This window comes from Citrobacter sp. Awk 4, from assembly GCF_028069725.1.
Taxonomy (GTDB): domain Bacteria; phylum Pseudomonadota; class Gammaproteobacteria; order Enterobacterales; family Enterobacteriaceae; genus Citrobacter_D.
The window spans coordinates 1-56266 of record NZ_JANEWG010000006.1 but is presented as its reverse complement, the minus strand read 5'-3'; the positions used below and the strand labels follow the sequence as shown (position 1 = coordinate 56266).

Sequence of the window (56266 nt, the reverse complement as noted above, 5' to 3'; positions counted from 1 at the left end):
ACCATGCGTGCATCCATCTGGGCGCTTGGCCCGCTGGTGGCGCGTTTTGGTCAGGGTCAGGTTTCTCTGCCGGGCGGCTGCACCATCGGCGCGCGTCCGGTAGACCTGCACATTACCGGTCTGGAACAGCTGGGTGCCTCCATTAAGCTGGAAGAAGGGTACGTTAAAGCGTCTGTGGAAGGGCGTCTGAAAGGCGCGCATATAGTGATGGACAAAGTCAGCGTTGGCGCGACGGTCACTATCATGTGTGCCGCTACGCTGGCAGAAGGCACTACCATTATCGAAAATGCGGCTCGTGAGCCAGAGATTGTCGATACCGCGAACTTCCTGATTGCGATGGGTGCGAAGATCACCGGGCAGGGCTCTGACCGTATCACCATCGAAGGCGTTGAGCGTTTGGGCGGTGGTGTCTACCGTGTTCTGCCTGACCGTATTGAAACCGGTACGTTCCTGGTCGCTGCAGCCATTTCTCGCGGCAAAATTGTCTGCCGTAACGCGCAGCCAGACACGCTGGACGCGGTTCTGGCAAAACTGCGTGATGCTGGCGCGGACATTGAAGTTGGCGCTGACTGGATCAGTCTCGACATGCACGGCAAACGCCCGAAAGCGGTCAATGTGCGTACTGCGCCGCATCCGGCGTTCCCGACCGATATGCAGGCGCAGTTCACTTTGCTGAACCTGGTGGCGGAAGGGACCGGATTCATCACTGAAACCGTTTTTGAAAACCGTTTTATGCACGTACCTGAACTGAGTCGTATGGGCGCGCATGCAGAAATCGAAAGCAACACAGTGATTTGCCACGGTGTTGAAAAACTCTCTGGTGCTCAGGTGATGGCGACGGATCTGCGGGCATCTGCGAGCCTGGTGCTGGCGGGTTGTATTGCGGAAGGCACTACCGTGGTGGATCGCATTTATCATATCGATCGCGGTTATGAGCGTATTGAAGATAAACTGCGTGCGCTTGGTGCGAACATTGAGCGTGTGAAAGGCGAATAATCGCCTTGTTGTTCGGTAATCCCCATTCATTACTGCAATATGGGGATTACCGTTTCCTTTCACTCTACGACCTTTTTCTCTCTGCGAGCGCGCATCAGTCGTGTTCTGTCGATAAATTCGTGGGTCTGCGAATCATGATATCGTGATGGCCAAATCACCCAGGGATTCGTTCCTAGTGCCTGCGCAATAATCAATTCACCTTTTGGCCATGGGCGGGTTAAGGTATTTGCTAACGTAGAAGAACTGAGTCCATTTCTGCGTGATTCTGCAGCCATAGATGTCCCTTTTTTACGTAATCCAGCGATAATATCGGCTGGATGCCAGTCAATGAGTTTGCTCTCCATCAATCCCTCACTCCTTTTAGTCGGTCACTTGCAGTCGGAAAAATCAGCGGGTGAGGGACACTATACTCCCGAAGAACGAATGTTCTAAAATGTTCGTGTAATGAGCGTAAATATTCAGAATATATCAAGGGTGATATTGGGGTTATGCGAGGGTTTGAAAGGTGTTTTTAGATGTTTTCTGGAATATATATGAATCATCCCGTGCGATGCACGGGATGAGAAAAGAGGATTAACGATCGCGTTGCACTGCTATATGCGCCAGGCCAATCAATGCCTCGCGCCATGGGGTGTCAGGGAGAACCTGAAGGGCTTCGATCGCTTTGTCGGCTTCTTCTTCAGCACGCTGACGTGTCCACTCCAGTGAGCCGCAGGCGGTCATTGCTTCCAGAACAGGTTCCAGAAGGTGTCGGCCATTACCTTGTTCAATGGCTGAACGGATCATTTGCGCTTGCTCTGGGGTGCCATTGCGCATGGCATGCAGCAGAGGTAATGTCGGTTTACCCTCATTAAGGTCGTCACCCACGTTTTTACCTAACTGCTCGCCATCTGCACTGTAATCCAGTAAATCGTCTATCAACTGGAAAGCGGTACCGAGATAGCGGCCATAATCCTGCAATCCTTTTTCCTGTTCGTCGGTGCAACCCGCCAGAATGCCTGAACATTGTGCCGCCGCTTCAAACAGTCGCGCTGTTTTGCTGTAGATAACGCGCATATAGTTTTCTTCGGTGATGTCAGGATCGTTCACATTCATCAACTGCAGGACTTCACCTTCTGCAATGACGTTGACGGCTGCGGACATGACCTCCAGCACTTTCAGCGAACCGAGGCTGGTCATCATCTGGAAGGCGCGGGTATAGATAAAGTCACCCACCAGTACGCTGGCCGCATTACCAAACGCCGCATTCGCCGTAGCCTTCCCGCGGCGCATATCTGATTCATCCACAACATCGTCGTGAAGCAGGGTTGCCGTGTGGATAAACTCGATTAAGGCTGCAATCGTGACGTGTTTTTTCTCCTCGTACCCGACGGCGCGTGCAGCGAGTACGGCGATCATCGGGCGGATACGTTTTCCGCCGCCACTCACGATGTAATACCCTAACTGATTGATCAGTTGGACGTCGGAATTGAGCTGTTCAAGGATTGTCGCATTGACACCCGCCATATCTTGCGCGGTTAACTCATTGATTTTTTCTAAATTCATCGCAAAAGCCGGGCTTATCGCCCCGATTACCTCACAGTGCAACAAGGTAACTTAGGGTTTAGGGTTAGGAATATATGCTGATTGTACTGAAAAAACGCCACAGATAAACGTTACCGTACGTGTTGTGTTTTTTTTCTTCATGTATTGATGGTAGCACTTGTCAAAGGCTCACGTTTTGCGTAATATTCGCGCCCTATTGTGAATATTTATAGCGCACTCTGAATCATTGAAAAGGTGTGCGCGGAAGCGGAGTTTTTTATGTACGCGGTTTTCCAAAGTGGTGGTAAACAACACCGAGTAAGCGAAGGTCAGACCGTTCGCCTGGAAAAGCTGGACATCGCAACTGGCGAAACTATCGAGTTCGCTGAAGTTCTGATGATCGCAAACGGTGAAGAAGTCAAAATCGGCGTTCCTTTCGTTGATGGCGGCGTAATCAAAGCTGAAGTTGTTGCTCATGGTCGTGGCGAGAAAGTTAAAATCGTTAAGTTTCGTCGCCGTAAACACTACCGTAAGCAGCAGGGCCATCGTCAGTGGTTCACTGATGTGAAAATCACTGGCATCAGCGCTTAAGTTAAGGGGAGCAGATTAAATGGCACATAAAAAGGCTGGCGGCTCGACTCGTAACGGTCGCGATTCAGAAGCTAAACGTCTGGGCGTAAAACGCTTCGGCGGTGAAACAGTTCTGGCTGGTAGCATCATCGTTCGTCAACGTGGTACTAAATTCCACGCTGGCTCTAACGTTGGTTGCGGCAAAGACCACACTCTGTTTGCCAAAGCAGACGGTAAAGTGAAATTTGAAGTTAAAGGCCCGAAAAACCGTAAATTCATCAGCATCGTTGCTGAATAAGTTTTTCGCGTCCCGGTAACGGATAAAAGCCCCGCAACGTGTTGCGGGGCTTTTTACATTCGACGACCGGTAAATATGCTCGCTGTACCGTTATCTTTCGGAAAGCGAGCTTTTGCAGGGAATACGGTATGAAGCAGCAGGCAGGCATTGGTATTCTTTTGGCGCTGACCACCGCAATGTGTTGGGGTGCGTTGCCCATCGCGATGAAGCAAGTGCTGGAGGTGATGGAACCTCCTACCGTCGTGTTCTACCGTTTTTTAATGGCAAGTCTCGGTCTTGGGGCTATTCTTGCGGTTAGAAGAAAGCTCCCGCCGTTGCGTATTTTTCGTAAACCGCGTTGGCTGGTATTACTGGCCATTGCTACCGGCGGGCTGTTCGGGAACTTCATCCTGTTCAGCTCTTCTCTGCAGTATTTAAGTCCAACGGCCTCGCAGGTTATCGGTCAACTGTCACCGGTTGGCATGATGGTCGCCAGCGTATTTATCCTCAAGGAGAAAATGCGTGGTACGCAGGTTGTTGGCGCGTTCATGCTTCTGTGCGGGCTGGTGATGTTTTTTAATACCAGTTTGTTCGAGATCTTTACCAAACTGACGGATTACACCTGGGGTGTGATTTTTGGTGTCGGGGCGGCGACAGTCTGGGTGAGCTATGGCGTCGCGCAAAAGGTGTTATTGCGTCGTCTGGCCTCACAGCAGATTCTGTTTTTGCTGTACACTTTGTGTACAATTGCGTTATTGCCTTTGGCAAAGCCTGGGGTGATATCGCAGCTTAGCGACTGGCAGCTCGCGTGTTTAGTTTTCTGCGGGCTGAATACGCTGGTAGGATATGGCGCCCTGGCGGAAGCGATGGCGCGCTGGCAAGCAGCGCAGGTGAGCGCGTTAATCACGCTCACGCCGCTGTTTACGCTGTTATTTTCAGATCTATTATCTATGGCCTGGCCCGATTTCTTCGCCAGACCGATGTTAAACCTTTTAGGTTATCTCGGTGCGTTTGTCGTGGTTGCGGGCGCGATGTATTCCGCCATTGGTCATCGTATTTGGGGCGGATTACGTAAGCATGAAACGGTGGTTTCGCAACCCCGCTCAGGCGAATGATTTACGGAGAGTAAAATGAAGTTTGTTGATGAAGCATCGATTCTGGTCGTTGCAGGTGATGGCGGTAATGGTTGCGTTAGCTTCCGCCGCGAGAAATACATCCCGAAAGGCGGCCCGGATGGCGGTGATGGTGGTGATGGTGGTGACGTCTGGCTGGAAGCCGACGAAAACCTGAATACGCTGATCGATTACCGCTTTGAGAAATCGTTCCGTGCAGAACGTGGCCAGAATGGCGCCAGCCGTGACTGTACCGGTAAACGCGGTAAAGACGTTACGATTAAAGTGCCTGTCGGTACGCGCGTTATCGATCAGGGGACTGGCGAAACGATGGGCGACATGACCAAACATGGCCAGCGCCTGATGGTTGCCAAAGGTGGCTGGCACGGCCTGGGGAATACCCGTTTCAAATCCTCGGTGAACCGTACTCCACGTCAGAAAACGATGGGGACACCGGGTGATAAACGCGATCTGATGCTGGAGCTGATGCTTTTGGCTGATGTCGGTATGTTGGGGATGCCTAACGCCGGTAAATCGACGTTTATCCGCGCAGTCTCCGCAGCGAAGCCCAAAGTAGCGGATTATCCGTTTACCACGCTGGTGCCGAGTCTGGGCGTTGTGCGTATGGATAACGAAAAGAGCTTCGTGGTTGCTGACATTCCTGGTCTGATTGAAGGTGCTGCAGAAGGCGCCGGTCTGGGGATTCGCTTCCTGAAGCATCTGGAGCGTTGCCGCGTACTGCTACACCTCATTGATATCGATCCGATTGACGGTTCTGATCCGGTTGAGAATGCCCGTATCATTATCGGCGAACTGGAAAAATACAGTCAGGATCTGGCATCCAAACCGCGCTGGTTAGTGTTCAACAAAATTGATTTGATGGACAAAGCGGAAGCGGAAGAAAAAGCGAAAGCTATCGCCGAAGCGCTGGGCTGGGAAGATAAATTCTATCTGATCTCCGCAGCCAGCCAGTTAGGCGTGAAAGATCTCTGCTGGGATGTGATGACCTTCATCATTGAGAATCCGATCGTTCAGGCTGAAGAAGCGAAACAGCCAGAGAAAGTCGAGTTCATGTGGGATGATTACCATCGCCAGCAGCTCGCAGAAGTCGAAGACGAAGCGGAAGATGACTGGGATGACGATTGGGATGAAGACGACGAAGAAGGCGTCGAGTTCATCTACAAACGCTAATTCTCATAAAACCCTGGCCATGCGCCGGGGTTTTTTATGCCACTTTTGTCGGCCGGATAAGTGTTATCCGGCCGCATTCATCTAGTTATTCTGATAAATATCTTTATACAAACGGCTTTCAAAACGGACCAGTGGAAGACGGCGGTTGCGCTGGTCAGCCGGCTCAACGGCATACCCGGAAAGATACTGCACAAATGCCATCCTTTGTCCGCTGGCGGTGGTAATAAAGCCTGCCAGGTTATACACCCCCTGCAGTGAACCCGTTTTCGCTGATACCTTGCCATCTACACCTGCCTGATGAAGTCCTGCTCGATATTGCAAGGAACCATCGTGACCCGCCAGCGGCAGCATGGAGATAAAGTTCAGTTCATTGTCGTGCTGGGCAATGTATTGCAGCACCTGCATCATCGTTGCTGGGGCGATCAGGTTATGGCGAGAAAGACCAGAACCGTCGGCAATAATGGTGTTGCCAATATTAACCCCTGCCTGTTGACGCAGGATCTGGCGAACGGCATCGGAGCCTGCGCGCCATGTCCCTGGGACGTTAAAGCGCGCATGACCAATCATACGGAACACCGTATCGGCGATCATGTTGTCTGATTTTTTTAGCATAATCTTCAGCAGATCATGTAAAGGGGCAGACTGCTTGCTGGCAACGATCGTTCCTGGCTCGTTGCTCTGTGTCTGGCGTAAAAGCGTACCGCTGTAGGTGATCCCCGCCTGTTTTAACTCATCTTTCAGGATGGCACCCGCATAGCTTGCGCCATCCTGAATGGCGAAGGCCAGCGGAAGGGGATCGCTACGCTGAGGCAGGCAACCGGTAAGCGTATAGCGATTCAAATCACCGGGGACGACATCCAGTTCGCAATATTGCGCTTCGGCAGAGCCTCGCGGTAGCGTTCGAACCTGGCTAAACATCGTCACCGGGTAATAAGATGCCACGCGGATATACGCTAAATCATTCGCTTTTTCTGCGCTGTAAAGCGATACCGAGAAGCAGTTACGATCGACAATGGCGGCAGCGGGCGGCGCGCTAAAACATTGCGTCATGTCGTTCCAGGGCCAGCCGGGCGCTTTATCGTGGCTGGCGAAAATGGAGGTGTCGATGAGGACATTGCCTGAAATTTGCGTTACGCCAGATTTCTTCAACGTAGCGACCATATTGCGAATATCCTGACGTTTTAGCGTCGGATCGGCCCCAAATCGTGCAATCAGGTCACCGTTCAATACCCCGTTTTCCACCGAACCTTTTGTCTCCAGCGTGGTGGTAAAACGAAAGTCGGGGCCAAGCTGAATCAATGCCGCCAACGCAGTGATCACTTTTTGCGTACTGGCGGGAAGCGCCATCTGTTGGCTATGATAATCAATGGCAGGTGCGGGGGCGCCGATCTTTTGTACCATTAAGGCAAGATTGGCCCCGTCGGGGAGTTGATTGATGTATTCGTCAACATTCGCGGCCTGGACGCTGAACGCTATACTGGTGGTCAATCCGATGATAAATCTGGAAAATCGCATAATCTCGCGCTAACAACCTGGAAACAAGCCGTCATACTACGGCGCATTGCCCTGAAAAGTAAACGATGACCCATAGGGAACTCCAGGGTAAAATGACTATCAAATAGAGAATTGTAGCTGACCTGGGACCTTGTGCCCGGGTCGGTATTTTTTTTGCTTCTGGTCCTGGTGTGGCGTCATACCAGGGCGGGCTTAGCAGCAGGGGTTGGGTTCACGCCCCCCCTACAGGAATGTTCAAGAGGTATAACAAATGCAAGCTATTCCGATGACCTTACGTGGTGCTGAAAAACTGCGCGAAGAGCTGGATTTTTTGAAATCTGTGCGCCGTCCTGAAATTATTGCCGCTATCGCTGATGCTCGTGAACATGGCGACCTGAAAGAGAATGCTGAGTATCATGCCGCGCGTGAGCAGCAGGGTTTTTGCGAAGGGCGCATTAAAGATATCGAAGCAAAGCTGTCCAATGCGCAGGTTATCGACATCACTAAAATGCCAAACAATGGCCGCGTGATTTTTGGTTCCACCGTCACTGTTCTGAACCTCGACTCTGACGAAGAACAGACTTACCGCATCGTTGGCGATGATGAAGCGGATTTTAAAAAGAACCTGATTTCCGTGAACTCACCTATCGCTCGTGGCCTGGTCGGTAAAGAGCAGGATGATGTTGTGGTGATCAAAACGCCTGGCGGCGAAGTGGAATATGAAGTGATTAAGGTAGAATACCTGTAAGAATTACCCAATACTCAGGATGTTGATGTATTGTAAAGAAAGGAAAAAGGCCGCATCGCGGCCTTTTATCAACGAACAGAGCGTGGCATTTTGCTCTCCTGCTTGCGGAAAACCCCTCGTTTTACACAGAATTCGTGTTCAACTTTAGGATATTCTTAGCGCGGCAGCGAGATTTTACGTTCTTTCGTCGGGCGATACAGTACCAGCGTTTTACCGATGACCTGTACGTTACAGGCGCCGGTTTCGCGTACGATAGCTTCCACGATCAAGGTTTTGGTTTCGCGATCTTCCGAGGCGATTTTCACCTTGATAAGTTCATGGTGCTCTAACGCTTGTTCAATCTCGGCCAGTACCCCTTCGGTCAAACCATTATTGCCAAGCATAACTACTGGCTTGAGCGGATGTGCCAGACCTTTCAGGTGCTGTTTTTGTTTAGTACTCAGATTCATCGTATATTTTTGCTTAGGTTGGGATTGAAAACGGGTCATTCTACCGCCATCTCCCTTATATCACCAAATGGCCGTGTAGAAATTTACACCGTTGGTTACGATGAACTGCCCCGATGGGAAAGTGAAATGACAGGTAAGAAGCGTTCTGCCAGCTCCAGTCGCTGGCTTCAGGAACACTTTAGCGATAAATATGTTCAGCAGGCGCAGAAAAAAGGGTTACGTTCTCGTGCCTGGTTTAAACTTGATGAAATACAGCAAAGTGACAAGATTTTTAAGCCGGGGATGACGGTCGTCGATCTCGGTGCTGCACCCGGTGGTTGGTCTCAATATGCGGTTACGCAGATAGGGAACAGTGGCCGTATTATCGCTTGTGATCTTTTACCGATGGATCCAATCGTTGGTGTAGACTTCCTTCAGGGCGATTTTCGTGATGAATTAGTCCTGCAAGCGTTACTTGAACGTGTCGGTGACAGTAAAGTACAAGTTGTCATGTCTGATATGGCGCCAAATATGTGTGGTACACCGGCGGTCGATATTCCCCGGGCGATGTATCTGGTAGAACTGGCGCTTGGAATGGCTCGTGATGTACTAGCGCCAGGTGGTAGTTTTGTAGTGAAAGTGTTCCAGGGCGAAGGATTCGATGAGTATCTAAGAGAAATTCGCTCCCTGTTTACGAAGGTGAAAGTTCGTAAGCCGGACTCTTCTCGTGCGCGTTCACGTGAAGTGTACATTGTAGCGACCGGGCGAAAACCATAACCGGTAGATTTCAAACGAAAGTTTGAAAGACACTGGATATAGAGTATCCTGACGCTGTTTTTAACACAGTTGTAATAAGAGGTTAATCCCTTGAGTGACATGGCGAAAAACCTAATACTCTGGCTGGTCATTGCCGTCGTGCTGATGTCAGTATTCCAGAGCTTTGGGCCCAGCGAGTCTAATGGCCGTAAGGTGGATTATTCTACCTTCCTGCAAGAGGTCAACCAGGACCAGGTTCGTGAAGCGCGTATCAACGGACGTGAGATCAACGTTACCAAGAAAGATAGTAACCGTTACACGACTTACATACCGGTTAACGATCCGAAGCTGCTTGATAACCTGCTGACTAAAAACGTTAAGGTTGTTGGTGAACCACCAGAAGAGCCAAGCCTGCTGGCTTCTATCTTCATTTCCTGGTTCCCAATGCTGTTGCTAATCGGCGTCTGGATCTTCTTCATGCGTCAGATGCAGGGCGGTGGTGGCAAAGGCGCCATGTCGTTCGGTAAGAGCAAAGCGCGCATGCTGACAGAAGATCAGATCAAAACCACGTTTGCTGACGTCGCCGGTTGCGACGAAGCGAAAGAAGAAGTGGCTGAGCTGGTTGAATATCTGCGTGAACCGAGCCGTTTCCAGAAATTGGGCGGTAAAATCCCGAAAGGCGTCCTGATGGTCGGTCCTCCGGGTACCGGTAAAACCCTGCTGGCGAAAGCCATCGCGGGTGAAGCGAAGGTTCCATTCTTTACGATTTCCGGTTCTGATTTCGTTGAAATGTTCGTGGGTGTCGGCGCATCTCGTGTGCGTGACATGTTCGAACAGGCCAAGAAAGCAGCACCGTGCATCATCTTTATCGATGAAATCGACGCCGTAGGCCGCCAGCGTGGCGCGGGCCTGGGCGGCGGTCATGATGAACGTGAGCAGACCCTGAACCAGATGCTGGTTGAGATGGACGGCTTTGAAGGCAACGAAGGTATCATCGTTATCGCGGCGACTAACCGTCCGGACGTACTGGACCCGGCGCTGCTGCGTCCTGGTCGTTTCGACCGTCAGGTAGTGGTTGGCCTGCCAGATGTTCGCGGCCGTGAGCAGATCCTGAAAGTTCACATGCGTCGCGTACCACTGGCACCGGATATCGACGCGGCAATCATTGCCCGCGGTACCCCAGGCTTCTCCGGTGCAGACCTGGCGAACCTGGTGAACGAAGCGGCACTGTTCGCCGCCCGTGGTAACAAGCGCGTTGTTTCGATGGTTGAGTTCGAAAAAGCGAAAGACAAAATCATGATGGGTGCGGAACGTCGCTCCATGGTGATGACGGAAGCGCAGAAAGAGTCCACCGCGTACCACGAAGCTGGCCATGCGATTATTGGTCGCCTGGTGCCGGAACACGATCCGGTACATAAAGTAACGATTATCCCGCGCGGTCGTGCGCTGGGTGTGACCTTCTTCCTGCCTGAAGGCGACGCGATTAGCGCCAGCCGTCAGAAACTGGAAAGTCAGATTTCTACGCTGTACGGCGGTCGTCTGGCGGAAGAGATTATCTACGGTGTTGAGCACGTTTCTACCGGTGCGTCGAACGACATTAAAGTCGCGACGAACCTGGCACGTAACATGGTGACGCAGTGGGGCTTCTCTGAAAAGCTGGGTCCGTTGCTGTACGCGGAAGAAGAAGGTGAAGTGTTCCTGGGACGTTCGGTTGCGAAAGCAAAACATATGTCCGATGAAACCGCGCGCATTATCGATCAGGAAGTTAAGTTGCTGATTGAACGTAACTATGATCGCGCACGTCGCCTTCTGAACGATAACCTGGACATTCTGCACTCGATGAAAGATGCGCTCATGAAATATGAGACCATCGATGCGCCACAGATTGATGATCTGATGGCTCGTCGCGATGTGCGCCCGCCTGCGGGTTGGGAAGAGTCCGGTACTTCTAACAACTCTGGCAACAATGGCACCCCGAGTGCGCCGCGTCCGACTGAAGAGCCGCGTACGCCAAACCCGGGCAACATGTCAGAGCAGTTAGGCGACAAATAAGTTCACGTTGTCGATGGCTGCGTTTTTATCGAAAACCCTGGGGCTTGCTCCGGGGTTTTTCTTATCTGCTTAACCCATTTCATACCAGGGATAACACCATGAAACTCTTTGCCCAAGGGACTTCGCTGGATCTCAGCCATCCTCACGTCATGGGGATTTTGAATGTCACACCAGACTCTTTCTCCGATGGTGGAACGCACAACACGCTGATTGAGGCTGTGAAACATGCGAATCTGATGATTAATGCCGGAGCAACTATCATTGATGTTGGCGGCGAATCAACGCGGCCAGGCGCGGCCGATGTCAGTGTGGAAGAGGAACTGGAACGCGTGATCCCGGTTGTTGAAGCGATTGCTCAACGGTTTGAAGTCTGGATTTCAGTCGACACCTCTAAGCCGGAAGTGATCCGCGAGTCTGCCCGCGTGGGGGCGCACATCATTAACGATATCCGTTCGCTGAGCGAACCTGGCGCGCTGGAAGCTGCGGCGGAAACCGGGCTACCGGTATCGCTGATGCATATGCAGGGCAACCCCAAAACGATGCAGGATGCGCCAAAGTATGATGACGTCTTTGCGGAGGTTAATCGCTACTTTGTCGAGCAGATAACACGCTGCGAGCAGGCCGGAATCGCAAAAGATAAATTGTTGCTCGACCCGGGGTTCGGTTTCGGTAAAAATCTCTCTCATAATTATGCTTTACTGGCTCGCCTGTCAGAGTTTCATCATTTTGGACTACCGCTGTTTGTGGGAATGTCGCGGAAATCGATGATTGGTCAGCTGCTAAATGTGGGGCCATCAGAGCGCCTTAGCGGCAGCCTGGCGTGTGCGGTAATTGCAGCCATGCAGGGCGCGCACATAGTTCGCGTCCATGATGTAAAAGAAACTGTTGAAGCGATGCGTGTGGTTGAGGCCACCCTGTCTGCGAAGGGAAATAAACGTTATGAGTAATCGCAAATATTTTGGTACCGATGGGATCCGTGGTCGCGTAGGCGATGCGCCGATTACCCCTGATTTTGTACTTAAGCTGGGTTGGGCCGCAGGGAAGGTACTGGCGCGCCATGGCTCTCGTAAAATTATTATCGGCAAAGATACGCGTATTTCTGGCTACATGCTGGAGTCTGCGTTAGAGGCGGGCCTTGCGGCGGCGGGTTTATCCGCGTCCTTCACCGGTCCAATGCCTACCCCTGCGGTAGCTTATCTGACGCGTACTTTTCGTGCCGAAGCCGGGATTGTGATTTCTGCTTCACACAACCCATTCTACGACAACGGGATTAAATTCTTCTCCATCGACGGAACCAAACTGCCTGATGCGGTTGAGGAAGCCATCGAAGCGGAGATGGAAAAAGAGATCACCTGTGTGGACTCTGCAGAGTTGGGAAAAGCCAGCCGTATCGTGGATGCTGCCGGGCGTTACATCGAATTCTGTAAAGGGACCTTTCCGAACGAATTGAGCCTCAACGAACTCAAGATCGTGGTGGATTGCGCTAATGGCGCGACCTATCACATTGCCCCCAATGTATTACGTGAGCTGGGTGCGAATGTCATTGCGATTGGTTGCGAGCCAAATGGCGTCAATATCAACGAAGAAGTGGGTGCCACGGATGTCCGGGCACTGCAAGCGCGTGTGATTGCGGAAAAAGCAGATATCGGTATTGCGCTGGACGGTGACGGCGACCGCGTCATTATGGTTGACCACGAAGGCAATAAGGTCGATGGCGATCAGATCATGTATATCATCGCCCGTGAAGCCTTACGTCAGGGACAACTGCGCGGTGGAGCAGTAGGCACACTGATGAGCAACATGGGTCTGGAGCTGGCGCTGAAACAACTGGGGATTCCGTTTGCCCGTGCCAAAGTGGGTGACCGCTATGTGCTGGAAAAAATGCAGGAAAAAGGCTGGCGTATCGGTGCGGAAAACTCCGGTCATGTGATCCTGCTGGACAAAACGACCACCGGTGACGGTATTGTGGCCGGTCTGCAGGTACTGGCGGCGATGGTACGCAACCATATGAGTTTGCACGATCTGTGCAGCGGTATGAAAATGTTCCCACAATTACTGGTTAACGTACGTTACACCGCGGGTAGCGGCGATCCGCTGGAAAACGAAACGGTTAAGGCTGTTATGGCTGAAGTTGAAGCTGCACTGGGCAACCGTGGTCGCGTGTTGCTGCGTAAGTCCGGTACTGAGCCGTTAATTCGAGTCATGGTTGAAGGCGAAGATGAAGCCCAGGTGACTGAATTTGCTCACCGTATTGCCGATGCAGTGAAAGCAGTCTAATCCCGAAGATAATGAGTGCCGGAGTCTGAGACTCCGGCTTTTTTTTACCGTACTGAAAGCGGCTGTTTACGCCGGTGCTGCCAGAAGTAACCGCTGACCATCAGTAGTACGAGGACGACCAGCCATGGCAGAACTGCCAGTAAATGCCCTGACCGGGCGAAGGTCAGCGTAATCATCAATAACCAACCGCCTAGCATCGGAATCGCGGTGCGCTTAACAATATCCACTGGCGATACGCCAGCAATCCCAGCAATGGCAATGATGACGCCGGCAATAGGCGATAACGTACGACCAATACCTGCTGATATCTGAATAGGCAACATCATGACTGCGATGTCGCTACCGATATGACGGCTGATGTCCGGCACCATCGGGGCGAAGGAGAAAAACGCTGCATTTCCGGAGCCCATCAGCGCTGAAATCGCAAAGGTGATAAGCGTCATCAGCAGAATAATTGAGGCGGCACTGAGACCAAATTCACCGGAAAGCGACAGCAGCGCGTCGACGGCACCAATGGCTTTCAGTCCGGTAGAAAAGACTTCACCAGCGATAATTAGCGTCACGACAGTCGCAAAAACGCTGCCCATACTGTCGAAAACTTTTTGTACGCCGGCCATCACCTCGCGCGCCCTGCGATGACGGCAGTACTCACAAATCAGGGTAATGGCAAGACTTATCAGTACGGCGGTATCCAGCGTGATCTTGAGCGAGCTGAACAGTAAATCACTGCATACCAGCATCAACACCAGCGGGAGCATTGGCAGAAACAGCCAGGCGATCGGTGCGTCGGCTTTATCTGTCGATGTTAATGTCTGCATCGACTGCGTCGTATTGTCACCGCTTTCCCGGCGATCGAAAAAGCGTTGTACAACAATATGGAGCAGGGCGATGAAAAGAATGACGGGAATAACAATCGGCAACTGATCCTGAACGAAATAGTTCACCACCTCGATACCTGCGGTTTTGGCGGCGAGAACAGAGTTACCTGAACCTGGGCCGAATTCAACCGCACAGGTGCTGGCGATAACGGCAGCAACGGCGGCGCGGCTGCAACCAAGACGGGTAAGAAGCGGGTAAAGCGTGGCCATCAACAGCAGGCCCAGCCCGGTGGCGCTGCTAATAAACAGCGACAGGAATTGACCCAGCAGCAGTGCCAGCCCCAACAGCAGGTAAGGAGAGTTCAGGCGTTGCAAAGGACGAGAAGTCACCCGAACCAGCACCTGGCTGGCGCCAATGGCCGACATATACGTAGCGAAACCACCAATCAGCATAATTTGCAGCCCGAGGCCGCCAAGGCGCACACTCAGGGTATCGCGGATAAACTCAAAGGCGTCAAAGGGACCAAATCCGGTGCTCTTTTTCACCAGACTACTGAGCGTGGTCATTCCGCTAAAATGCGCGATAAGCAACAGTACAATCCCGGTCAATAGCAGCACCGACTGCGGGTGATATTTTTTGAGGATCAAACGTCCGGCAAAAATAATGGCGATTAGCGCCAGTAATAATGACATTTTCGCCTCCTCACTCAAAGTTGCCAGTAACCAGACACTCGCTATCCCGCAGCAACGGCTTACCCGCAGCAAAGAGATGGGCCAGCGAGAGGTCATCATTGAGTACGCAGATATCGGCACGTTCCCCGGCGCAGAGCACGCCGCCGGAAATACCCAGTGAGCGCGCAACGTTTGCCGTCAACATAGCGATCGCCTGAGATACCGGAATACCCACATCAATCAGGCGAGGAAGTAGGTTAAGGTTACCTGCGACCGGTGCCGCGCTTAAGCCTTCAACGATACCCTGGGCGTTAAAGCGCGGAACGCTGCCATTACCATCAGAGCTGATAGTGATGCGATCGGCTGGAACCTGCGCTTCCAGAGCGTGGAGAATCGCCTGCTCCTGAGGCATAAATCGACTACCACCAGAGGTTACGTCGATATGGCCACCGCGATGTGCGAAAGCAATCGCCTGTTCGAACAATGACTCTGTTCTCGCAACATGAGTCGGTGAAATGTGATGAATCGGAATACCAGCATCACACAACTCAATAAGCTGCGACATCCCTTCCTGCAGATTCCCCAGGTGCACATGCAGCAGACCTTTTTTTCCTGCCAGCAGGGAAGCCACGCGGATATCGCTCACTATCCTCAGCAATTCCTGGAAAGAGGGGTAAGAACCACGGTGATCGGCGAGGGCGATTTTGACGCCAAGAATCGCTGGAATAAAGGCCATATCATCGCGGATGGATTGCGTAACGGTTGGGCTGGGTACCGCGTAGGCTCCCGTATGCATAAATGCACGCAGTCCTTCCAGGTTCAGAGACTGCATTTTGGCGTAGAGATCTTTGGGCGAACGAGAAATGGCATCGGTACCCAATACGCCGACAACCGTGGTAATGCCCGCCTGAATCAGATCGCGCAGTTTGACGGCTGGTGTCCGGCTGGCAAATCCGGCTTCTCCACCGCCACCGGTGAGATGGACATGCTGATCGATGATGCCAGGGATAACCCACTTACCCCGACAATCGATGATTTCTTTGACGCCATCAAAGAGTGAAATGTCTTTTTCTACCGCCACAATACGGTCGGCATGAATAAGCAGGGAGCAGAGGCCTAAATCCTCGGGAGAAAAAACACGGGCATTGGTCAGTAAAGTAAACATATCGGTCCTGTCAAACATCAAGAGTGAGAGTCGGCAGGTGAAACGGAATATTGTTGTTATGGTGCCCACCATAAAGCCATTACTATAACTATGACTATTACCGATTTGTTATTGGAGGATGCGGTTATGGCATGGTGGAGCGTTCAACGTGGATTGTAAGTGGCTGGAAGATTTTCTCGCATTGAGCCTGCATGGAAACTACTCTCAGGCCGCAGCGCAGCGGCATATAACTCAACCTGCACTGAGTCGGCGAATTAAGGCGCTGGAGGAGGTACTGGGCGTGCCATTGTTTGACCGGACCACAACTCCTGTCACGCTGACGCGCTATGGTGAACGTTTTGAACCCTATGCCCGGCACGTCCTCAGTACGTTGACAGAGGCTCGCCACGAGCTATCGGCTATGACACCGGCAACGGATAACACGTTGGTGATGGTCAGCCTGCATACGCTGTCAGTGAATATCCTGCCGGATATGATCAACTACCTGCGACAGAGTGAACCGCAATTAAATTTTACGGTAAATGCCAGTATTCAGGGGATAGACAACCACTTTAATGCCCTGATTGACCGGCAAATTGATCTGCTGGTGACGTACGATTTGCCTTCTGCGCAGCCGGGACTGGAGATTGCCGGCGGGTTAAAACGTTCACTATGGCGATATGAGCGATTTATTCCGGTTATTTCTGTACAACTGGCGGATACGCTTGACGATCCGCATGCGCCGATCCCGTGGCTATGCTACAGCGACTATACCTTTGTCAGGCGTATTATTGAGCCTGCAGAACAACGCGTTCGCCTACGCCTGAAAAAAGTGTTTGAGAGCGGTTTAAGCGAGACGATACGAGAAATGGTGCTGCGCCATATGGGAATGGCCTGGTTACCAGAATCAATGGTGGCGGAGGAACTGGTGAACCAGCAAATTATTCACTGCTGGCCGCAAAATTCAGATCTGATTTGCGAAATCCCTGTTGTGGTGTGGGCGAATATTGACGATCAACGCGCCGTTATGCAGAGATGCTGGGAGAAGTTGCTGCGTTTTTGATTGATGTGGCGATTTTTTCCGCAGTTGATACAATGCTAACAAATTGCTCTTGCGAAGGTTATTCGCTTTGGTTAGTATTCACACCCGCTTCAGTGGGAAACAGTAGACAGTCCCGCTTTATTGGTTGAAGCATTGGTACGCGGCAACTCCGCAAGGAACAGGTTGATTATGTACGAAGCTCTTTTAGGTATTTTCCTTGTCGTAGCAATTGTATTGGTTGGTTTGATCATGCTGCAGCAGGGTAAAGGCGCTGATATGGGTGCTTCCTTTGGAGCAGGCGCTTCCGGTACGCTGTTTGGTTCAAGTGGTTCTGGTAACTTCATGACCCGAATGACAGCGCTGTTTGGAACCTTGTTTTTCGTTATCAGTCTGGTGCTGGGTAACATCAACAGCAACAAAACCAATAAAGGAAGTGAGTGGGAAAATCTGAGCGCTCCGGCTAAAACCGAGCAAACTCAGCCAGCTGCTCCGGCTAAGCCGACCAGCGATATCCCGCACTAATAGTAGTATCCGTGCTGAGGTGGTGGAATTGGTAGACACGCTACCTTGAGGTGGTAGTGCCCTAACGGGCTTGTGGGTTCGAGTCCCATCCTCAGTACCAATATTCCGAAAAAAGACGCTGAAAAGCGTCTTTTTTTTCGTCTGTAGCTCTAGGGCACAGGCCTAATCTGTTGGCTTGTAAGTCGGATAAGGCGCTTGTGCCGCCATCCAACATTTAGCCGGTAGCACAATGGGCAGACCTTCATCCCCAGCCACACCATAAAAAAAGCCGCTTTCGCGGCTTTATTGTTCTCTCGAATAAGCGATTACTTTGCTTTATTTTCCAGATTCTCAACCTGCGGTAGACCCGTCGCAGAAGAGGCGGAAAGTAAGCCGGACTGCGCATAACCGAACAACTTCTCGCGGGTATCCGTGATGTCCAGATTACGCATGGTCAACTGACCAATACGGTCATCCGGAGAGAACACGGAATCGCCTTTTTCCATTGTCAGACGTTCTGGCTTATAGGTCAGGTTGTCGGAGACGGTATTCAGGATCGAATAGTCATTACCGCGACGCAGTTCCAGAGTCACTTCGCCGGTGATTTGACTTGCCACCCAACGTTGCAGGCTATCACGTAGCATCAGAGCCTGAGAGTCGAACCAGCGACCCTGATACAGCAGACGACCTAACTGGCGGCCATGTGCGTGATACTGTTCGATGGTGTCTTCATTGTGAATACCGGTCAACAGACGTTCGTAAGCGATGTGCAGCAGCGCCATCCCCGGAGCTTCATAGATGCCGCGGCTTTTTGCTTCAATAATACGGTTTTCAATCTGATCGCTCATGCCCAGACCATGACGACCACCGATACGGTTAGCTTCCAGCATCATCTCAACGTCATCGCTGAAGGTTTTGCCGTTCAGGGCAACCGGATGACCTTGTTCAAAACGTACGGTCACTTCTTCTGCCGGGATTTTCACATTTTCGTCCCAGAACTTCACGCCCATAATCGGGTTAACGATCTTGACGCTGGAGTTGAGGAATTCCAGGTCTTTCGCTTCGTGAGTCGCGCCCAGCATGTTGGAGTCGGTGGAGTAGGCTTTCTCTACGGACATCTTGTAGTCAAAACCGCAGGCAATCATAAACTCCGACATCTCGTGGCGGCCGCCCAGTTCATCAATGAAATCAGTATCCAGCCACGGTTTGTAGATCTGCAGTTCAGCATTGGTCAGCAACCCATAACGATAGAAACGCTCAATGTCGTTGCCTTTATAGGTGCTGCCATCACCCCAAATGTTGACGCCATCTTCTTTCATGGCGGCAACCAGCATGGTGCCAGTCACGGCGCGACCCAGCGGGGTGGTGTTAAAGTAGGTCAGACCGCCCGTGGTGTTATGGAATGCACCACACTGGATGGCCGCAATCCCTTCTGCAACCAATTGTTTGCGGCAATCAACCAGGCGAGCGTTCTCTGCGCCATATTCCATTGCACGGCGAGGAATGGCGTCGTAGTCATCCTCATCCGGCTGACCCAAATTTGCAGTATATGCATATGGGACAGCCCCTTTTTGTCGCATCCACAGCAGCGCAGCACTGGTGTCCAGACCACCGGAAAAAGCGATACCAATACGTTGACCTGCCGGGAGATGCTTGAGAATCGTCGTCATAAAATAAAATCCTGCTTGATTGACTGATGAAGAGATCGGTTTTCTGTTCTCAGTGAATTTTTATGCAAAATAAATGAGTTTTCATTTAATCATTTTTTGCGGGTGACAGGAAGAGCTTAGTGATAATTTCGTTAATAAATGCCTCAGATTGTATCTCTGCGTTTATCAGGCTTTGACACTATGGGAAGTGTGCTGCTATTCATTAATGTGCATATTACTTACCAGGTTGACATAATGCGCGCTGGATCACTATACTGTGCGCAGATTTTACGTCCCGTCCTCGGTACCAAATCCCAGCAGTATTTGCATTTTTTACCCAAAGCGAGTAAAATTTGCCACGTTTCAGGCGCGGGGTGGAGCAGCCTGGTAGCTCGTCGGGCTCATAACCCGAAGGTCGTCGGTTCAAATCCGGCCCCCGCAACCACTTTCCCTTAGAGTTCTTTTTCAAATATACTGTGAAGACTTTAGCCTTCGTAGCTGGATTTGAAAAAAATTCTTTCGGAAGGTTCTCCAGACCGCAGCTGCGGTTATAGGGTTCAGTTATCTAAAGCCCCGATTTATCGGGGTTTTTTGTTATCTGACTACAGAATAACTGGGCTTTAGGCCCTTTTTTTATGTCTTGGGGGTGGGCTTGTCCACATTAGAGCAAAAATTAACAGAGATGATTACAGCGCCAGTTGAAGCCTTAGGTTACGAGCTGGTCGGCATCGAATTTATTCGCGGTCGCACATCCACACTGCGCATCTATATTGATAGTGAAGATGGCATCAATGTTGATGATTGTGCTGATGTGAGCCACCAGGTGAGTGCTGTGTTGGACGTTGAAGATCCGATCACCGTTGCTTACAACCTGGAAGTATCCTCACCGGGCCTCGACCGTCCAATGTTCACTGCCGAACACTACGTGCGTTTCCTGGGTGAAGAAGTTGCACTGGTGCTTCGTATGGCGGTACAAAACCGTCGTAAATGGCAGGGCGTTATCAAAGCGGTGGACGGTGAAATGATCACTGTCACAGTCGAAGGTAAAGATGAAGTGTTCGCGCTGAGTAATATCCAGAAGGCGAACCTGGTTCCCCACTTTTAACAGTCTGGATTGAGGTGAAAAGCCCGCGATGAACAAAGAAATTTTGGCTGTTGTTGAAGCCGTCTCCAACGAAAAAGCGCTGCCACGCGAGAAAATTTTTGAAGCGCTGGAAAGTGCGCTGGCTACAGCAACAAAGAAAAAATATGAGCAAGAAATCGACGTTCGCGTAGAGATCGATCGTAAAAGCGGTGATTTCGATACTTTCCGCCGTTGGCTCATTGTGGAAGAAGTCACTCAGCCGACGAAAGAAATTACGCTGGAAGCGGCACGTTTTGAAGACGAAAGTCTGAACGTGGGCGGTTACGTTGAAGATCAAATTGAATCTGTCACTTTTGACCGTATCACTACCCAGACGGCAAAACAGGTTATCGTGCAGAAAGTACGTGAAGCCGAACGTGCGATGGTTGTTGATCAATTCCGTGAGCACGAAGGCGAGATCGTCACTGGTGTAGTGAAGAAAGTAAATCGCGACAACATTTCTCTGGATCTGGGCAGCAATGCAGAAGCTGTGATCCAACGTGAAGACATGCTGCCGCGTGAAAACTTCCGTCCGGGTGACCGTATTCGTGGCGTTCTGTACTCCGTTCGCCCGGAAGCGCGTGGTGCGCAACTGTTTGTGACGCGTTCCAAACCGGAAATGCTGATTGAACTGTTCCGCATTGAAGTGCCGGAAATTGGCGAAGAAGTGATTGAAATTAAAGCGGCGGCTCGTGATCCAGGTTCTCGCGCGAAAATCGCAGTGAAAACCAACGATAAGCGTATCGATCCGGTTGGTGCTTGTGTGGGTATGCGCGGTGCGCGTGTTCAGGCGGTTTCTACCGAACTGGGCGGCGAGCGTATCGATATCGTCCTGTGGGATGATAATCCGGCACAGTTCGTGATCAACGCAATGGCGCCAGCAGACGTCGCTTCCATCGTGGTGGATGAAGATAAACACACGATGGATATCGCGGTTGAAGCCGGTAATCTGGCTCAGGCGATCGGACGTAACGGTCAGAACGTCCGCCTGGCTTCGCAACTGAGCGGTTGGGAACTCAACGTGATGACCGTTGATGACCTGCAGGCTAAGCATCAGGCTGAAGCGCATGCAGCCATTGATACCTTCACCAAATATCTCGATATCGATGAAGATTTCGCGACCGTTCTGGTGGAAGAAGGTTTTGCTACGCTGGAAGAACTGGCCTATGTGCCAATGAAAGAACTGCTGGCAATTGACGGCCTTGATGAGCAGACCGTTGAAACGCTGCGCGAGCGTGCTAAAAACGCACTGACCACTCTGGCACTGGCCCAGGAAGAAAGCCTCGGTGATAACAAACCGGCTGACGATCTGCTGAATCTGGAAGGATTAGATCGCGAAATGGCGTTCAAACTGGCTGCCCGTGGTGTTTGTACGCTGGAAGATCTCGCTGAACAGGGCATTGATGATCTGGCTGATATCGAAGGGTTGACCGACGAAAAAGCCGGTGAGCTGATTATGGCTGCCCGTAATATTTGCTGGTTCGGCGACGAAGCGTAATAAACTGTAGCAGGAAGGAACAGTATGACAGATGTAACCGTAAAAACGCTGGCTGCAGAGATACAGACCTCCGTGGATCGCCTGGTACAGCAATTTGCTGATGCAGGTATCCCGAAGTCGGCTGATGACTCTGTGTCCGCACAAGAGAAACAGACCTTACTGGCGCATCTGAACCGTGAAAACGGCTCTGCCCCAGATAAGTTGACACTGCAGCGTAAAACGCGCAGTACTCTCAATATTCCAGGTACCGGTGGAAAAAGTAAATCGGTACAAATCGAAGTCCGCAAGACACGCACCTTTGTAAAACGCGATCCGCAAGAGGCTGAACGCCTTGCCGCGGAAGAGCAGGCGCAGCGTGAAGCGGAAGAGCAAGCCCGTCGTGAAGCTGAAGAAACAGCCAAACGCGAGGCGCAACAAAAAGCTGAACGTGAGGCCGCAGAACAAGCTAAGCGTGAAGCCGCTGAAAAAGCGAAACGTGAAGCTGCGGAAAAAGACAAAGTGAGCAATCAACAGACCGACGATATGACCAAAACAGCCCAGGCAGAAAAAGCCCGCCGTGAAAATGAAGCCGCTGAACTGAAGCGCAAAGCGGAAGAAGAAGCACGCCGTAAGCTTGAAGAAGAAGCTCGTCGAGTGGCTGAAGAAGCTCGCCGTATGGCTGAAGAAAATGCCGGTGTTTGGGCTGAACAAGAGAAAGTGGAAGATGATAAGAGTGATTATCATGTCACCACTTCTCAGCACGCACGTCAGGCTGAAGACGAAAACGATCGTGAAGTTGAAGGCGGTCGTGGTCGTACTCGCACCACGAAAGCAGCTCGTCCGGCTAAAAAAGGCAACAAACACGCTGAATCGAAAGCTGACCGTGAAGAAGCGCGTGCAGCGGTTCGTGGCGGTAAAGGCGGCAAGCAGCGTAAAGGTTCTTCTCTGCAGCAGGGCTTCCAGAAGCCGGCTCAGGCAGTTAACCGTGACGTTGTGATTGGTGAAACCATCACCGTTGGTGATTTAGCTAACAAGATGGCGGTTAAAGGCTCTCAGGTTATCAAAGCGATGATGAAACTGGGCGCAATGGCCACCATTAACCAGGTCATCGACCAGGAAACCGCACAGCTGGTTGCCGAAGAGATGGGTCACAAAGTTATCCTGCGTCGTGAAAACGAGCTGGAAGAAGCGGTAATGAGTGACCGTGACACTGGCGCTGCGGCTGAACCGCGTGCACCGGTGGTGACCATCATGGGCCACGTTGACCACGGTAAAACCTCTCTGCTGGACTACATTCGTTCAACGAAAGTGGCCTCTGGCGAAGCGGGCGGCATTACCCAGCACATCGGTGCATACCACGTTGAAACCGACAACGGTATGATCACCTTCCTGGATACCCCGGGCCACGCCGCGTTTACCTCCATGCGTGCTCGTGGTGCGCAGGCTACGGATATCGTTGTTCTGGTTGTTGCAGCAGATGACGGCGTGATGCCGCAGACTATCGAAGCTATCCAGCATGCGAAAGCAGCGCAGGTACCGATGGTTGTTGCAGTGAACAAAATCGATAAGCCAGAAGCCGATATGGATCGCGTTAAAAACGAACTGTCTCAGTACGGTGTTATGCCGGAAGAGTGGGGCGGCGAATCACAGTTCATTCCAGTTTCTGCGAAAGCGGGTACCGGTATTGATGACCTGCTGAACGCTATCCTGCTGCAGGCTGAAGTTCTGGAGCTGAAAGCGATTCGTAAAGGTATGGCGAGCGGTGCGGTCATTGAATCCTTCCTGGACAAAGGTCGTGGCCCAGTGGCTACCGTCCTGGTGCGTGAAGGTACCCTGAACAAGGGTGATATCGTGCTGTGTGGCTTCGAATATGGTCGTGTTCGTGCAATGCGTAACGAACTGGGCCAGGAAGTACTGGAAGCGGGTCCGTCTATTCCGGTCGAAATCCTGGGCCTTTCCGGTGTTCCGGCTGCGGGTGACGAAGTTACCGTGGTTCGTGACGAGAAGAAAGCCCGTGAAGTTGCGCTGTACCGTCAGGGCAAATTCCGTGAAGTTAAACTGGCTCGTCAGCAGAAATCTAAACTCGAGAACATGTTCGCTAACATGACCGAAGGCGAAGTTCACGAAGTGAACGTCGTTCTGAAGGCTGACGTTCAGGGTTCTGTGGAAGCGATCTCCGACTCCTTGCTGAAACTGTCTACTGACGAAGTTAAAGTGAAGATCATCGGTTCTGGCGTAGGTGGTATCACCGAAACCGACGCAACCCTGGCTGCGGCATCCAACGCGATTCTGGTTGGCTTCAACGTCCGTGCTGATGCCTCTGCGCGTAAAGTGATTGAATCCGAAAACCTGGATCTGCGTTACTACTCCGTCATCTATAACCTGATCGACGAAGTGAAAGCGGCGATGAGCGGTATGCTGTCTCCGGAACTGAAACAGCAGATCATTGGTCTGGCTGAAGTTCGTGATGTGTTTAAATCACCGAAATTTGGCGCAATCGCGGGCTGTATGGTTACCGAAGGTACGATTAAACGTCACAACCCAATCCGCGTACTGCGTGACAACGTGGTTATCTATGAAGGCGAACTGGAATCCCTGCGCCGCTTCAAAGATGACGTTAACGAAGTCCGTAACGGCATGGAATGTGGTATCGGCGTTAAGAACTACAACGACGTTCGCGTTGGCGATATGATCGAAGTGTTCGAGATCATCGAGATCCAACGTACGATCGCATAATCATCGTAATGCCTGGTGGCACTGCGTATACCGGGCCTACGATACTGGATGTTGGCCGGGGTGTAGGCCTGATAAGCGATAGCGCCATCAGGCTTGAGAGCGCCGCCCGGCATAAAATTTTAAAAAGGGGCTTTTGGCCCCTTTTTTGTCTTTATTCTGGAGAATTTGTTATGGCGAAAGAATTTGGTCGCCCACAGCGCGTCGCTCAGGAGATGCAAAAAGAGATTGCTATCATCCTGCAGCGCGAAATTAAAGATCCTCGTCTGGGCATGATGACCACGGTTTCCGGTGTTGAAATGTCACGTGATCTGGCCTATGCCAAAGTGTTTGTCACCTTCCTGAACGACAAAGATGAAGCCGCAGTAAAAGCGGGCATCAAAGCGTTGCAGGAAGCCTCTGGTTTTATCCGCAGCCTGTTGGGGAAAGCGATGCGTTTACGTATCGTGCCGGAACTGACGTTCTTCTACGATAACTCGTTGGTAGAAGGGATGCGTATGTCAAACCTGGTGACCAACGTGGTGAAACATGACGAAGAACGTCGTGTGAACCCGGACGACAGCAAGGAGGACTAATGAGTCGTCCTCGTCGTCGTGGTCGCGACATTCACGGAGTCCTGTTGCTGGACAAGCCGCAGGGCATGTCCAGCAATGACGTGCTGCAAAAAGTAAAACGTCTTTACAACGCCAATCGCGCTGGTCATACCGGAGCATTGGATCCGTTGGCGACGGGTATGCTGCCGATTTGTCTCGGTGAAGCGACGAAGTTTTCCCAGTATCTGCTTGATTCGGATAAGCGTTATCGTGTCATTGCCCGGCTGGGACAGCGGACCGACACCTCGGATGCCGACGGTCAAATCGTGCAGGAACGTCCCGTGACGTTTACCCCGGAACAACTGGCGGCTGCGCTGGAGACGTTCAGAGGTGATATCGAGCAGATACCGTCAATGTACTCGGCACTGAAATATCAGGGTAAAAAGCTGTACGAATATGCTCGCCAGGGTATTGAGGTTCCGCGAGAAGCCCGACCGATTACCGTCTATGAACTGCTCTTTATTCGTCACGAAGGTAACGAACTGGAGCTGGAAGTTCACTGTTCTAAAGGCACCTATATTCGGACCATTATTGATGATCTGGGTGAGAAGCTGGGGTGCGGCGCGCACGTGACTTTCCTGCGTCGTCTGGCTGTCAGTAAATACCCGGTGGATCGGATGGTCACCCTGGAGCATTTACGCGATCTTATCGAACAGGCCGAGCAGCAGGGGATCCCTGCAGCCCAACTGCTTGATCCGCTGCTGATGCCCATGGACAGTCCGGCTTCGGACTACCCTATCGTTAATCTTCCTTTAACCTCGTCGGTTTACTTTAAAAATGGTAATCCGGTTCGTACAACTGGCGCGCCGCTGGAAGGTCTGGTTCGCGTGACGGAAGGTGATGACGGTAAGTTTATTGGGATGGGTGAAATGGATGATGAAGGCCGCGTAGCGCCTCGTCGTCTGGTCGTGGAGTATCCGGCGTAACTCTGCTCAGTCTTGCGATAACAGGACGCTGCGAGTAGAATACTGCCGCTTAACACCGCGTAAATTTGTTAACAGTTCATGCGGCGTTTACATGGGGTTGCTGAATTAGAGATTGGCACCCTTTCATTTTTTATTATTTTTGGAGTTCATCATGTCTCTAAGCGTTGAAGCTAAAGCTAAAATCGTTTCTGAGTTTGGTCGTGGTACTAACGACAGCGGTTCTACCGAAGTTCAGGTTGCTCTGCTGACTGCACAGATCAACCACCTGCAGGGTCACTTTGCAGAGCACAAAAAAGATCACCACAGCCGTCGTGGTCTGCTGCGTATGGTTTCTCAGCGTCGTAAACTGCTCGACTACCTGAAACGTAAAGATGTTGCACGCTACACCGCGCTGATCGAGCGTCTGGGTCTGCGTCGCTAATTCTTGCGAGTTTCAGAAAGAGGGGGCCTTCATGGCCCCTTTTTTCAAGCTGATGGCAGCAATTCACTGGAAACTAATGTATTGTTGCTAAGTATGATCTTTTGTTGCAGAGGTTCGCGCGGCTAATGAGAGGCTTGACCCGATGACGGGTTAGGATTGTCATTAGTCGCGAGGATGCGCTGAAGATCGGGTATTAACGATGGCGCTGGTGGCGCTATCAAAAATTAGAGAAAGGATAGAATTTTGCTTAATCCGATCGTTCGTAAATTCCAGTACGGCCAACATACCGTAACACTGGAAACCGGCATGATGGCGCGTCAGGCAACTGCCGCTGTGATGGTTAGCATGGATGACACTGCGGTATTCGTTACCGTTGTAGGTCAGAAGAAAGCGAAGCCAGGCCAGGACTTTTTCCCACTGACCGTTAACTATCAGGAGCGTACTTACGCTGCTGGTCGTATCCCGGGCAGCTTCTTCCGTCGTGAAGGCCGTCCAAGCGAAGGCGAAACCCTGATTGCGCGTCTGATTGACCGCCCGGTTCGCCCGCTGTTCCCGGAAGGCTTCGTCAATGAAGTTCAGGTTATCGCGACCGTGGTTTCCGTTAACCCGCAGGTTAACCCGGATATCGTGGCAATGATCGGTGCTTCCGCAGCGCTGTCTCTGTCTGGTATTCCTTTCAATGGCCCAATCGGTGCTGCACGTGTTGGTTACATCAATGACCAGTATGTACTGAACCCGACTCAGGACGAACTGAAAGAAAGCAAACTGGACCTGGTCGTTGCGGGTACCGAAGCTGCCGTGCTGATGGTTGAATCCGAAGCAGAACTGCTGAGCGAAGACCAGATGCTGGGTGCGGTTGTGTTTGGTCATGATCAACAGCAGGTTGTTATCCAGAACATCAACGAACTGGTTAAAGAAGCGGGCAAACCGCGTTGGGACTGGCAGCCGGAAGCGGCAAACGACGCACTGAACGCGCGCGTTGCAGCCCTGGCGGAATCCCGCCTGAGCGACGCTTACCGCATCACTGACAAGCAGGAACGTTATGCTCAGGTTGACGTGATCAAATCTGAAGTGATCGCGACGCTGGTTGCTGAAGACGAAACCCTGGACGCTAACGAACTGGGTGAAATCCTGCACGCAATCGAGAAAAACGTTGTTCGTAGCCGCGTACTGGCAGGCGAACCGCGTATCGATGGTCGTGAAAAAGACATGATCCGTGGCCTGGATGTGCGCACTGGCGTTCTGCCTCGTACCCACGGTTCCGCACTGTTCACCCGTGGTGAAACTCAGGCGCTGGTTACTGCAACGCTGGGTACAACGCGTGATGCTCAGAACCTCGATGAACTGATGGGCGAGCGTACTGACACCTTCCTGTTCCACTACAACTTCCCTCCGTACTGCGTGGGTGAAACGGGTATGGTCGGTTCTCCGAAGCGTCGTGAAATCGGTCACGGTCGTCTGGCGAAGCGCGGCGTGCTGGCGGTTATGCCGGATATCGAGAAGTTCCCGTACACCGTTCGCGTCGTGTCTGAAATCACTGAGTCCAATGGCTCTTCATCTATGGCTTCCGTGTGTGGTGCTTCTTTGGCGCTGATGGATGCAGGTGTGCCGATCAAAGCTGCCGTTGCGGGTATCGCAATGGGTCTGGTGAAAGAAGGCGATAACTTTGTTGTTCTGTCTGACATTCTGGGTGACGAAGATCACCTGGGCGACATGGACTTCAAAGTGGCGGGTTCCCGCGATGGTATCTCTGCACTGCAGATGGATATCAAAATCGAAGGTATCACCAAAGAGATCATGCAGGTTGCTCTGAACCAGGCTAAAGGTGCGCGTCTGCACATCCTGGGTGTGATGGAACAGGCTATCAACGCACCACGCGGCGATATTTCTCAGTTCGCTCCACGTATCCATACCATTAAGATCAGCCCAGACAAGATCAAAGACGTCATCGGTAAAGGCGGTTCTGTTATCCGTGCCCTGACCGAAGAAACCGGCACCACTATCGAAATCGAAGATGACGGTACTGTTAAGATCGCGGCGACCGACGGTGAGAAAGCAAAATATGCTATCCGTCGCATCGAAGAAATTACGGCAGAAATTGAAGTGGGTCGCATCTACACTGGTAAAGTAACCCGTATCGTTGACTTTGGTGCATTCGTTGCCATCGGCGGCGGTAAAGAAGGTTTGGTTCACATCTCTCAGATCGCTGACAAGCGTGTTGAGAAAGTGACTGATTACCTGCAGATGGGTCAGGAAGTACCGGTCAAAGTTCTGGAAGTTGATCGCCAGGGCCGTGTCCGTCTGAGCATTAAAGAAGCAACTGAGCAGTCTCAGCCAGCTGCTGCGCCGGAAGCACCGGTAGCAGAACAGGGCGAGTAAGGTTGCCATTTGCCCTCCGCCATTGCGGAGGGCCTCTGACCCGGCAGGATGCCTTGTTAGCAACCGGGGAACAGGACGTTCATTCAATCGTTGTCTTCGGGAGTGGGAAATGAAGCCTTTTTTGCGCTGGTGTTTCGTTGCGACAGCACTCACGCTGGCAGGATGCAGCAACTCTGCCTGGCGTAAGAGTGAAGTCCTCGCAGTGCCATTGCAACCGACTTTGCAGCAGGAAGTGATTCTGGCACGCATGGAACAAATTCTTGCCAGTCGGGCTTTAACCGATGACGAACGCGCACAGCTTTTATATGAGCGCGGAGTGTTGTATGATAGTCTCGGTCTGAGGGCATTAGCGCGAAATGATTTTTCACAAGCGCTGGCAATCCGACCAGATATGCCTGAAGTATTCAATTACTTAGGCATTTATTTAACGCAGGCAGGCAATTTTGATGCTGCCTATGAAGCGTTTGATTCTGTACTTGAGCTTGATCCAACTTACAACTACGCGCACTTAAATCGTGGTATCGCATTGTATTACGGCGGTCGCGACAAGTTAGCGCAAGATGATCTGCTGGCGTTTTATCAAGACGATCCCAATGATCCTTTCCGCAGTCTGTGGCTTTATCTCGCTGAGCAGAAGCTCGATGAGGAGCAGGCTAAAGAAGCGTTAAAACAACGTTTCGAGAAATCGGATAAAGAGCAATGGGGATGGAACATTGTCGAGTTCTACCTGGGCAACATTAGCGAAGCAACGTTGATGGAAAGGCTCAAGGCAGACGCAACGGATAACACCTCGCTCGCTGAGCATCTCAGTGAAACCAACTTCTATTTAGGTAAGTATTACCTAAGTCTGGGGGATTTGGACAACGCTACGGCATTGTTCAAACTGGCGGTGGCTAACAACGTTCATAACTTTGTTGAGCACCGATACGCATTGTTGGAATTATCGCTCCTGGGCCAGGACCAAGATGACCTGGCAGAATCGGACCAGCAATAGCTGACGTACACATCAGCCCGTAATCTTTTTGATTGCCATCACCTTCACGGGTGAGGGCGTTGTTGTTCGTTAATACACCTACTTTGAGCCGGTTCACACTTTTCAATGAAAATTGCAGATCAATTTCATGATGAGTTATGTAGACTGGCCGCCATTAATTTTGAGGCACACGTACTACATGGCTGAATTCGAAACCACTTTTGCAGATCTGGGCCTGAAGGCTCCTATCCTTGAAGCCCTTAACGATCTGGGTTACGAAAAACCATCTCCAATCCAGGCAGAGTGCATTCCGCATCTGCTGGGCGGCCGCGATGTTCTGGGTATGGCCCAGACGGGTAGCGGCAAAACTGCAGCGTTCTCTTTACCGCTGCTCAATAATCTTGATCCTGAGCTGAAAGCACCTCAAATCCTGGTGCTGGCACCGACCCGCGAACTGGCGGTTCAGGTTGCTGAAGCCATGACGGATTTCTCTAAACACATGCGCGGCGTGAACGTGGTTGCTCTGTACGGCGGCCAGCGTTATGACGTGCAATTACGTGCCCTGCGTCAGGGGCCGCAGATCGTTGTCGGTACGCCGGGTCGTCTGCTGGATCACCTGAAGCGCGGTACGCTGGATCTCTCTAAACTGAGTGGTCTGGTGCTGGACGAAGCCGATGAAATGTTGCGTATGGGCTTCATCGAAGACGTTGAAACCATTATGGCGCAGATCCCGGAAGGTCATCAGACCGCTCTGTTCTCTGCCACCATGCCGGAAGCGATTCGTCGTATTACCCGCCGCTTTATGAAAGAGCCGCAGGAAGTGCGTATCCAGTCCAGCGTGACGACTCGTCCTGACATCAGCCAGAGCTACTGGACTGTCTGGGGCATGCGTAAAAATGAAGCGCTGGTGCGTTTCCTCGAAGCAGAAGATTTTGATGCGGCGATTATCTTCGTTCGTACCAAAAATGCGACCCTGGAAGTGGCTGAAGCGCTGGAGCGTAGCGGTTATAACAGCGCAGCGCTGAACGGCGACATGAACCAGGCGCTGCGTGAGCAGACTCTGGAGCGCCTGAAAGATGGCCGTCTGGATATCCTGATTGCAACTGACGTGGCAGCACGTGGCCTGGACGTTGAGCGCATCAGCCTTGTTGTGAACTACGACATCCCGATGGACTCCGAGTCTTACGTTCACCGTATCGGTCGTACCGGTCGTGCGGGTCGTGCGGGTCGTGCTCTGTTGTTCGTTGAGAACCGTGAGCGTCGTCTGCTGCGTAACATCGAACGCACCATGAAACTGACCATTCCGGAAGTGGAACTGCCGAACGCAGAACTGCTGGGCAAACGCCGTCTGGAGAAATTCGCCGCTAAAGTTCAGCAGCAGCTGGAAAGCAGCGATCTGGATCAATACCGCGCGCTGCTGGCAAAAATCCAGCCGACGGTAGAAGGTGAAGAACTGGATCTCGAAACTCTGGCGGCAGCATTGCTGAAAATGGCACAGGGCGAACGTACTCTGATCGTTCCGCCAGATGCGCCAATGCGTCCGAAGCGTGAATTCCGTGACCGTGATGACCGTGGTCCACGCGATCGTAACGATCGTGGTCCGCGTGGCGACCGTCCGGAACGTGGTGGTGAAGACCGTCCGCGTCGTGAACGTCGTGACGTTGGCGATATGCAACTGTACCGCATTGAAGTGGGTCGTGATGACGGTGTTGAAGTACGTCATATTGTTGGCGCGATCGCTAACGAAGGCGATATCAGCAGCCGTTACATCGGTAACATCAAGCTGTTTGCTTCCCACTCAACTATCGAGCTGCCGAAAGGTATGCCGGGCGACGTGCTGCAGCACTTTACGCGTACCCGCATCCTGAACAAGCCAATGAACATGCAACTGCTGGGCGATGCGCAACCGCATACCGGTGGTGAGCGTCGTGGCGGTGGTCGTAGTTTTGGCGGCGAGCGTCGTGAAGGCGGTCGTGGCGAAGGTCGCGGTTTTGGTGGTGAGCGCCGTGAAGGTGGCCGTGGTGATGGTCGTCGTTTCAGCGGTGAGCGTCGTGAAGGTCGTGCGCCGCGTCGCGATGATTCCACTGGTCGTCGTCGTTTCGGTGGTGACGCGTAATTTACGCTGATCAACGTACCTGCACTGTAAAGTAAAATATACAGCCCCGATATTCGTTATCGGGGCTTTTTTTATTTCTTTTGTACTCGTGTACTGGTACAGTGCGGCACAATAAAATGCAGTTGCAATATTATTCACTGGAGAGATGGCTGAATGGCAACACTAACCACCACCCAAACGTCCCCTTCGCTGCTTGGCGGCGTAGTGATTATTGGCGGTACCATTATCGGCGCTGGGATGTTTTCCCTGCCGGTGGTGATGGCGGGTAGTTGGTTCTTTTGGTCAATGGCGGCGCTGATCTTTACCTGGTTTTGTATGCTGCACTCGGGGCTGATGATCCTGGAAGCGAACCTCAACTACCGGATTGGTTCGAGCTTTGACACTATCACCAAAGATCTGCTGGGTAAAAGCTGGAACGTGGTCAACGGCATTTCTATCGCTTTTGTGCTGTACATCCTGACCTATGCCTACATCTCTGCGAGTGGTTCGATTCTGCATCACACCTTTGCCGAAATGTCATTGAACGTTCCGGCGCGGGCGGCAGGTTTGGCGTTTGCGCTGTTGGTGGCGTTTGTGGTGTGGCTGAGTACCAAAGCCGTCAGCCGGATGACGGCGATCGTGTTGGGTGCGAAGGTCATTACATTCTTCCTGACCTTCGGGAGCCTGTTGGGGCACGTGACGCCAACAACGCTGTTTAACGTGACGGAAAGTCACGCATCGTACACGCCTTATCTGCTGATGACCCTGCCATTCTGTCTGGCCTCATTTGGTTATCACGGTAATGTACCGAGCCTGATGAAGTATTACGGCAAAGATCCGCGCACTATCGTTAAGTGCCTGGTCTACGGAACGTTACTGGCGCTGGTGTTGTACACCGTCTGGTTGTTGGGAACGATGGGCAATATTCCACGCCCGGAATTTATCGGCATCGCGCAGAAGGGTGGCAACATTGATGTGTTGGTGCAGGCTCTGAGCGGCGTACTGAACAGCCGTAGCCTGGATCTGCTGTTGGTGGTGTTCTCTAACTTTGCGGTCGCGAGCTCTTTCCTCGGCGTTACGCTGGGCCTGTTTGACTATCTGGCGGATCTGTTTGGTTTTGACGACTCTGCATTGGGCCGCTTTAAAACGGCATTGCTGACCTTCGTTCCGCCAATTATTGGTGGCCTGCTGTGGCCGAACGGTTTCCTGTACGCTATCGGTTATGCAGGACTGGCGGCGACCATTTGGGCAGCCATTGTTCCGGCACTGCTGGCGCGTGCGTCACGTAAGCGCTTTGGTAGCCCGAAATTCCGGGTATGGGGTGGCAAGCCGATGATTGCACTGATTCTGGTATTTGGTGTCGGTAACGCGCTGGTACATATCTTGTCGAGCTTTAATCTGTTACCAGTGTATCAGTAACTTTGTTGTGCCGGATGGCGGCTGCGCCTTATCCGGCCTGGTTGATTCTGTAGGCCCGGTAAGCGAAGCGCCACCGGGCAAAACAACGCACTACCCCACCAATTCCTCTTTCACATCCATCGCCAGCTCAAACGAGTGCAGCCGTGCCTGGTGATCGAAAATCTGCCCGTTAACCATGATCTCATCCGGCTGGGTTTCACGCAGGATGGATTCCAGACCGTGACGCACTTTCGCTTTATCTCCTACCAAGGACATGCTCAGCGCCTGCTGGACGCCATACTGCTCGGAGGCAGACCACAGCTGATGCATATTTTCTACCGGTGGCGGCAGTTGCCCTGTCTCGCCACGGCGTAATTTGACGAACGCCTGCTGCATCGAGGTAAACAAGAACTCGGCATCACGGTTGCTGTCGGCGGCGATAATGTTGATACACACCATGGCATAGGGCTTCTCAAGACGCTCAGACGGCTTAAACTGGGTGCGGTACAGATGCAGCGCCTGGAACAGCATATCTGGTGCGAAGTGAGAGGCAAACGCAAACGGCAGGCCGAGTTGCGCGGCCAACTGAGCACCATACAGGCTGGAGCCGAGCAGCCATACCGGGATTTTCTCGCCGTAGCCGGGCACCGGGCGTACCTGTGGATTCGGATCGCGGGCGTCGAACCAGTCCACCAGTTCGGTCACGTCGCGCGGGAAGTTATCGATATCGCTGCTCATATGGCGACGCAGCGCACGCATTGTCGGTTGATCGCTGCCTGGCGCGCGACCTAACCCTAAATCGATACGCCCCGGATAAAGTGTGTTGAGCGTACCGAACTGCTCGGCAATCACCAGTGGGGAATGGTTTGGCAACATGACGCCGCCGGAACCCAGGTGGAGGGTGGTCGTGTTCGCTGCCAGGTAGCCAATCAGTACCGACGTTGCCGCACTGGCAATACCGGTCATGTTGTGATGCTCCGCCAGCCAGTAGCGATGGTAGCCACGCGTTTCTGCCAGTTGGGCGAGATCCAGAGAGTGCGAGAACGCTTCTTTGGCGCAGGAGCCTTCGGGGATGGGGGCCAGGTCCAGCACCGAAAAGGCAAGAGTGTTGTCTGTCATAACGGCTCACTTTGTCGACGGTGAATCATTTAATACTGCATTAAAATTTGATTACCGTTGTTAACAAAGTGAGCTTTTTTACGCCTGTAGTTCCAGACCCGCGAGACGTTTCCAGTATCCGTTGCAGTCGCTGTGGGCCGTCAGAGGAAGTGGCGAGAGGCCGTTTTCGTTGGCGCGAAAGGCGTTGAGCATGGCGAACGTCTCTGTGCCAAGTGGCGACAAGCGTACGATATCGACCAACCCTTGCATGGAGCTCATCTCATTTCCGAGGTTGTAGACGTACCCACTCATCGTCTGAATTCCATTGAGCACAAATACTTGCTGATTCTCCTGAGACAGTACGTTGCGACCATTCGGATAGTGGATACAGCAGGTTTCACACTCATCCTTTGGACGGTCTTCCGAACGGGCGGTAAAGCAGCGGGCTGAATAAGCCAGCGGCAGATGACCGTAGCTCAACACTTCCACTTCAAACTGCTGGCGAATGCCCAGTTCATCACACTGGTTGAGCAGATTCACCAGCCAGTCGCGCGAAAGCTCCACCGGCATACACCAACGCACCATCCCCTGTTTGAGCAGCAGGCGCAGCGTCACGGCGTTGTAGCAGTTGAGCGCATGTCCGGCGACAAACGGTAGTTTGCGTTCAGCGCACATGTTCACGACACCGAGATCGCTGGCTTCCAGCAGGAAGTCGCCATTTTCAACATAACGTTTCAGTTCGCCCAGTTCGGACGAAGCCTGAACCAGCGCCAGCGTTGACAGCACAATCTGCTTGCCGCTTCCGGCGAGCGATTTCGCCATATCCAGCCAGTCACCGACTTTGGTTGCGCGGCGCTTACTGCAGACCGCCTCACCGAGATAAATCACGTCGGCATTGCTGGTGGCGGCTTGCTGGTAAAACGCTTCCAGCGTCTCTTTCGGCCAGTAATACAGCACCGGCCCTAAGGAATATTTCATTGCTTTTCTCACTGCCATTTACGGTGATATGCGCCAAGCGTTGTTTGCGTGCCTTCGGACATCGAACCGAGTGTTTCCATCCAGGCGCGTTGCGGGACAAAGTTTTGTGGGTCAGCTTTACAGCGATCGATCGCCTGACGCCACACTTTCGCCACCTGGCTAACGTAGGCCGGGCTACGCTGGCGGCCTTCGATTTTCACGGAGGCGATATTGGCTGCCAGCAGTTCTGGCAACAGCTCTAACGTATTGAGACTGGTCGGTTCTTCCAGCGTATGATAGCGCTCGCCATCTACCAGATAGCGGCCTTTGCACAGGGTTGGGTAACCAGCATTCTCACCGTCCTGATAACGGTCAATCAGCACTTCATTCAGGCGGGATTCCAGGCCCTGCGGTGTTTGCTGCCAGCGTACAAATCGGGCAGGGGAGCAGGCACCTACGGTATTGGGCGATTCACCTGTCAGATAAGAAGAGAGGTAGCAACGGCCTTCCGCCATGATGCACAGGCTGCCGAAAGCAAACACTTCCAGTGGTACAGGCGTTGAGCGCGCAAGCTGTTTCACCTGATGAATCGACAATACACGTGGGAGTACAACGCGCGCGACGTCGAAATTGCGATGATAAAAGTTCACCGCTTCTTCATTGGTCGCAGATGCCTGAACAGAGACATGGCGCTCAATATGAGGGTAACGTTCTGCTGCATACTCAAGCATGGCAAGGTCGGCCAGAATCAGCGCATCTGCACCGAGTTGTGCAGCCATATCCACAGCGCGCTGCCAGCGAGCGTAACCGTCCGGGTGTGCAAACGTGTTAATCGCGATGTGCAGCTTACGGCGATGTTGATGGACAAAACTCACCGCTTCCTGCAATTTTTTCTCGGTAAAGTTAAGGCCGGCGAAGTGGCGGGCGTTGGTGTCATCTTTCAGCCCGATATAAACGGCATCAGCGCCGTTCTCAATGGCCGCCTTAAGCGCCGGGAGATTTCCGGCAGGGCAGAGCAGCTCCATAATTTATCCTGAAGGTAGCGCCGCCTGGGACGCATAATTGTTAACGAACAGGGATTTTAGTTAACCTTGCTGCGACAATTTTTGATTTAAGGCAGTTAAAGTCGTATTGGTAACACCAATAGCGGGGTCGCAATTTCACACGTAATTGTTGATTTACGCCGCTATGTCGTTTATCTGATATGGCAAAATAGCAGGACTAATGAAACAGGGAGTAAAGCTCGTGTTGGAAAAACTGCGTTCACGCTTAGTACATGTTGGTCCTTCTCTGATGAGTGTACCGGTTAAACTGACGCCCTTTGCGTTAAAGCGCCAGGTTCTGGAACAGGTCCTGAGCTGGCAATTCCGCCAGGCGCTGGCAGATGGGGAGCTGGAGTTCCTCGAAGGTCGTTGGTTAAGTATTCATGTTCGTGATATTGGTCTCAGATGGTATACCTCTGTTGAGAATGACAAACTTATCGTCAGCCAGAATGCCGAAGCCGACGTGAGTTTTAGTGCCGACGCCAGTGACTTGCTTATGATCGCGGCACGTAAACAGGATCCTGATACGCTTTTCTTTCAGCGCCGCCTGGTGATCGAAGGTGATACCGAGTTGGGGCTGTATGTGAAAAACCTGATGGATGCGATCGAACTGGAGCAGATGCCAAAAGCGTTACGCGTTATGCTGATGCAATTGGCAGATTTTGTTGAGGCGGGCATGAAACACTCGCCAGAAACTAAACAGACATCGGTAGGTGAACCATGCTGATTCGAGTAGAAATTCCCATTGATGCCCCTGGTATTGATGCCCTGTTACGCCGTTCGTTCGAAAGCGATGCGGAAGCGAAACTGGTCCATGACCTGCGTGAAGATGGTTTTCTGACGCTGGGTCTGGTTGCCACTGACGATGAAGGTCAGGTGATTGGTTACGTTGCGTTCAGCCCTGTCGATGTGCAGGGTGAGGATCTGCAATGGGTTGGGATGGCGCCGTTGGCGGTGGATGAAAACTACCGTGGACAGGGGCTGGCCCGTCAACTGGTCTACGAAGGACTGGATTCGCTTAATGAGTTCGGCTATGCCGCCGTGGTCACGTTAGGCGATGCGGCATTATACAGCCGCTTTGGTTTCGAACTGGCTGCGCATTACGATCTGCATTGCCGTTGGCCGGGAACGGAAAGCGCCTTCCAGGTGCACCGACTGGCAGAAGACGCGCTAAACGGTGTCACCGGTTTGGTGGAATATCACGACCATTTCAATCGTTTTTAAGCGAAGGGGTTTGCAGGCTGGCTAACAACGCCTCAAACCCTTCTCCCTTCGCCACAAGACGCTCTTTCTGGGGTTTTGTCAGTTGCTTGACCCGATATTCCATGCGCAGGGCGAGAGAGCGATCGCCGATCTGGGCAGAAAATACCAGCGTTAATTCCCCTTTTCCCCGTAACGCTTTTGCCCCTTTCCCACTTTGATGCTGCCTGTACCGGCGATCCACATCGGTGGTTATCCCTGTGTAGAGAGCGTTGTCTGCGGTGCGGATGAGATAAAGATACCAGGGTGTCATTGAATGATCATATGTTAACGTTCAGGCGCTCAGTATAAGAGAGAACAGAAATGGAAACACTTGCTGCGATAACTCGCTGGCTAACGAAACAGCACGTTGTGACCTGGTGTGTACACCATGACGGCGAACTGTGGTGCGCCAATGCCTTTTACCTGTTTGATGCCGAGAAGATGGTATTTTATGTGCTGACGGAAGAGAAAACCCGCCACGCCAGGATGTCCGGACCGCGAGCGCCCGTCGCCGGGACGGTGAATGGTCAGCCGAAAACCGTTGCTCTGATCCGCGGTGTTCAATTTAAAGGGGAAATCCGGCGCCTGGAAGAGGAAGAAAGTGTTGCCGCCCGCACGTTGTATAACCGTCGTTTCCCCGTTGCCAGAGTGCTGCCAGCGCCCGTATGGGAAATCCGTCTGGATGAAATCAAATTCACTGACAATACGCTGGGATTTGGCAAAAAAATGCACTGGTTACGTGAGCAAACCGGTGTTCTATAGTTAGAAGGCATATTGATGCCAGAAACCAGGAGACGCGATGAGCCAGGTGTTAATCACGGGAGCGACAGGGCTGGTGGGCGGCCATCTGTTGCGAATGTTGCTGAACGAGCCGAAGATTCATTCAATCGCTGTGCCTACCCGTCGTCCTCTCCCGGATACGCCAGGTATCTATAATCCGCACGATCCACAACTCACCGATGCGCTGGCGCAGGTCACCGATCCGATTGATATTGTCTTTTGCTGTCTGGGAACGACCCGGCGCGAGGCGGGAAGTAAAGAAGCGTTTATCCATGCGGACTATACGCTGGTCGTGGACACCGCTCTGACGGGGAAACGTCTGGGGGCGCAGCATATGCTGGTGGTGAGCGCGATAGGGGCCAATGCCCATTCGCCTTTTTTCTACAATCGGGTAAAAGGCGAGATGGAAGAGGCGTTGATGGCGCAAAAGTGGCCAAGATTGACCATTGTGCGTCCGTCTATGCTGATCGGCGAGAGATCAAAGCAACGCATGAATGAAACGATCTTTGCGCCGTTGTTTCGGCTCTTGCCAGGAAACTGGAAATCAATTGAGGCGCGTGATGTGGCAAGCGTGATGCTGGCACAAGCGTTGTCACCGGACCATGAAGGTGTGACCATTTTGAGCTCTTCACAGCTTCGTGAAAGAGCGGCGTGAAGGTATCGTGAACATGCCCGGTGACGTGTCACCGGGCAATGGATGACGGTTACTTAATAAACGTAAAGGCGGTCGTGACGCGTTTCACACCACTGACGCGACTGGCCATATCCGCCGCCGCTTTCGCTTCACGGTCAGTCACCAGACCCATCAGGAAGACTTCTCCATTTTCGGTGGTCACTTTCACGTTAGACGATTTTACCTGGTCGCTGGTGAGCAACTGGGAGCGTACTTTCGTTGTAATCCAGGTATCGTTAGAAGCCTCACTCAAACTGATTGGCTGGCCCTGGCGGACTTCGTTAAACACTTCAGTTGTGCCTTCCACGCCCATCGCAATTTGTTTTGCTCTTGAGGACAACTCAGAATTTGGCGTTTGACCAACGAGCAGAACTTTACCCTGATACGCTGTTACGTTGATGCGTGCTTCTTTCTTGATTTGTGCGTCTTTAGACAGCGCACTGCTCACGCGTAACTCCAGGGTACTGTCGTCGACCTGGGTCCCTACGCTACGTGGATCGGTTACGGCTTTTGTGCCAACGGCTGCAGTACCGACAACGGCAGCAGCGACGCAACCTTGCAACAGCAACGCAGAAATAAGGACTGCGAGCGGCGAAAGTGCCTTCATGTGTACTCCTTAATCATCCTGGTGAGGGAAAAGCGTGTTATCGATCAGATCGCACAAGCAGTTTACCGTCAGCATATGCATTTCCTGAATGCGCGCGCTATGGTGTGAAGGGATACGAATCTCAACATCCTGCGGCCCCAATAATCCGGCCAGTTCGCCCCCGTCATAACCGGTTAGCGCCACAATGGTCATGTCACGTGTGACGGCAGCTTCTACGGCTTTTACAATATCGCGGCTATTGCCGCGCGTTGAAATTGCCAACAGGACATCTCCCGCGTGTCCCAGCGCGCGGACCTGTTTGGCATAGATTTCATCATGCAGACGATCGTTAGCAATCGCTGTTAAGACCACATTATCGGTATTAAGTGCAATGGCAGGTAAACTGGGCCGTTCTGTTTCAAAACGGTTGATCATGCTGGCAGCAAAATGCTGTGCGTTGGCAGCGGAAGTACCATTACCACAACAGAGAATTTTGTTGCCATTGAGCAGGGAGTGAACCAGCGTCATGGCGGCGCGGGAGATAGCATCCGGGAGCGCTTCTGCCGCAGCAATTTGAGTTTGAATGCTTTCTGTAAAGCAAACTTTGATTCTTTCTAGCACGCTAATCCTTAAATCTTCAATTACGAGCGATCGTTAAACGCATTCTGAATCCACTCAACATCATTTCCGGTGAAGGCTAACACATCGAACCGGCAATCCACAGTATCAAAACTTCCGTTATGCCGCGCGAGCCACAAACGGGCGGTCTGTAATAATTTGTGTTGTTTGCTCCGGGTCACACTGGCTGCCGCTCCCCCAAACAAGGCGGAGCGGCGGTAACGGACTTCAACAAAAACGGTGGTCTTGCCTTCACGCATGATCAAGTCTATTTCGCCACCGCGCTCATGCACGTTGGCGGCAATAAAATGCAGTCCTTTGCACTCCAGCCATTGACGCGCGGCGGTTTCCCACGCGTCTCCGGTCTGTTTACGTGTTAACTGGCGGGAACAACCTGTCCTTGCTGGTATTTGAGCCATGATAACTTCCTGTTAATCACACAATCCGGCGTGGCAGTTAATGTGCCGGTATTTCCGTTAAGCTCAAAACCTTGCATCTGGCGCATTTGCGAGAAATGGTTGGCCAGAGACCAGGCGTCAACGCCCATGGCATACATACGGGCGAGAGAGTAGTCATTGCCCACAGCGCTGAGCGCCTGCTGCATCAACGGGGCATTATTGCCTGCCAGCATTGGAATTTCACTGTATTGCAGACCTTCCATTTCCAGACGGAAGTCTGGGCCTGCTGTTCCTTGTGCGCTGCGAGAACTGGCGTACAGCGTCGCACCGCTCTGGCTACCGTTGCGCATGGCGATCATCGGCTTAATAAAGGCGATTTCTTCTGGCGTTGCCAGAATATAGACCGCATCCACCCGACCCGCGCTGCCTGTGATTTGCGCGTCAGTCGGCGGGGCTGGAATCGTCAGATCGCCAATCGTAACGCCTGGTTGTGACGTGGTTCCGGTGTTGACTGGACTTCCGCTCAGCGCAATACCGGCACCGCCGTTGACGCCCATTCGCAGCTCAGCGGTTGAGCCAAACTTCTGCTGCAACACGGTGCCGCCACCCAATTTCTGCCACTCCTGAGCAAACGCGTTTGTCACACGATCGCCCAGCCCGCTACGCGGAACCAGCAGCAGGGGCGCTTGTTTCCCCTGTTCGCGAATGTGGCGTGCTGCATCGCGCGCTTCATCTTCCGGCGAAAGGGCAAAGTAACAAATATTGGCGTGATTCTGCACCGCTTCTGGCTGATTCAGCGCCAGCACATTCAGCGGCGTGTTGCTCTTCATCAGCTCTTCGACGTTATTTTTCAACAGCGGGCCGACAACAATGCTGGCGCCATCTTGCTGAACCTGGGCCAGAACCTGGCTCAGCGGCTGGGCGCTGGTGTCATAGACTTTCAGTTCCGCCGACGGGTTTGCTGGGGCGCTAGCCGTGACGGGTTGCGCTGGTGCGGCTTGCACCGCGCTGACCGGTGCGTCGGGTTGCGTTTGTTGATCGTTCGTCAGGTCGCTGACGGAGGCCTGAGAAGGGCTGGCGACACCGTCGGTTGCTTGCGCTTGACTCTGTGCTACGACAGGTTCCGCCGCAGGCGCGGGCGTCGCTGTCGGCTGCGAAGCGACGGGCTGAGTCCCCATATTTTTTGCTGCTTCAAAGCCTTTCTGGATGGTGCGACCAAAGACGGCCGCCTGGCCGTTCAACGGCAGCAGGAGGGCTATTTTGCTGGTGGAAGCGGGTTTAAAGCTCTGAACGTTAGTCAACTGCGTTGGCAACAGTTTCGCCCCCGGGTTTTGTGGGTAGCGTTTTTGCCAGTCAACAATGCCCGCTTTCATCATGTTCGGGTCGTTACGGTTATCAAACCAGACGCGCTGCAGATCCAGCCATCCTTGCAGGACATTTTCATCTGCATTAATGACCAGCGCCTGAGCTTGCTCCTGCGTCATGGACGAAAGTGCCTGCCAGGTCGCATCGATATTCTGCTGCTTATCGTTAGCAGCCAGCAACGGCTCCTGAGCGATTAACGCACGTAGCAAGGAGAGGGAAGGACGTCCCTGGCTGGCATTAATCTGCGCCTGCCAGTAACGCGCTTGTTGATTTTGATCGAAATCAGCAGGGGTTAGCTTATCCAGCAACGCCTGCGCGCCAGCCACATCTTTTTGCGCCAGCTTGATTTCCACCGCCAGCAGAGACTGCTCGCGGCGTTGGGTATCGTTCAGATTTTGCGGCAACTGGTTAAACAATTCGACCGCCTGCTGACTTTTACCTTCCTTCAGCAGTGCACGAATGGCGAGTAATTGCCAGTTGGTCTTGCTATCATCTGAACTTTGCTGCATCTGTTGCAGATAAAAGCCGGAATCAGCCTGTGCAGTGCCCTGCATATGGGCTGCACTCTGATCGGGTGCCTGGGTGCCACAACCGGCGAACATCAATGCTGCCAGGATAACGGGCAGACAGCGCGCGGCTTTCAAACGACAAAATGTTGAGGGTACCATACTGTATCCAGTGATATTTTTTACGCAATGCTCAATATTAAATCGGCAATACGGACGACACAATGAAACAACACGAATCGGCGGATAATTCTCAAGGCCAGCTCTTTATTGTACCTACTCCTATCGGGAATTTGGCTGATATTACCCAACGAGCGCTCGAAGTTTTACAAGCCGTTGATTTAATTGCTGCTGAAGATACCCGCCACACAGGATTATTGTTACAACACTTTGCGATTAACGCTCGCCTGTTTGCGCTGCATGACCATAACGAGCAGCAAAAGGCCGAAACGCTGGTGGCGAAACTCAAAGAAGGGCAGAACATTGCACTGGTTTCCGATGCGGGAACGCCGTTAATTAATGATCCTGGCTATCACCTGGTGCGAACCTGCCGTGAAGCGGGGATTCGTGTGGTGCCATTGCCAGGCCCGTGCGCCGCGATTGCGGCCTTAAGCGCTGCCGGACTGCCATCGGACCGTTTTTGCTACGAAGGGTTTCTGCCGGCAAAATCCAAAGGGCGTCGCGATGCGATGAAAGCTATCGAAGCAGAACCGCGTACGCTGATTTTCTATGAATCCACCCACCGTCTATTAGACAGTCTGGAAGATATGGTCGCCGTGTGGGGGGAGTCCCGCTATGTGGTACTGGCCCGTGAACTGACAAAAACCTGGGAAACGATTCATGGCGCGCCGGTGGGTGAACTGCTGGCGTGGGTTAAAGAGGACGAAAACCGTCGCAAAGGTGAGATGGTACTGATTGTCGAAGGGCATAAAGCGCAGGACGACGATCTTCCCGCTGATGCGCTACGCACGCTGGCATTATTACAGGCAGAACTACCGCTGAAAAAGGCTGCCGCGTTAGCCGCCGAAATCCACGGCGTGAAAAAAAATGCGCTGTATAAGTATGCGCTGGAGCAGCAGGGTGAATAAGGAAAGTCTGTTGAGCTAAATTATGAATGCGTTGCAGCAAACAGGAATGCTGCAACGCGCAGAAAATAGGACAGGGGCGTAACTTGGCCTTTAGCCTGAATCTCTCATGAACTAAACGATGTGGAGTTCCACATTCGTCTTCTCTAGTGCCATCTTATCCTGCTTACTGATGCTATCATCAGTTATTACGCAATCGATCTTGTCCATTGATAGAACCTGGTTAAATCCGCGACGATTAAATTTAGTCGCATCAAGCACAGCAACTACTTTATGTGCTGCTGCCGCCATTACGCTGCTAATAGAATAACCTTCATTAAAAGTCGTGATACCGTTGGTTGCATCGATACCATCTGCCCCTACGAACATCAGGTCTGCACTGATCCCATGAAGAGAACGTTCAGCAATCGTGCCATGCATAGAATGTGTTTTATGTCGAACGGTTCCCCCGCATACTACCAGAGTCAGATCTTTATTATCTGACAGGGTAAATGCTGCCGGCAGGCTGTTGGTAATAACAGTAATATTACTTTTTCGGGTAAGGGCTTCAGCAATTAACAACGTAGTGCTACCGCTATCCAGAATAATGGTCATCCCTTCTTCGACCATCGCTACTGCTGCTTGGGCAATCCGTTTCTTAGGATCGCTTGCAAGCTGATACCGATCTTCGAGTACTACTTCCTGATTGTCGCCTTCTGCCAGATGACTTCCAGGTTTTGCCGCTCCGCCATGAAAACGCGTGACTAGCCCTTTCTCTTCTAGCAAACGCAAGTCGGCTCGGATGGTGACTTCAGATATACCAAAGATATTCGAAAGGTCCATCACCAGTACGCTGCCTTGCGTATTAATCAGGTCGACGATTTTATTCCTTCGCTCAAATGAATTCATGTTGATTTGCCTGATAATTAATTATGACTAGTTTAATCGAAGGATAGTGAAAGGTGAACGATAAATTTCGAAAGTAAATGTGAGCCAGCGCAGGTTGCTGGCTCGTAGAAGATTAACAGAATTTCAGCAGGATTTTTCCCTGCATAGGTGCGCCATTGAGAGCTTTGACGGCACCAGCGAAGCTTTCGGTGTTGCCTCTATGAGCGATGAGTGGCTCTAATTGCAAGCGTTTTTCAGTGAGCAAACGTGCTGCCGTTTCCCATTCCTCTCCTGGCCACGGGCTGGAATAGTTCATCCAGCTACCGAGAATAGACAACTCTTTACGCAATATTTGGCCAAATACTTCAGAGGATAACTCCAGATCATGATGCAGTGTTCCCACTAGCGCCAGTTGCGCGCGCGGTCCGGCAATTTCAATTGCCAAAGAGACCGTTTGTGGAGAGCCAGCCGTTTCCAGAACCAGTTGGTCAAACTGAATATCCGCCAGATGTGCATGAATCTCAGTAGCGCTCATCTCACGGCTATTGAAGGTATGCGTCGCTCCTAGTTCTTGTGCTAGTGCCAGCTTTTCCGGGTTGATATCAATGGCTGTGGTACTTTTTGCTCCTAATTCTCGTGCGCACTGTAATGCGAGCAAACCGATCGTTCCCGCGCCCACGATGATTATGTTTTTACCTTCGCAGCCTTGTGCAAGATGAAAAGCATGCAAACCTACGGTAATGGGTTCAATAAAAGCACCATCCTCTATCGACATATCTGAGGGTAGTCGGAAGAGGTTGGCCCTTTTCACTACCACGTATTCCGCGTTTCCTCCTTCGCTACGCGACCCGACAAACTGGTATTGCTTACATAACGAGAAATATCCACGTTCGCACTGCGGGCAGTGAAAGCAGGGAAGAAGTGGAACGCAGGCAACGGAATCGCCAGGTTGCATATCGGTGACATCTGTACCATACGATTCGACGTATCCGCTGAATTCATGGCCCAGCGTTATTGGGTAGTAATGTGCGCCTTGCGCGAAAATTCGTGGGATATCCGAACCGCAAAGTCCTGAGCTAATCACTTTGACCAGCACGTCGTCATTAGCTTGTAAATGCGGTATGGGACGTTCTTCAACGCGTACGTCTCCCTCAGCGTGAATCACCACTGATTTCATAATATTCTCCAGGAATGGGTAGGGGAGCAATTGCTCCCCCTGGAATTAAGATGCGGTCTGGCTTTCTGTCATGGCTGTTGCTTTTTCTGCTGCCATAAAATTACGGGCCCGACGCCATGTCAGTAGTACGCCTGTAAAATAGATAGCCGCGATAATCACGAAACCTGCCACATTTTGCCAGGTAAAGAGTTGAATCAGCAGCCACGTTACAGGAGAACCACCCTGGTCCATTGATGCCACCATTCCACCTGCTTTCAATGTGCCGGCATTGGCAGCAAGTTGGGTATGCAACCCAATAGTTTGTGTGGCGATCCACAGTGTGATACCCATGATGATAACGCCGGAAATTAACGTACGGAACAGGTTGCCCTGATGCACAGCAACGGCCATTGCCACAAAGAAACCGATGGTGGCGAGATCACCGAAGGGCAGAACCTGGTTACCCGGAACTAACACTGCAATCAGAATAGTCAGCGGAATAAAGATCAGGCTGGCGGATACCACTGATGTATGACCGAGCAGCAAAGCTGGATCTAAACCGATCAGGAATTCCTGGCCGCCAAACGTAGCCTGCAGACGTTTACGTGCATGTTTCGCAATAGGCGTTAAACCATCCATAATTGGTTTGATCACCCGCGGCATTAGCAGCATAACGGCTGCCGTTTTAACGGCGAGTTGCAGTACAGCTTTGATGTCATAACCTGCCAACAAGCCGATCACTAATCCCATTATGAAGCCGACAGTGACAGGTTCGCCAAATGGTCCGAAACGCTTCTGAACATCATCCGCGCTGAAATGGATGCGATTGAGCCCTGGAATTTTTTCAATGATGGTATCAACTAATACTGCTACAGGACCAAGATAAGCTGACGTTCCGTGTGGAATAGCTATTCCTTCCAGACCAAAGAAATCACGCGTATCTTTTGCAAACCAATCACCCAGCTTATAGACAAACGCGGCATGAGCCACAACGCCCAGGATTCCTAACCAGTATGAACCTGTCGCAAGATGCAGCATTGCTCCGGTGAACGTCATATGCCAGATGTTCCATATATCGACATTCACTACGCGAGTCATGCGAGTTACCAGCATTAAGATGTTAACTCCAATAGCCACAGGAATAGCAATGAGAGCGATCTGAGATGCCCATGTCATAGGAGATGAACCTGGCCAGCCAATATCCACCACATGCAGGTTAATCTGGAACTGCTCTGCCATTGCTTTAGCTGCGGGGCCGATAGAGTCCAGCATCAGGCCGATGACAAGGCCGATCCCTACAAATCCAATACCAATATGCAGGCCTGATTTAAAACAATCTCCGAGTTTCATCCCGAGCAGTTTTGAAAAGATGATGATCACTAACGGCAGCATTACCGTTGGACCTAAATCCAGGATATAACGCATTATTTCGCTAAACATGGCATCACCCCACGAGGATAGTCAGGATTTTTTTCTGTAATGCTTCGATACCTACGCCGGAAACAAATGGCATACCGTGGACAACCGGAATGTTGCCAAAAGCTCGATCAACGCGGGCTGTGGTGCAAATGAGGTCTGCTCCGTCCATATAGGTTTCGATTTCAGTTACCCTGCACTGTACCAGGTCGAGTTCTATATTATTGGTTTCACACAGCTCTTTAATTTCTTCCGCAGCCATTGTTGAAGTTGCTACAGCACCGCCACAGGCAACAATTACTTTACGTTTCATAGGCTATTCCTTTTATTATCAGTTTGTTATCAAACCTGTGCGCAGGGCTCAGACTCAAGGATTCTTTCCCGAAAAAGCATTGCCAGTTCCGCATCGGGCGCATTCAGCAATGCTTCAATGGTGTTCGGGTTTTGTAGCTCACTAAACAGACGACGCAGAAGCTTCAGTTGCGCCGTCGGGTTCTCAACAATGAGGGCAATAATTAAAGAAACAGCGATCTCCTTTTCATCATCCGCTTGTTGAAACATGACCGGATTGTTAGGTCGAATCAGGTATATAGCGGGTGATTTCGCATGGATCGCTTCGCAGTGTGGGATAGCTACGGCATGGTTTTCTAGTGCAATACCTGTAGGGAATGTGGCTTCGCGTTCTATCAATGCCTGTGGGTAGCTTTCATGCACGACTCCGTTGGCCATCATTTCTTCTCCAATGTGGGCCAACGCATGCTGGCACGAGTTGAAGTCAATTCCGGTTCGGACAAATAATTGGCTCATATACTCTCCGAATATCAGGCGATTTCTTGCGTACAACCAAAACGATAGGCACGCAGAACGTCCTGGATTTTGTCGATAATCAGATTGTGGGGAGTGCCGCTGAGCGTACCTTCTGACAGACGCTCAAACTGCACAGGCATAAACTGGCTAATCAATCCCAGCGGCAATGAGACATTACTCAGGTTGGTGAGCAGTTTCTCTACACATTGACGGATACGTGGATGTGGCCAGTAATAACGAATTCGGTCAGACAAGCTGAAATGGATATCGACCATCGCCTGGCTCCAGGTTGGGCGATAATATTTTTTCCAGTAGCCAGGTTCGTTCAGCATGACTTCATCTATCACCTCCAACACCTGGCTACGTTGTTCAGGAGGGATCATTTCTTTTTCCATCTGTGCCAGGGCGAAAATGGCTTCACGTAGGGCGAAGGTGAGTGCTGGGCCCACTTTCAGAATGGCATAGTGATCGCGTACGAGTGCACGATATGACTGGCGAGTTTGGTAGTCGGTTGAATGCGCTTCGTACACCATCGGCGTATCTTTGATCCACGTAGAAAGTGCTTTAGCTGCATGCGGTTGATAATGAATAATCTGAGTGTGGTCGAACTCGACTCCAGGCTGTACGACAATGGCAATTACTCGAGTTAATGCTTCTTCAAGGTCTAATGCCCGGAATGCGGCCTGATGTGTTTCAAGCGTCCGAGCCGCATCTTCTTCACGTGTGACGTGAACCGTTCCAATGGTGTTGGCTTCCCCTCCAGGTACTGGAACTTCTGTACCAATGACATATGTCAAATGACGCTTTTGTTCATCAGTTGCGACTGATTCTGCCGCCTGGCAAAGTACAGCGGCACGTTGAGCAACTGTCATCGGGTCAAGGGGGGTAGGGTCATCGGCACAAGACATCGAAGCATCGAGGTGGATTTTACTGAAACCCGCTGATACATAGCTTTTGATGAGTTCAATGGATTTCTCCATTGCTTTTGCTGCAGGCTCATTCTGCCAGCAGTTTGGCCCCAGGTGGTCTCCGCCAAGAATCAAACGCTCACGTGGGAAGCCAACTTCTTGCGCAATGTTATAAACAAAATTGCGAAAATCGGAGGGCTTCAATCCGGTATAACCACCAAACTGGTTCACCTGATTGGAAGTAGCTTCAATCAGCACTTTATTCTCTGTATTCAGATCAAAGCGTAATGCGGATTCAATAACTAACGGATGAGCTGAACAGACTGAGCAAATACCCAAATGCTCACCTGTTTTATGACGAGAGATTATCTCTTTCACTTCTATCTCCGATATCTTTTGTTTATCTTCATAATATTTTGGGTGTTAAGGCAAAGGGTAAAAATCTCTTTCGTGATCCAGCTACAAAAACAAATCTTTGCCAGTCCCAATAAAATTCATAACAATCAAATTGTTATATTTTTCCTTCGCAACCGCAGTCGACTATCACTTTACGTACGACCTCTTTCATCGCGGCCTTTGCCGGAACCATGTAGTGCCGTGGATCGCTGGCATCACGATGGTTGTTTAAATAGTCTTTCAGAGCCTCAGAAAAGGCGATTTTGAGTTCAGTAGCCACATTGACTTTGCAAATACCCAGAGAAATTGCACGTTTGATATCTTGTGTAGGAAGACCGGACGCCCCGTGCAATACGAGTGGGACGTCAACGCATTGACGGATTTCTTCCAGACGCTCGAAATCCAGTTTCGGCGCAGCGGTGTATAGTCCGTGAGCTGTACCAATAGCGACGGCCAAAGAGTCGATACCCGTTTTTGAGACAAATTCGCGAGCCTGTTCTGGGTGTGTATAAAGAACATCTTTTCCGTCTACGATGAGATCGTCTTCCTGACCTCCCAGACGTCCCAACTCAGCCTCCACACTGGCGTCATAACGATGGCAGTAATCTGTGACTTGTTTAACTAAAGCAATGTTGTCAGCAAATGGTAAGTGCGAGGCATCAATCATGACTGACCGAATACCAGTGGCGACTTTCTCTTCGATGTCTGTTGCGTTTTCATGATGGTCCAGGTGAACCGCGAGGGGGTGATTCCAGTTTTTTGCTAACACTCCTGCAATAGCGACGATGTTGTCGATGCCAGCATAGCTGAAGGTACCTGGTGTGCCAGAGACGATCAGAGGGGAGCGTAATTCTGCAGCCGTTTCGACCACAACCTGTAGCGTTTCCAGATTGTGGATGTTGAAAGCAGGCACGGCATAACCTTCCTGCTGTGCTTTTTTAAGCATCATTTTGCTTGAAATGATAAACATCCTTCCTCCGTATTCTTTCGTTTCTCTGTTATCGAAAGAATATATAGGTATTCGGAATGATTAATTGTGATTTCGATCCGATAAATGAAAGATTCGAAAGTTATGGGAGGTTTTTGAAAGTTACATGCAAAAAAAGAGCATGCTTTTGGCATGCTCTTCGAGAATTTGATCACACTATCAGGTCACTGGCGCTGGGTTAAATACGGCCAGCTGGTTATGTAGCCCCTATTGATCCGAGAACGTTTTCTTGCGGCCACTGGCGACTTCAAGGATGAACTCGAACAGCTTCTGCCCTACCTCTTCGATGGTCTCTTCACCCGTCGCGATCGTACCCGCATTGATGTCCATTAAGTCGAACCAGCGGTTCGCCAGCTCTGTACGGGTCGCCATCTTAATCACCGGCACCGCCATCAAACCGTACGGTGTTCCACGCCCGGTGGTAAAGACCTGGACGGTAATACCTGAAGCCACTTGCTGTGTGCCACAAACAAAATCGCTGACGGGCGTGGCGGCATAAATCAGACCGCGTTTGCTCGGTCGCTGGCCCGGAGAGAGAACTTCCACAATGGCGCTTTTACCGGACTTTGCGATAGATCCGAGCGCTGTTTCCACCACATTCGCCAGACCGCCTTTTTGTTGCCTGACCCGGATTGAAACGCTGGAAGAGACCTTCCGGGGCGAATTTGACAATATTTATCGTGCCTCGCGCAATATTGCGGCCACGCTGGCCGTCGGGATGCACAGTGCGGGGTGACAAGGGCGTGCAAACCCTCTATACTTCGCGCCGAAGCTGACCAGACAGTCGCCGCTTCGTCGTCGTCCCTTTCGGGGGAGACGGGCGGAGGGGAGGAAAGTCCGGGCTCCATAGGGCAAGGTGCCAGGTAACGCCTGGGGGGTGTAACAGCCCACGACCAGTGCAACAGAGAGCAAACCGCCGATGGCCCACGCAAGTGGGATCAGGTAAGGGTGAAAGGGTGCGGTAAGAGCGCACCGCGCGGCTGGTAACAGTCCGTGGCACGGTAAACTCCACCCGGAGCAAGGCCAAATAGGGGTTCATAAGGTACGGCCCGTACTGAACCCGGGTAGGCTGCTTGAGCCAGTGAGCGATTGCTGGCCTAGATGAATGACTGTCCACGACAGAACCCGGCTTATCGGTCAGTTTCACCTCTTAAAGAACCCCGCTTCGGCGGGGTTTTTGCTTTTGTAGGGCAGGGAAGATAAATGACTGTCCACGACGCTATACCCAAAAGAAAGCGGCTTATCGGTCAGCTTCACCTCTTAGCTTCGGCTAACACCGTTAACTTAAGCCAATGAATGAGGGGAAACACCGGGATTTGGTTCCCGGAGGGACGCCAAACCCGGTGGTCGCCCCGGGTATCTCGTTCTTAAGCTAACGGTGTTACCGCTTTGACGGTTTTTTGCTAAGTATAAATGACTGTCCACGACGCTATACAACCAGAGGCGTTGAAATCAAATTACATCTTCGGAATACACTATTTCAGCATTAGGATGTATTTTTACCAGCGAAGCGGGTAGGGACGTCGTCACGTTACTTTTGAGCAACTTGCCAAAGATCTCCTTTTTATGCTCGCCAGTCACCATCAAAATGACTTTTTTGGCTGACATAATTTCCTGTAATCCTAACGATATACCAAATTCAATATTATTCTTACCGGATACCATCGGATGCGCTTTTGAAGCCGAGTGCAGCGTAACTTTACTGACGTTCACCGGCAAACCTTCATTAGGCTCGATAAAACCGATATGCCCATTCATACCCAGACCAATAATGCACAGGTCAGGATTCTTTATGGTGTCCATCACATCCTGAATACGTTCAACTTCGGTTTCTGGTAATTGACCGCCATCGAACGCGATGTAGTTTTCTGGTTGAATTCCCCATGGCTTAACAACATGTTCAATTAAATAATGCTCACATGAGTCTTTATCCGTTTTACTCAGACCCACCCATTCATCTAACTTAATGATTTTGGCGTTGTTGGCAGGACTGGACAGCATTGACGGCACCATATCAAATGCTTTAGTCGGTGTTCCACCTGAAGCAAGAATAAATGAAGCGTCTTCTTTATTCGCTATAGTGTCGGCAATTTGTTGCGCCACATGGGCCGCAACATCTTCCTGGGTCGTCAATTTAACCAATTGCATCAGTTAACCTCTTTTCATATTTCGTGTAAATTCAAGAATGCCTGAATCAGTGATTGAGACGGTGTATTCAAATACGCCATTCTCATTTGAACCGATGCGAATAACGCTCATCATAGGAGTGGGTTCATTCACCTCAAAAATTTTGCACTGCTCTTCATTGAGAATAATGGGCGTGAGCTTTTCTTTAATGCTCATTTCGCCACTCTTACCAATATCGTCCAGAGCCCGGTACAGGCCAACCTGTTCAACATGTTCAATATTAAGTAAGTTAAATGTTGATTGCAGAAGATAAGTATCTTCAAGAACAGCCAGAGAGTCGTTGACATAACGACGACGGGATATGACTGCAAAACATTCATCTGCGGCAACGCCAAAAATATTTGCGACAAACGCAGACTTTAGAAAATTAACCTTCTCAATAATGGTTTTATGTTTCAGCCCTTTTTTATCGACATCCTGAGTAAAACTTAATTCAGGCTCAACTTCCTCGCGGAGCATCGGAATGGTCACAATATTACCAATACCCTGTTTCGATACGAGGTAGCCACGCTCAATCAGGTAGGCGATAGCACTACGTATGGTTGAGCGGCTGCATTGATATTTCTCTTTTAACATCAATTCAGAAGTTAATTTATCACCTTCCTGTAAGCCGCGAATCTCTTCTAAGATCAGTTCAGAAATTTGCAGATACTTCGGCAATAAATGCTTAGATTCCATCGTCTTCTTCCTCAAAGGATATCTGCGTATCTTCTATAACAAACGCAGATATTGATTCTTTCCCCTGCTCTAACACTATTTCAACAAGCTCTGACATGGTATCGACGTCATTTCTGGCCTCAACAGCGGCCACCACCATATTGAAATTTGTACCGGTTAGAACCTCAATGTCATAACCCATTAGTTTTAACTCTACTGACTTATTAAATGGGGTACCACCCTTCATGTCAGTGAGGACTAAAAATGCAGAGTTCGGTTCCTGAGATGTCACCAGACATTCCAGTTGATCCCTGAACACAGCGGAAGACATATCGTAGGCATAGGGAACGGCATAAAGATTGTCGACATCGCCCAATACGCCTTTAATCAGACTCTGTAACCCTTGAGAGAATTCTCCGTGGCCACTCATGATCACGACAACGTTCATTACACAATCCCCACTGCAGCGCCAAGGATTGAAAGTGCAGTGATGGCGCCAATCATGACCAGTGGTTTGACTTTTTTGACCTTAACCGCGTAGAAGACGGTGATAGCGACCAGTGCAGGCAGTAAGTTAGGCATCACGGCATCCAGCAGATCGCTTTGCAGTTTAACCACCATGTCACCGGCATCGAGCGTTAGGGGTGTCGATATTGAAATATAGGAGGCCATCAGGCCGCCTATCACCGTCATCCCAAGAATGGTGGCGGTACGTGAAAGCTGGGCGGAAACCGTTTTGATGTTGGCAAAGGCCTTGGTGCCATTTTTGTAGGCAAAGTGCATCAGGCCAAAACGGATCGAAAACTGAATCACGAAGAAACTGATCAGATAAAAGAACGGCGCGAACACGTTACCGTGGCTTGCCAGACTCGCGGCAATACCGGCAATGATGGGAATCGCTGTCGCCCACAGTAACGAGTCGCCTAAACCCGCCATTGGCGCCATCGCGCTGATTTTAATGCTGCGGATAACATCAGGTGCTGCTTTCTTACGTTCGGCGGCCAACGCCAGGCCAAACGCAAAGGTGGGCACGAAGGTGTTGGTGTTGAAAAACTCGCTGTGCAAATTCAACGACTTTTTAAGATCGTCAGGATTGGAATGGATCTTCTTCAGCGCAGGTAGCATGGAGTAAATCACCCCACCAGCCTGCATACGTTCGTAGTTGAAACTGGTATTCAATAACATTGAGCGCCAGCACACCTTATTTAAGTCTGCTTTGGTTAACTCAGGCGCTTCAGTTTGGTCGATAAAATCGCTCATCTTAGATCCCTTCTTCTTCAGTTTCTGGTGTCGTTTTAGGCATAGTCTGCTGACGATATTGATTAGAAAAGAAATCGTAAGCGGCGAAACAACCCCCAAAGATCGCCAGCGCGAGGATCGGCATCTTCAGGTAACTCACTGCGGCGAAACCTGCAATCAGGAACAGGATATGCTGGCGTTGCCACATCATTTTAAGCAGCATTGCGAAACCAACGGCAGGTAAGATCCCGCCAGCGACGCCCAGACCGTGGATGACAAACTCAGGTAACGATTTGATGAAACCGGAGGCTTGTTCGGCGCCAAAGTAAATCGGAATAAAAGCGACAACAAAGTACAAGATGAAGGCGAGGCTAAGACCCGTCCATTGAGTTCGGGCAAAACCAGAGAAATTCATGGTTTCGATATAGCGATCGTTTTTATGCATGTACACCGCAAGGAAAGTACAAAACGCGGTCATGATCGCCTGCATCAGGATGGCGAATGGCACCGCCAGAGCAACAGAAACCTTTGGATCGAGTCCACTCACAATAGTGAACGTGACGCCGATAACGGTACCTATCACCATGTTAGGTGGCTGAGCGCCGCCAAATGCTGCGGTCTGACCCAGAAAAACCAGCTCCAGAATCGCACCGACCATCAAACCTGTTTTGACGTCACCCAGTACAAGACCAACCAAAAAGCCAACAACGACTGGACGATAGGTTTGAAACTGCTCAGCAAACGAATCCGCCCCGGTAAATGCGGCAACAAGCGCAATGAGCAAAACTGTTGTTAATTCCATGAAATTTACCCTTTATAGGCTTGTTTGCTGTCATTAGGCGTCAAAGCGTAATACACATTAATTCCCTTGCTGGCTAACGTGTCCAGGGCCGCTTTTTCTTCAGGGCTTACGTAATAGGACTTGTAAACTTTAATGTCGTGCTCAGCGGACCAGGCGCGATTCCCCAGGTTGATCTCTTTGATCGGCACACCATTTTCAACAAGCTTTAACGCATCCAGTGGATTGTCAGCCAACAGCAGAATGTGTTGTTTCTGCGATGCCTGGTGAATGATATCGATCGTTTTCTGGACTGAAAAATAGCGAACCCCAACCCCCTCTGGCGCAGCAATAGATATCAACTGTTTTCTCATTTCATCTTCAGCTATTGCGTCATTGCAGATAACAACCAGATTTGACTGTGTATGCGGAATCCATCCTGTCGCAACCTGACCGTGAATGTAGCGGTCATCTAAGCGGGTGTGCACGATATTCACCATGGTTTATTCTCCAGACCGTTGGGTGGCTATTTGTCCGGATGTCCGGACAAGTGCGATTGTTAAGCATAATCCAGAATAAAAATGAGAAGGCGGTCAAAAAAGAGAACAAAATGAAAAACCATTTCAGACCATAGCGGGGAACGCTGAAAGTATCAGTGGCGGGAAGTTGGGGGACTGAGAGTGCGTGATTATGCTGAATAGTGTCTCGCTGGCAGCCTCCTTATTGGCGTAAGGACAACGGAAATTCGGCCAGAATTCCCACTCATTTGTGGTTTTGTGATGAAAGAAAAAAGCCAGAGGACGGGGTGTGCTTATCTCAGCAAGCCTGCATTATGCCGTGCAGCGTTTTTTAGCCAATAATGTACTCGTTGATAGTGTGAAAACAGCCTTCTCTGCGTGTAATTAACGGGGGAAGGCTGGGTAATAAATCGGCATATTTGAAATAACGCGGGCAGCATTCATCCGGAGAGATTTCTTGTTTTGTGACCATTAACACAAAACGCTACCTGTGAGGATTTTTGCCAGACAAAAGAAATGCCGATGATCGAAATCACAAAATTACGCGCTGCAAAAATTGACAAATAAAGTGTTAAAATATTGTTTTAAATGATAATGAAAATGGATAATTGGTTTGGTAAATGATAAAT

56 protein-coding genes, 2 tRNA genes, 1 other RNA gene and 2 pseudogenes (1 of these 61 cut by a window edge) are annotated in these 56266 nt (G+C 51.2%); 32 read left to right on the top strand and 29 right to left on the bottom strand.

Annotated features, from left to right (window positions below):
* Positions 1 to 996, top strand: partial view of a UDP-N-acetylglucosamine 1-carboxyvinyltransferase gene (murA, locus tag NNO04_RS03775; RefSeq protein ID WP_271443549.1) — the 3' portion only. Its footprint begins 264 nt before the window's first position; only the last 996 of its 1260 coding nucleotides appear in the window; its start codon lies beyond the left edge, outside the window; the stop codon is at positions 994 to 996.
* A 59-nt stretch (positions 997 to 1055) separates the two neighbouring features.
* Here the strand turns inward: murA and sfsB are convergent, their stop codons facing one another.
* Entirely contained in the window at positions 1056 to 1340 is a 285-nt protein-coding gene (sfsB, locus tag NNO04_RS03770; RefSeq protein WP_271443548.1) for a DNA-binding transcriptional regulator SfsB, read from the bottom strand.
* A 229-nt stretch (positions 1341 to 1569) separates the two neighbouring features.
* Positions 1570 to 2541, bottom strand: coding sequence for an octaprenyl diphosphate synthase (ispB, locus tag NNO04_RS03765; RefSeq protein WP_271443547.1), 972 nt, complete (start codon positions 2539 to 2541; stop codon positions 1570 to 1572).
* Positions 2542 to 2799: 258 nt separating this feature from the next.
* Between ispB and rplU the strand changes: the two genes are divergently transcribed.
* The 4 genes from rplU to cgtA all read left to right on the top strand — a co-directional run bounded on the left by rplU (position 2800) and on the right by cgtA (position 5670).
* On the top strand, positions 2800 to 3111 hold the full coding sequence (gene rplU / locus NNO04_RS03760; RefSeq protein WP_000271396.1) for a 50S ribosomal protein L21: 312 nt from the start codon (positions 2800 to 2802) through the stop codon (positions 3109 to 3111).
* A gap of 19 nt (positions 3112 to 3130) precedes the next feature.
* A complete protein-coding gene (rpmA, locus tag NNO04_RS03755) occupies positions 3131 to 3388 on the top strand; it encodes a 50S ribosomal protein L27 (RefSeq protein ID WP_003025030.1) in 258 nt (85 codons plus the stop codon).
* 128 nt (positions 3389 to 3516) lie between these two features.
* Positions 3517 to 4482, top strand: a complete 966-nt coding sequence (locus tag NNO04_RS03750) for a DMT family transporter (RefSeq protein ID WP_271443546.1) — start codon at positions 3517 to 3519, stop codon at positions 4480 to 4482.
* Between the two features lie 15 nt (positions 4483 to 4497).
* Complete coding sequence (gene cgtA, locus NNO04_RS03745; RefSeq protein ID WP_271443545.1) at positions 4498 to 5670, top strand: Obg family GTPase CgtA; 1173 nt, start codon at positions 4498 to 4500, stop codon at positions 5668 to 5670.
* Between the two features lie 81 nt (positions 5671 to 5751).
* Here the strand turns inward: cgtA and dacB are convergent, their stop codons facing one another.
* Positions 5752 to 7185: a serine-type D-Ala-D-Ala carboxypeptidase gene (gene dacB / locus NNO04_RS03740; protein WP_271443544.1), complete on the bottom strand. Its 1434-nt coding sequence runs from the start codon at positions 7183 to 7185 to the stop codon at positions 5752 to 5754.
* Between the two features lie 250 nt (positions 7186 to 7435).
* Here dacB and greA point away from each other — a divergent pair, with 250 nt between their 5' ends.
* Positions 7436 to 7912: a transcription elongation factor GreA gene (greA, locus tag NNO04_RS03735; protein ID WP_271443543.1), complete on the top strand. Its 477-nt coding sequence runs from the start codon at positions 7436 to 7438 to the stop codon at positions 7910 to 7912.
* Between the two features lie 155 nt (positions 7913 to 8067).
* Here the strand turns inward: greA and yhbY are convergent, their stop codons facing one another.
* Positions 8068 to 8361, bottom strand: a complete 294-nt coding sequence (gene yhbY, locus NNO04_RS03730) for a ribosome assembly RNA-binding protein YhbY (protein WP_004139797.1) — start codon at positions 8359 to 8361, stop codon at positions 8068 to 8070.
* A 126-nt stretch (positions 8362 to 8487) separates the two neighbouring features.
* Here yhbY and rlmE point away from each other — a divergent pair, with 126 nt between their 5' ends.
* The 4 genes from rlmE to glmM all read left to right on the top strand — a co-directional run bounded on the left by rlmE (position 8488) and on the right by glmM (position 13425).
* Positions 8488 to 9117: a 23S rRNA (uridine(2552)-2'-O)-methyltransferase RlmE gene (gene rlmE, locus NNO04_RS03725; RefSeq protein WP_271443601.1), complete on the top strand. Its 630-nt coding sequence runs from the start codon at positions 8488 to 8490 to the stop codon at positions 9115 to 9117.
* A 99-nt stretch (positions 9118 to 9216) separates the two neighbouring features.
* On the top strand, positions 9217 to 11148 hold the full coding sequence (gene ftsH, locus NNO04_RS03720; protein ID WP_192613616.1) for an ATP-dependent zinc metalloprotease FtsH: 1932 nt from the start codon (positions 9217 to 9219) through the stop codon (positions 11146 to 11148).
* A 98-nt stretch (positions 11149 to 11246) separates the two neighbouring features.
* On the top strand, positions 11247 to 12095 hold the full coding sequence (folP, locus tag NNO04_RS03715; RefSeq protein ID WP_271443542.1) for a dihydropteroate synthase: 849 nt from the start codon (positions 11247 to 11249) through the stop codon (positions 12093 to 12095).
* Positions 12088 to 13425, top strand: coding sequence for a phosphoglucosamine mutase (gene glmM, locus NNO04_RS03710; protein ID WP_271443541.1), 1338 nt, complete (start codon positions 12088 to 12090; stop codon positions 13423 to 13425). The genes folP and glmM overlap by 8 nt, the downstream gene beginning before the upstream one ends.
* 44 nt (positions 13426 to 13469) lie before the next feature.
* On the opposite strand, the gene dcuC is transcribed toward glmM, so the two are convergent.
* Together dcuC and iadA are read right to left on the bottom strand one after the other, a co-directional pair.
* Positions 13470 to 14936, bottom strand: coding sequence for a C4-dicarboxylate transporter DcuC (dcuC, locus tag NNO04_RS03705; protein WP_271443540.1), 1467 nt, complete (start codon positions 14934 to 14936; stop codon positions 13470 to 13472).
* 10 nt (positions 14937 to 14946) lie between these two features.
* Positions 14947 to 16080, bottom strand: a complete 1134-nt coding sequence (gene iadA, locus NNO04_RS03700) for a beta-aspartyl-peptidase (protein WP_271443539.1) — start codon at positions 16078 to 16080, stop codon at positions 14947 to 14949.
* A 148-nt stretch (positions 16081 to 16228) separates the two neighbouring features.
* On the opposite strand from iadA, the gene NNO04_RS03695 reads away from it, so the two are divergent.
* From NNO04_RS03695 to NNO04_RS03685, 3 genes are all read left to right on the top strand, one after another.
* On the top strand, positions 16229 to 17122 hold the full coding sequence (locus NNO04_RS03695) for a LysR family transcriptional regulator (protein ID WP_271443538.1): 894 nt from the start codon (positions 16229 to 16231) through the stop codon (positions 17120 to 17122).
* 168 nt (positions 17123 to 17290) lie between these two features.
* Complete coding sequence (gene secG, locus NNO04_RS03690) at positions 17291 to 17623, top strand: preprotein translocase subunit SecG (protein WP_162379368.1); 333 nt, start codon at positions 17291 to 17293, stop codon at positions 17621 to 17623.
* Between the two features lie 13 nt (positions 17624 to 17636).
* Positions 17637 to 17723, top strand: a tRNA-Leu gene (locus NNO04_RS03685).
* A 205-nt stretch (positions 17724 to 17928) separates the two neighbouring features.
* Here NNO04_RS03685 and argG read toward each other — a convergent pair.
* Complete coding sequence (gene argG, locus NNO04_RS03680; RefSeq protein WP_162379369.1) at positions 17929 to 19272, bottom strand: argininosuccinate synthase; 1344 nt, start codon at positions 19270 to 19272, stop codon at positions 17929 to 17931.
* A gap of 347 nt (positions 19273 to 19619) precedes the next feature.
* Here argG and NNO04_RS03675 point away from each other — a divergent pair.
* The 12 genes from NNO04_RS03675 to mtr all read left to right on the top strand — a co-directional run bounded on the left by NNO04_RS03675 (position 19620) and on the right by mtr (position 33390).
* Positions 19620 to 19696, top strand: a tRNA-Met gene (locus NNO04_RS03675).
* A gap of 207 nt (positions 19697 to 19903) precedes the next feature.
* Positions 19904 to 20356 carry a ribosome maturation factor RimP gene (gene rimP / locus NNO04_RS03670; RefSeq protein WP_271443537.1) on the top strand — a complete coding sequence of 151 codons (453 nt, stop codon included), beginning with the start codon at positions 19904 to 19906 and terminating at the stop codon, positions 20354 to 20356.
* Between the two features lie 28 nt (positions 20357 to 20384).
* Positions 20385 to 21872: a transcription termination factor NusA gene (gene nusA, locus NNO04_RS03665; protein ID WP_271443536.1), complete on the top strand. Its 1488-nt coding sequence runs from the start codon at positions 20385 to 20387 to the stop codon at positions 21870 to 21872.
* 24 nt (positions 21873 to 21896) lie between these two features.
* On the top strand, positions 21897 to 24587 hold the full coding sequence (infB, locus tag NNO04_RS03660) for a translation initiation factor IF-2 (RefSeq protein ID WP_271443535.1): 2691 nt from the start codon (positions 21897 to 21899) through the stop codon (positions 24585 to 24587).
* Between the two features lie 170 nt (positions 24588 to 24757).
* Positions 24758 to 25159, top strand: coding sequence for a 30S ribosome-binding factor RbfA (gene rbfA / locus NNO04_RS03655; protein ID WP_049848849.1), 402 nt, complete (start codon positions 24758 to 24760; stop codon positions 25157 to 25159).
* The gene (gene truB / locus NNO04_RS03650; protein ID WP_271443534.1) at positions 25159 to 26103 is read left to right on the top strand and encodes a tRNA pseudouridine(55) synthase TruB; all 945 of its coding nucleotides are present in this window, start codon (positions 25159 to 25161) and stop codon (positions 26101 to 26103) included. Before rbfA ends, truB begins: the two co-directional genes overlap by 1 nt.
* A gap of 151 nt (positions 26104 to 26254) precedes the next feature.
* Positions 26255 to 26524 (top strand): 30S ribosomal protein S15, encoded by a 270-nt coding sequence (rpsO, locus tag NNO04_RS03645; RefSeq protein WP_003861789.1) that lies wholly within the window; start codon positions 26255 to 26257, stop codon positions 26522 to 26524.
* A gap of 243 nt (positions 26525 to 26767) precedes the next feature.
* Positions 26768 to 28903, top strand: a complete 2136-nt coding sequence (gene pnp, locus NNO04_RS03640; protein ID WP_442870726.1) for a polyribonucleotide nucleotidyltransferase — start codon at positions 26768 to 26770, stop codon at positions 28901 to 28903.
* A gap of 109 nt (positions 28904 to 29012) precedes the next feature.
* A complete protein-coding gene (gene nlpI, locus NNO04_RS03635; RefSeq protein WP_271443533.1) occupies positions 29013 to 29897 on the top strand; it encodes a lipoprotein NlpI in 885 nt (294 codons plus the stop codon).
* Positions 29898 to 30002: 105 nt separating this feature from the next.
* Positions 30003 to 30083 (top strand): protein YrbN, encoded by an 81-nt coding sequence (gene yrbN, locus NNO04_RS03630; RefSeq protein WP_010723222.1) that lies wholly within the window; start codon positions 30003 to 30005, stop codon positions 30081 to 30083.
* Complete coding sequence (deaD, locus tag NNO04_RS03625) at positions 30076 to 31992, top strand: ATP-dependent RNA helicase DeaD (RefSeq protein WP_271443532.1); 1917 nt, start codon at positions 30076 to 30078, stop codon at positions 31990 to 31992. Before yrbN ends, deaD begins: the two co-directional genes overlap by 8 nt.
* 153 nt (positions 31993 to 32145) lie before the next feature.
* The gene (gene mtr / locus NNO04_RS03620) at positions 32146 to 33390 is read left to right on the top strand and encodes a tryptophan permease (protein ID WP_271443531.1); all 1245 of its coding nucleotides are present in this window, start codon (positions 32146 to 32148) and stop codon (positions 33388 to 33390) included.
* Between the two features lie 90 nt (positions 33391 to 33480).
* On the opposite strand, the gene NNO04_RS03615 is transcribed toward mtr, so the two are convergent.
* The 3 genes from NNO04_RS03615 to ubiU all read right to left on the bottom strand — a co-directional run bounded on the left by NNO04_RS03615 (position 33481) and on the right by ubiU (position 36449).
* The gene (locus NNO04_RS03615) at positions 33481 to 34488 is read right to left on the bottom strand and encodes a luciferase-like monooxygenase (RefSeq protein ID WP_271443530.1); all 1008 of its coding nucleotides are present in this window, start codon (positions 34486 to 34488) and stop codon (positions 33481 to 33483) included.
* A gap of 78 nt (positions 34489 to 34566) precedes the next feature.
* Positions 34567 to 35445: a U32 family peptidase gene (locus tag NNO04_RS03610; protein ID WP_271443529.1), complete on the bottom strand. Its 879-nt coding sequence runs from the start codon at positions 35443 to 35445 to the stop codon at positions 34567 to 34569.
* A gap of 8 nt (positions 35446 to 35453) precedes the next feature.
* Positions 35454 to 36449 (bottom strand): ubiquinone anaerobic biosynthesis protein UbiU, encoded by a 996-nt coding sequence (gene ubiU / locus NNO04_RS03605; RefSeq protein WP_271443528.1) that lies wholly within the window; start codon positions 36447 to 36449, stop codon positions 35454 to 35456.
* A gap of 220 nt (positions 36450 to 36669) precedes the next feature.
* Between ubiU and ubiT the strand changes: the two genes are divergently transcribed.
* Positions 36670 to 37194, top strand: a complete 525-nt coding sequence (gene ubiT / locus NNO04_RS03600; protein WP_271443527.1) for a ubiquinone anaerobic biosynthesis accessory factor UbiT — start codon at positions 36670 to 36672, stop codon at positions 37192 to 37194.
* Complete coding sequence (locus tag NNO04_RS03595) at positions 37188 to 37691, top strand: GNAT family N-acetyltransferase (protein WP_203359861.1); 504 nt, start codon at positions 37188 to 37190, stop codon at positions 37689 to 37691. The genes ubiT and NNO04_RS03595 overlap by 7 nt, the downstream gene beginning before the upstream one ends.
* Here the strand turns inward: NNO04_RS03595 and NNO04_RS03590 are convergent.
* On the bottom strand, positions 37678 to 37980 hold the full coding sequence (locus tag NNO04_RS03590; protein ID WP_271443526.1) for a GIY-YIG nuclease family protein: 303 nt from the start codon (positions 37978 to 37980) through the stop codon (positions 37678 to 37680). The genes NNO04_RS03595 and NNO04_RS03590 overlap by 14 nt on opposite strands.
* 50 nt (positions 37981 to 38030) lie before the next feature.
* Here NNO04_RS03590 and NNO04_RS03585 point away from each other — a divergent pair, with 50 nt between their 5' ends.
* Both NNO04_RS03585 and NNO04_RS03580 read left to right on the top strand, forming a co-directional pair.
* Positions 38031 to 38471: a YhbP family protein gene (locus NNO04_RS03585; RefSeq protein WP_271443525.1), complete on the top strand. Its 441-nt coding sequence runs from the start codon at positions 38031 to 38033 to the stop codon at positions 38469 to 38471.
* Between the two features lie 37 nt (positions 38472 to 38508).
* Positions 38509 to 39144, top strand: a complete 636-nt coding sequence (locus tag NNO04_RS03580; protein WP_271443524.1) for an NAD(P)H-binding protein — start codon at positions 38509 to 38511, stop codon at positions 39142 to 39144.
* 49 nt (positions 39145 to 39193) lie between these two features.
* Here the strand turns inward: NNO04_RS03580 and dolP are convergent, their stop codons facing one another.
* From dolP to NNO04_RS03560, 4 genes are read right to left on the bottom strand one after another with little or no spacing between them, the layout of a single operon-like run.
* The gene (gene dolP / locus NNO04_RS03575) at positions 39194 to 39769 is read right to left on the bottom strand and encodes a division/outer membrane stress-associated lipid-binding lipoprotein (protein WP_271443523.1); all 576 of its coding nucleotides are present in this window, start codon (positions 39767 to 39769) and stop codon (positions 39194 to 39196) included.
* 9 nt (positions 39770 to 39778) lie between these two features.
* Positions 39779 to 40369, bottom strand: a complete 591-nt coding sequence (gene diaA, locus NNO04_RS03570; protein WP_012908572.1) for a DnaA initiator-associating protein DiaA — start codon at positions 40367 to 40369, stop codon at positions 39779 to 39781.
* A gap of 20 nt (positions 40370 to 40389) precedes the next feature.
* On the bottom strand, positions 40390 to 40785 hold the full coding sequence (locus NNO04_RS03565; protein WP_271443522.1) for a YraN family protein: 396 nt from the start codon (positions 40783 to 40785) through the stop codon (positions 40390 to 40392).
* Positions 40743 to 42797: a penicillin-binding protein activator gene (locus NNO04_RS03560; RefSeq protein ID WP_271443521.1), complete on the bottom strand. Its 2055-nt coding sequence runs from the start codon at positions 42795 to 42797 to the stop codon at positions 40743 to 40745. The genes NNO04_RS03565 and NNO04_RS03560 overlap by 43 nt, the downstream gene beginning before the upstream one ends.
* Positions 42798 to 42859: 62 nt before the next feature.
* Here NNO04_RS03560 and rsmI point away from each other — a divergent pair, with 62 nt between their 5' ends.
* Positions 42860 to 43723, top strand: a complete 864-nt coding sequence (rsmI, locus tag NNO04_RS03555; RefSeq protein WP_271443520.1) for a 16S rRNA (cytidine(1402)-2'-O)-methyltransferase — start codon at positions 42860 to 42862, stop codon at positions 43721 to 43723.
* Positions 43724 to 43834: 111 nt separating this feature from the next.
* Here the strand turns inward: rsmI and NNO04_RS03550 are convergent, their stop codons facing one another.
* From NNO04_RS03550 to garD, 8 genes and pseudogenes are all read right to left on the bottom strand, one after another.
* Positions 43835 to 44608 (bottom strand): DeoR/GlpR family DNA-binding transcription regulator, encoded by a 774-nt coding sequence (locus NNO04_RS03550; protein ID WP_271443519.1) that lies wholly within the window; start codon positions 44606 to 44608, stop codon positions 43835 to 43837.
* A 112-nt stretch (positions 44609 to 44720) separates the two neighbouring features.
* Positions 44721 to 45764 carry a galactitol-1-phosphate 5-dehydrogenase gene (gene gatD / locus NNO04_RS03545; protein ID WP_271443518.1) on the bottom strand — a complete coding sequence of 348 codons (1044 nt, stop codon included), beginning with the start codon at positions 45762 to 45764 and terminating at the stop codon, positions 44721 to 44723.
* A gap of 45 nt (positions 45765 to 45809) precedes the next feature.
* On the bottom strand, positions 45810 to 47183 hold the full coding sequence (locus tag NNO04_RS03540; protein WP_271443517.1) for a PTS galactitol transporter subunit IIC: 1374 nt from the start codon (positions 47181 to 47183) through the stop codon (positions 45810 to 45812).
* Positions 47184 to 47187: 4 nt separating this feature from the next.
* The gene (gatB, locus tag NNO04_RS03535) at positions 47188 to 47472 is read right to left on the bottom strand and encodes a PTS galactitol transporter subunit IIB (RefSeq protein WP_271443516.1); all 285 of its coding nucleotides are present in this window, start codon (positions 47470 to 47472) and stop codon (positions 47188 to 47190) included.
* A gap of 29 nt (positions 47473 to 47501) precedes the next feature.
* The gene (gatA, locus tag NNO04_RS03530) at positions 47502 to 47966 is read right to left on the bottom strand and encodes a PTS galactitol transporter subunit IIA (RefSeq protein ID WP_271443515.1); all 465 of its coding nucleotides are present in this window, start codon (positions 47964 to 47966) and stop codon (positions 47502 to 47504) included.
* A gap of 14 nt (positions 47967 to 47980) precedes the next feature.
* On the bottom strand, positions 47981 to 49252 hold the full coding sequence (gatZ, locus tag NNO04_RS03525) for a tagatose-bisphosphate aldolase subunit GatZ (RefSeq protein ID WP_271443514.1): 1272 nt from the start codon (positions 49250 to 49252) through the stop codon (positions 47981 to 47983).
* A gap of 133 nt (positions 49253 to 49385) precedes the next feature.
* The gene (locus tag NNO04_RS03520) at positions 49386 to 50240 is read right to left on the bottom strand and encodes a tagatose bisphosphate family class II aldolase (RefSeq protein WP_271443513.1); all 855 of its coding nucleotides are present in this window, start codon (positions 50238 to 50240) and stop codon (positions 49386 to 49388) included.
* Positions 50241 to 50465: 225 nt separating this feature from the next.
* Positions 50466 to 50876 (bottom strand): annotated as a pseudogene (gene garD, locus NNO04_RS03515) (galactarate dehydratase); the annotation flags it as partial.
* Here garD and NNO04_RS22855 point away from each other — a divergent pair.
* Positions 50872 to 50994 (top strand): annotated as a pseudogene (locus NNO04_RS22855) (glycerate 2-kinase); the annotation flags it as partial. The pseudogenes garD and NNO04_RS22855 overlap by 5 nt on opposite strands.
* A gap of 32 nt (positions 50995 to 51026) precedes the next feature.
* Positions 51027 to 51407: RNase P RNA component class A (gene rnpB, locus NNO04_RS03510), an RNA gene on the top strand.
* A 303-nt stretch (positions 51408 to 51710) separates the two neighbouring features.
* On the opposite strand, the gene NNO04_RS03505 is transcribed toward rnpB, so the two are convergent.
* From NNO04_RS03505 to NNO04_RS03480, 6 genes are read right to left on the bottom strand one after another with little or no spacing between them, the layout of a single operon-like run.
* Positions 51711 to 52406 (bottom strand): 6-phosphogluconolactonase, encoded by a 696-nt coding sequence (locus NNO04_RS03505; protein ID WP_271443512.1) that lies wholly within the window; start codon positions 52404 to 52406, stop codon positions 51711 to 51713.
* 3 nt (positions 52407 to 52409) lie between these two features.
* Positions 52410 to 53123 (bottom strand): GntR family transcriptional regulator, encoded by a 714-nt coding sequence (locus tag NNO04_RS03500; protein WP_271443511.1) that lies wholly within the window; start codon positions 53121 to 53123, stop codon positions 52410 to 52412.
* Positions 53113 to 53550: a PTS sugar transporter subunit IIA gene (locus tag NNO04_RS03495; protein ID WP_271443510.1), complete on the bottom strand. Its 438-nt coding sequence runs from the start codon at positions 53548 to 53550 to the stop codon at positions 53113 to 53115. Before NNO04_RS03495 ends, NNO04_RS03500 begins: the two co-directional genes overlap by 11 nt.
* Entirely contained in the window at positions 53550 to 54362 is an 813-nt protein-coding gene (locus NNO04_RS03490) for a PTS system mannose/fructose/sorbose family transporter subunit IID (RefSeq protein ID WP_271443509.1), read from the bottom strand. The genes NNO04_RS03495 and NNO04_RS03490 overlap by 1 nt, the downstream gene beginning before the upstream one ends.
* Before the next feature lies 1 nt (position 54363).
* The gene (locus NNO04_RS03485; RefSeq protein WP_271443508.1) at positions 54364 to 55143 is read right to left on the bottom strand and encodes a PTS sugar transporter subunit IIC; all 780 of its coding nucleotides are present in this window, start codon (positions 55141 to 55143) and stop codon (positions 54364 to 54366) included.
* Between the two features lie 5 nt (positions 55144 to 55148).
* Positions 55149 to 55619, bottom strand: coding sequence for a PTS system mannose/fructose/N-acetylgalactosamine-transporter subunit IIB (locus tag NNO04_RS03480; RefSeq protein ID WP_271443507.1), 471 nt, complete (start codon positions 55617 to 55619; stop codon positions 55149 to 55151).
* Between the last annotated feature and the right edge of the window lie 647 nt (positions 55620 to 56266).

Bases quoted from the DNA above. Each gene is read 5' to 3' on its own strand.
- sfsB (WP_271443548.1), bottom strand. From the start codon at position 1,340: ATGGAGAGCAAACTCATTGACTGGCATCCAGCCGATATTATCGCTGGA.
- ispB (WP_271443547.1), bottom strand. From the start codon at position 2,541: ATGAATTTAGAAAAAATCAATGAGTTAACCGCGCAAGATATGGCGGGT.
- rplU (WP_000271396.1), top strand. From the start codon at position 2,800: ATGTACGCGGTTTTCCAAAGTGGTGGTAAACAACACCGAGTAAGCGAA.
- rpmA (WP_003025030.1), top strand. From the start codon at position 3,131: ATGGCACATAAAAAGGCTGGCGGCTCGACTCGTAACGGTCGCGATTCA.
- NNO04_RS03750 (WP_271443546.1), top strand. From the start codon at position 3,517: ATGAAGCAGCAGGCAGGCATTGGTATTCTTTTGGCGCTGACCACCGCA.
- cgtA (WP_271443545.1), top strand. From the start codon at position 4,498: ATGAAGTTTGTTGATGAAGCATCGATTCTGGTCGTTGCAGGTGATGGC.
- dacB (WP_271443544.1), bottom strand. From the start codon at position 7,185: ATGCGATTTTCCAGATTTATCATCGGATTGACCACCAGTATAGCGTTC.
- greA (WP_271443543.1), top strand. From the start codon at position 7,436: ATGCAAGCTATTCCGATGACCTTACGTGGTGCTGAAAAACTGCGCGAA.
- yhbY (WP_004139797.1), bottom strand. From the start codon at position 8,361: ATGAATCTGAGTACTAAACAAAAACAGCACCTGAAAGGTCTGGCACAT.
- rlmE (WP_271443601.1), top strand. From the start codon at position 8,488: ATGACAGGTAAGAAGCGTTCTGCCAGCTCCAGTCGCTGGCTTCAGGAA.
- ftsH (WP_192613616.1), top strand. From the start codon at position 9,217: ATGGCGAAAAACCTAATACTCTGGCTGGTCATTGCCGTCGTGCTGATG.
- folP (WP_271443542.1), top strand. From the start codon at position 11,247: ATGAAACTCTTTGCCCAAGGGACTTCGCTGGATCTCAGCCATCCTCAC.
- glmM (WP_271443541.1), top strand. From the start codon at position 12,088: ATGAGTAATCGCAAATATTTTGGTACCGATGGGATCCGTGGTCGCGTA.
- dcuC (WP_271443540.1), bottom strand. From the start codon at position 14,936: ATGTCATTATTACTGGCGCTAATCGCCATTATTTTTGCCGGACGTTTG.
- iadA (WP_271443539.1), bottom strand. From the start codon at position 16,080: ATGTTTACTTTACTGACCAATGCCCGTGTTTTTTCTCCCGAGGATTTA.
- secG (WP_162379368.1), top strand. From the start codon at position 17,291: ATGTACGAAGCTCTTTTAGGTATTTTCCTTGTCGTAGCAATTGTATTG.
- argG (WP_162379369.1), bottom strand. From the start codon at position 19,272: ATGACGACGATTCTCAAGCATCTCCCGGCAGGTCAACGTATTGGTATC.
- nusA (WP_271443536.1), top strand. From the start codon at position 20,385: ATGAACAAAGAAATTTTGGCTGTTGTTGAAGCCGTCTCCAACGAAAAA.
- infB (WP_271443535.1), top strand. From the start codon at position 21,897: ATGACAGATGTAACCGTAAAAACGCTGGCTGCAGAGATACAGACCTCC.
- rbfA (WP_049848849.1), top strand. From the start codon at position 24,758: ATGGCGAAAGAATTTGGTCGCCCACAGCGCGTCGCTCAGGAGATGCAA.
- truB (WP_271443534.1), top strand. From the start codon at position 25,159: ATGAGTCGTCCTCGTCGTCGTGGTCGCGACATTCACGGAGTCCTGTTG.
- rpsO (WP_003861789.1), top strand. From the start codon at position 26,255: ATGTCTCTAAGCGTTGAAGCTAAAGCTAAAATCGTTTCTGAGTTTGGT.
- nlpI (WP_271443533.1), top strand. From the start codon at position 29,013: ATGAAGCCTTTTTTGCGCTGGTGTTTCGTTGCGACAGCACTCACGCTG.
- yrbN (WP_010723222.1), top strand. From the start codon at position 30,003: ATGAAAATTGCAGATCAATTTCATGATGAGTTATGTAGACTGGCCGCC.
- deaD (WP_271443532.1), top strand. From the start codon at position 30,076: ATGGCTGAATTCGAAACCACTTTTGCAGATCTGGGCCTGAAGGCTCCT.
- mtr (WP_271443531.1), top strand. From the start codon at position 32,146: ATGGCAACACTAACCACCACCCAAACGTCCCCTTCGCTGCTTGGCGGC.
- NNO04_RS03615 (WP_271443530.1), bottom strand. From the start codon at position 34,488: ATGACAGACAACACTCTTGCCTTTTCGGTGCTGGACCTGGCCCCCATC.
- NNO04_RS03610 (WP_271443529.1), bottom strand. From the start codon at position 35,445: ATGAAATATTCCTTAGGGCCGGTGCTGTATTACTGGCCGAAAGAGACG.
- ubiU (WP_271443528.1), bottom strand. From the start codon at position 36,449: ATGGAGCTGCTCTGCCCTGCCGGAAATCTCCCGGCGCTTAAGGCGGCC.
- NNO04_RS03595 (WP_203359861.1), top strand. From the start codon at position 37,188: ATGCTGATTCGAGTAGAAATTCCCATTGATGCCCCTGGTATTGATGCC.
- NNO04_RS03590 (WP_271443526.1), bottom strand. From the start codon at position 37,980: ATGACACCCTGGTATCTTTATCTCATCCGCACCGCAGACAACGCTCTC.
- NNO04_RS03585 (WP_271443525.1), top strand. From the start codon at position 38,031: ATGGAAACACTTGCTGCGATAACTCGCTGGCTAACGAAACAGCACGTT.
- NNO04_RS03580 (WP_271443524.1), top strand. From the start codon at position 38,509: ATGAGCCAGGTGTTAATCACGGGAGCGACAGGGCTGGTGGGCGGCCAT.
- dolP (WP_271443523.1), bottom strand. From the start codon at position 39,769: ATGAAGGCACTTTCGCCGCTCGCAGTCCTTATTTCTGCGTTGCTGTTG.
- NNO04_RS03565 (WP_271443522.1), bottom strand. From the start codon at position 40,785: ATGGCTCAAATACCAGCAAGGACAGGTTGTTCCCGCCAGTTAACACGT.
- NNO04_RS03560 (WP_271443521.1), bottom strand. From the start codon at position 42,797: ATGGTACCCTCAACATTTTGTCGTTTGAAAGCCGCGCGCTGTCTGCCC.
- rsmI (WP_271443520.1), top strand. From the start codon at position 42,860: ATGAAACAACACGAATCGGCGGATAATTCTCAAGGCCAGCTCTTTATT.
- NNO04_RS03550 (WP_271443519.1), bottom strand. From the start codon at position 44,608: ATGAATTCATTTGAGCGAAGGAATAAAATCGTCGACCTGATTAATACG.
- gatD (WP_271443518.1), bottom strand. From the start codon at position 45,764: ATGAAATCAGTGGTGATTCACGCTGAGGGAGACGTACGCGTTGAAGAA.
- NNO04_RS03540 (WP_271443517.1), bottom strand. From the start codon at position 47,183: ATGTTTAGCGAAATAATGCGTTATATCCTGGATTTAGGTCCAACGGTA.
- gatB (WP_271443516.1), bottom strand. From the start codon at position 47,472: ATGAAACGTAAAGTAATTGTTGCCTGTGGCGGTGCTGTAGCAACTTCA.
- gatA (WP_271443515.1), bottom strand. From the start codon at position 47,966: ATGAGCCAATTATTTGTCCGAACCGGAATTGACTTCAACTCGTGCCAG.
- NNO04_RS03520 (WP_271443513.1), bottom strand. From the start codon at position 50,240: ATGTTTATCATTTCAAGCAAAATGATGCTTAAAAAAGCACAGCAGGAA.
- NNO04_RS03505 (WP_271443512.1), bottom strand. From the start codon at position 52,406: ATGCAATTGGTTAAATTGACGACCCAGGAAGATGTTGCGGCCCATGTG.
- NNO04_RS03500 (WP_271443511.1), bottom strand. From the start codon at position 53,123: ATGGAATCTAAGCATTTATTGCCGAAGTATCTGCAAATTTCTGAACTG.
- NNO04_RS03495 (WP_271443510.1), bottom strand. From the start codon at position 53,550: ATGAACGTTGTCGTGATCATGAGTGGCCACGGAGAATTCTCTCAAGGG.
- NNO04_RS03490 (WP_271443509.1), bottom strand. From the start codon at position 54,362: ATGAGCGATTTTATCGACCAAACTGAAGCGCCTGAGTTAACCAAAGCA.
- NNO04_RS03485 (WP_271443508.1), bottom strand. From the start codon at position 55,143: ATGGAATTAACAACAGTTTTGCTCATTGCGCTTGTTGCCGCATTTACC.
- NNO04_RS03480 (WP_271443507.1), bottom strand. From the start codon at position 55,619: ATGGTGAATATCGTGCACACCCGCTTAGATGACCGCTACATTCACGGT.